This is a genomic window from Nonomuraea fuscirosea, assembly GCF_035917475.1.
Lineage (GTDB): Bacteria > Actinomycetota > Actinomycetes > Streptosporangiales > Streptosporangiaceae > Nonomuraea > Nonomuraea fuscirosea.
In genome coordinates this window covers 4,317,768-4,372,375 of record NZ_CP109074.1, presented here as the reverse complement: position 1 = coordinate 4,372,375, position 54,608 = coordinate 4,317,768, and the positions used below count along the sequence as shown (strand labels likewise).

57 protein-coding genes and 1 pseudogene (2 of these 58 cut by a window edge) are annotated in these 54,608 nt (G+C 70.8%); 32 read left to right on the top strand and 26 right to left on the bottom strand.

Going from position 1 to position 54,608, the window contains the following annotated elements:
* Nucleotides 1–1,054, top strand: partial view of an FtsX-like permease family protein gene (locus OIE67_RS19970; protein ID WP_326642476.1) — the 3' end only. 1,484 nt of this gene lie to the left of the window's left edge; the window shows 1,054 of its 2,538 coding nt (coding positions 1,485–2,538); its start codon lies off the left edge, out of view; the stop codon is at nt 1,052–1,054.
* A gap of 686 nt (nt 1,055–1,740) precedes the next feature.
* Here OIE67_RS19970 and OIE67_RS19965 read toward each other — a convergent pair.
* Both OIE67_RS19965 and OIE67_RS19960 read right to left on the bottom strand, forming a co-directional pair.
* The gene (locus OIE67_RS19965) at nt 1,741–2,346 is read right to left on the bottom strand and encodes a superoxide dismutase (RefSeq protein WP_326642474.1); all 606 of its coding nucleotides are present in this window, start codon (nt 2,344–2,346) and stop codon (nt 1,741–1,743) included.
* 64 nt (nt 2,347–2,410) lie between these two features.
* Complete coding sequence (locus OIE67_RS19960) at nt 2,411–2,824, bottom strand: Fur family transcriptional regulator (RefSeq protein WP_326642472.1); 414 nt, start codon at nt 2,822–2,824, stop codon at nt 2,411–2,413.
* A 230-nt stretch (nt 2,825–3,054) separates the two neighbouring features.
* On the opposite strand from OIE67_RS19960, the gene OIE67_RS19955 reads away from it, so the two are divergent.
* Genes OIE67_RS19955 through OIE67_RS19935 form a run of 5 tightly spaced genes read left to right on the top strand, consistent with a single transcriptional unit; the run spans nt 3,055 to nt 8,056 of the window.
* Nucleotides 3,055–4,608 carry an ABC transporter substrate-binding protein gene (locus OIE67_RS19955; protein ID WP_326642470.1) on the top strand — a complete coding sequence of 518 codons (1,554 nt, stop codon included), beginning with the start codon at nt 3,055–3,057 and terminating at the stop codon, nt 4,606–4,608.
* Nucleotides 4,590–5,582, top strand: a complete 993-nt coding sequence (locus tag OIE67_RS19950) for an ABC transporter permease (protein WP_326642468.1) — start codon at nt 4,590–4,592, stop codon at nt 5,580–5,582. Before OIE67_RS19955 ends, OIE67_RS19950 begins: the two co-directional genes overlap by 19 nt.
* Entirely contained in the window at nt 5,582–6,487 is a 906-nt protein-coding gene (locus tag OIE67_RS19945; protein ID WP_326642466.1) for an ABC transporter permease, read from the top strand. The genes OIE67_RS19950 and OIE67_RS19945 overlap by 1 nt, the downstream gene beginning before the upstream one ends.
* The gene (locus OIE67_RS19940; protein ID WP_326642464.1) at nt 6,484–7,374 is read left to right on the top strand and encodes an ABC transporter ATP-binding protein; all 891 of its coding nucleotides are present in this window, start codon (nt 6,484–6,486) and stop codon (nt 7,372–7,374) included. Before OIE67_RS19945 ends, OIE67_RS19940 begins: the two co-directional genes overlap by 4 nt.
* Complete coding sequence (locus OIE67_RS19935; protein ID WP_326642461.1) at nt 7,367–8,056, top strand: ABC transporter ATP-binding protein; 690 nt, start codon at nt 7,367–7,369, stop codon at nt 8,054–8,056. The genes OIE67_RS19940 and OIE67_RS19935 overlap by 8 nt, the downstream gene beginning before the upstream one ends.
* A gap of 289 nt (nt 8,057–8,345) precedes the next feature.
* Here OIE67_RS19935 and OIE67_RS19930 read toward each other — a convergent pair whose 3' ends face one another.
* Entirely contained in the window at nt 8,346–10,187 is a 1,842-nt protein-coding gene (locus OIE67_RS19930) for a glycosyltransferase (RefSeq protein WP_326642459.1), read from the bottom strand.
* Between the two features lie 203 nt (nt 10,188–10,390).
* On the opposite strand from OIE67_RS19930, the gene OIE67_RS19925 reads away from it, so the two are divergent.
* Nucleotides 10,391–10,753 carry a hypothetical protein gene (locus OIE67_RS19925; protein ID WP_326642457.1) on the top strand — a complete coding sequence of 121 codons (363 nt, stop codon included), beginning with the start codon at nt 10,391–10,393 and terminating at the stop codon, nt 10,751–10,753.
* 261 nt (nt 10,754–11,014) lie between these two features.
* Nucleotides 11,015–12,067, top strand: a complete 1,053-nt coding sequence (locus OIE67_RS19920; protein WP_326645409.1) for a bile acid:sodium symporter family protein — start codon at nt 11,015–11,017, stop codon at nt 12,065–12,067.
* Between the two features lie 83 nt (nt 12,068–12,150).
* On the opposite strand, the gene OIE67_RS19915 is transcribed toward OIE67_RS19920, so the two are convergent.
* The gene (locus OIE67_RS19915) at nt 12,151–12,891 is read right to left on the bottom strand and encodes an ABC transporter permease (RefSeq protein WP_326642454.1); all 741 of its coding nucleotides are present in this window, start codon (nt 12,889–12,891) and stop codon (nt 12,151–12,153) included.
* Nucleotides 12,892–12,976: 85 nt separating this feature from the next.
* Here OIE67_RS19915 and OIE67_RS19910 point away from each other — a divergent pair, with 85 nt between their 5' ends.
* Nucleotides 12,977–13,183 (top strand): hypothetical protein, encoded by a 207-nt coding sequence (locus tag OIE67_RS19910; protein ID WP_326642453.1) that lies wholly within the window; start codon nt 12,977–12,979, stop codon nt 13,181–13,183.
* An 82-nt stretch (nt 13,184–13,265) separates the two neighbouring features.
* On the opposite strand, the gene OIE67_RS19905 is transcribed toward OIE67_RS19910, so the two are convergent.
* Nucleotides 13,266–16,304: a Tn3 family transposase gene (locus tag OIE67_RS19905; RefSeq protein ID WP_326642451.1), complete on the bottom strand. Its 3,039-nt coding sequence runs from the start codon at nt 16,302–16,304 to the stop codon at nt 13,266–13,268.
* Nucleotides 16,305–16,527: 223 nt separating this feature from the next.
* Between OIE67_RS19905 and OIE67_RS19900 the strand changes: the two genes are divergently transcribed.
* Both OIE67_RS19900 and OIE67_RS19895 read left to right on the top strand, forming a co-directional pair.
* Entirely contained in the window at nt 16,528–17,832 is a 1,305-nt protein-coding gene (locus tag OIE67_RS19900) for a DUF4158 domain-containing protein (protein WP_326642449.1), read from the top strand.
* Complete coding sequence (locus OIE67_RS19895) at nt 17,798–19,450, top strand: transposase (protein ID WP_326642447.1); 1,653 nt, start codon at nt 17,798–17,800, stop codon at nt 19,448–19,450. Before OIE67_RS19900 ends, OIE67_RS19895 begins: the two co-directional genes overlap by 35 nt.
* A 15-nt stretch (nt 19,451–19,465) precedes the next feature.
* Here the strand turns inward: OIE67_RS19895 and OIE67_RS19890 are convergent, their stop codons facing one another.
* Together OIE67_RS19890 and OIE67_RS19885 are read right to left on the bottom strand one after the other, a co-directional pair.
* Entirely contained in the window at nt 19,466–20,125 is a 660-nt protein-coding gene (locus tag OIE67_RS19890; protein WP_326642445.1) for a recombinase family protein, read from the bottom strand.
* A gap of 278 nt (nt 20,126–20,403) precedes the next feature.
* Nucleotides 20,404–20,895 (bottom strand): TetR/AcrR family transcriptional regulator, encoded by a 492-nt coding sequence (locus OIE67_RS19885; RefSeq protein WP_326642443.1) that lies wholly within the window; start codon nt 20,893–20,895, stop codon nt 20,404–20,406.
* Nucleotides 20,896–20,979: 84 nt separating this feature from the next.
* Here OIE67_RS19885 and OIE67_RS19880 point away from each other — a divergent pair, with 84 nt between their 5' ends.
* On the top strand, nt 20,980–22,053 hold the full coding sequence (locus OIE67_RS19880; protein ID WP_326642441.1) for an FAD-dependent monooxygenase: 1,074 nt from the start codon (nt 20,980–20,982) through the stop codon (nt 22,051–22,053).
* An 886-nt stretch (nt 22,054–22,939) separates the two neighbouring features.
* A complete protein-coding gene (locus OIE67_RS19875) occupies nt 22,940–24,694 on the top strand; it encodes a reverse transcriptase domain-containing protein (RefSeq protein WP_326642439.1) in 1,755 nt (584 codons plus the stop codon).
* Here the strand turns inward: OIE67_RS19875 and OIE67_RS19870 are convergent.
* On the bottom strand, nt 24,677–24,952 hold the full coding sequence (locus OIE67_RS19870) for an NmrA family NAD(P)-binding protein (RefSeq protein WP_326645407.1): 276 nt from the start codon (nt 24,950–24,952) through the stop codon (nt 24,677–24,679). The two genes, OIE67_RS19875 and OIE67_RS19870, sit on opposite strands and share 18 nt — an antisense overlap.
* Nucleotides 24,953–25,023: 71 nt before the next feature.
* Here OIE67_RS19870 and OIE67_RS19865 point away from each other — a divergent pair, with 71 nt between their 5' ends.
* Together OIE67_RS19865 and OIE67_RS19860 are read left to right on the top strand one after the other, a co-directional pair.
* Nucleotides 25,024–25,329 carry a Clp protease/crotonase-like domain-containing protein gene (locus OIE67_RS19865; protein ID WP_326642437.1) on the top strand — a complete coding sequence of 102 codons (306 nt, stop codon included), beginning with the start codon at nt 25,024–25,026 and terminating at the stop codon, nt 25,327–25,329.
* Nucleotides 25,330–25,617: 288 nt separating this feature from the next.
* Nucleotides 25,618–27,069 carry an amidase gene (locus tag OIE67_RS19860; RefSeq protein ID WP_326642434.1) on the top strand — a complete coding sequence of 484 codons (1,452 nt, stop codon included), beginning with the start codon at nt 25,618–25,620 and terminating at the stop codon, nt 27,067–27,069.
* 53 nt (nt 27,070–27,122) lie between these two features.
* Here OIE67_RS19860 and OIE67_RS19855 read toward each other — a convergent pair whose 3' ends face one another.
* A complete protein-coding gene (locus OIE67_RS19855) occupies nt 27,123–27,797 on the bottom strand; it encodes an SDR family NAD(P)-dependent oxidoreductase (protein WP_326642432.1) in 675 nt (224 codons plus the stop codon).
* A gap of 317 nt (nt 27,798–28,114) precedes the next feature.
* Here OIE67_RS19855 and OIE67_RS19850 point away from each other — a divergent pair, with 317 nt between their 5' ends.
* The gene (locus OIE67_RS19850; RefSeq protein ID WP_326642430.1) at nt 28,115–28,516 is read left to right on the top strand and encodes a winged helix-turn-helix transcriptional regulator; all 402 of its coding nucleotides are present in this window, start codon (nt 28,115–28,117) and stop codon (nt 28,514–28,516) included.
* Between the two features lie 61 nt (nt 28,517–28,577).
* Here the strand turns inward: OIE67_RS19850 and OIE67_RS19845 are convergent, their stop codons facing one another.
* A complete protein-coding gene (locus OIE67_RS19845; protein WP_326642427.1) occupies nt 28,578–29,516 on the bottom strand; it encodes an NADP-dependent oxidoreductase in 939 nt (312 codons plus the stop codon).
* Nucleotides 29,517–29,627: 111 nt separating this feature from the next.
* Between OIE67_RS19845 and OIE67_RS19840 the strand changes: the two genes are divergently transcribed.
* Nucleotides 29,628–30,038, top strand: coding sequence for a winged helix-turn-helix transcriptional regulator (locus OIE67_RS19840; protein WP_106240026.1), 411 nt, complete (start codon nt 29,628–29,630; stop codon nt 30,036–30,038).
* A gap of 71 nt (nt 30,039–30,109) precedes the next feature.
* Here the strand turns inward: OIE67_RS19840 and OIE67_RS19835 are convergent, their stop codons facing one another.
* The 5 genes from OIE67_RS19835 to OIE67_RS19815 all read right to left on the bottom strand — a co-directional run bounded on the left by OIE67_RS19835 (nt 30,110) and on the right by OIE67_RS19815 (nt 33,974).
* On the bottom strand, nt 30,110–30,808 hold the full coding sequence (locus tag OIE67_RS19835) for an SDR family oxidoreductase (protein WP_326642424.1): 699 nt from the start codon (nt 30,806–30,808) through the stop codon (nt 30,110–30,112).
* A gap of 32 nt (nt 30,809–30,840) precedes the next feature.
* Nucleotides 30,841–31,614: an NADPH-dependent F420 reductase gene (locus OIE67_RS19830; RefSeq protein ID WP_326642422.1), complete on the bottom strand. Its 774-nt coding sequence runs from the start codon at nt 31,612–31,614 to the stop codon at nt 30,841–30,843.
* Nucleotides 31,611–32,654, bottom strand: a complete 1,044-nt coding sequence (locus OIE67_RS19825; protein WP_326642420.1) for an LLM class flavin-dependent oxidoreductase — start codon at nt 32,652–32,654, stop codon at nt 31,611–31,613. Before OIE67_RS19825 ends, OIE67_RS19830 begins: the two co-directional genes overlap by 4 nt.
* A gap of 78 nt (nt 32,655–32,732) precedes the next feature.
* Nucleotides 32,733–33,296, bottom strand: coding sequence for an NADPH-dependent FMN reductase (locus OIE67_RS19820; RefSeq protein ID WP_326642418.1), 564 nt, complete (start codon nt 33,294–33,296; stop codon nt 32,733–32,735).
* A 255-nt stretch (nt 33,297–33,551) separates the two neighbouring features.
* Nucleotides 33,552–33,974, bottom strand: coding sequence for a winged helix-turn-helix transcriptional regulator (locus OIE67_RS19815; RefSeq protein ID WP_326642415.1), 423 nt, complete (start codon nt 33,972–33,974; stop codon nt 33,552–33,554).
* Between the two features lie 534 nt (nt 33,975–34,508).
* Between OIE67_RS19815 and OIE67_RS19810 the strand changes: the two genes are divergently transcribed.
* Both OIE67_RS19810 and OIE67_RS55495 read left to right on the top strand, forming a co-directional pair.
* Complete coding sequence (locus OIE67_RS19810; protein WP_326642413.1) at nt 34,509–34,751, top strand: hypothetical protein; 243 nt, start codon at nt 34,509–34,511, stop codon at nt 34,749–34,751.
* A gap of 52 nt (nt 34,752–34,803) precedes the next feature.
* Nucleotides 34,804–35,121: pseudogene (locus tag OIE67_RS55495) on the top strand (alpha/beta fold hydrolase); the annotation flags it as partial.
* 134 nt (nt 35,122–35,255) lie between these two features.
* Here the strand turns inward: OIE67_RS55495 and OIE67_RS19805 are convergent.
* Both OIE67_RS19805 and OIE67_RS19800 read right to left on the bottom strand, forming a co-directional pair.
* Nucleotides 35,256–36,128: an aldo/keto reductase gene (locus tag OIE67_RS19805; protein WP_106240010.1), complete on the bottom strand. Its 873-nt coding sequence runs from the start codon at nt 36,126–36,128 to the stop codon at nt 35,256–35,258.
* Nucleotides 36,129–36,234: 106 nt separating this feature from the next.
* On the bottom strand, nt 36,235–36,699 hold the full coding sequence (locus tag OIE67_RS19800; protein ID WP_326642410.1) for a winged helix-turn-helix transcriptional regulator: 465 nt from the start codon (nt 36,697–36,699) through the stop codon (nt 36,235–36,237).
* Nucleotides 36,700–37,015: 316 nt separating this feature from the next.
* Here OIE67_RS19800 and OIE67_RS19795 point away from each other — a divergent pair, with 316 nt between their 5' ends.
* The 3 genes from OIE67_RS19795 (at nt 37,016) to OIE67_RS19785 (ending at nt 39,029) form a co-directional block, all read left to right on the top strand.
* On the top strand, nt 37,016–37,834 hold the full coding sequence (locus tag OIE67_RS19795; RefSeq protein WP_326642408.1) for a nitroreductase/quinone reductase family protein: 819 nt from the start codon (nt 37,016–37,018) through the stop codon (nt 37,832–37,834).
* A gap of 258 nt (nt 37,835–38,092) precedes the next feature.
* Nucleotides 38,093–38,731 (top strand): TetR/AcrR family transcriptional regulator, encoded by a 639-nt coding sequence (locus tag OIE67_RS19790; protein ID WP_326642406.1) that lies wholly within the window; start codon nt 38,093–38,095, stop codon nt 38,729–38,731.
* A gap of 4 nt (nt 38,732–38,735) precedes the next feature.
* On the top strand, nt 38,736–39,029 hold the full coding sequence (locus tag OIE67_RS19785) for a DUF6204 family protein (protein WP_326642404.1): 294 nt from the start codon (nt 38,736–38,738) through the stop codon (nt 39,027–39,029).
* Between the two features lie 434 nt (nt 39,030–39,463).
* Here OIE67_RS19785 and OIE67_RS19780 read toward each other — a convergent pair whose 3' ends face one another.
* Nucleotides 39,464–40,519 (bottom strand): MurR/RpiR family transcriptional regulator, encoded by a 1,056-nt coding sequence (locus OIE67_RS19780; RefSeq protein ID WP_326642402.1) that lies wholly within the window; start codon nt 40,517–40,519, stop codon nt 39,464–39,466.
* A 65-nt stretch (nt 40,520–40,584) separates the two neighbouring features.
* On the opposite strand from OIE67_RS19780, the gene thrC reads away from it, so the two are divergent.
* Nucleotides 40,585–41,649 carry a threonine synthase gene (thrC, locus tag OIE67_RS19775; RefSeq protein ID WP_326642400.1) on the top strand — a complete coding sequence of 355 codons (1,065 nt, stop codon included), beginning with the start codon at nt 40,585–40,587 and terminating at the stop codon, nt 41,647–41,649.
* 106 nt (nt 41,650–41,755) lie between these two features.
* On the opposite strand, the gene OIE67_RS19770 is transcribed toward thrC, so the two are convergent.
* Both OIE67_RS19770 and OIE67_RS19765 read right to left on the bottom strand, forming a co-directional pair.
* Nucleotides 41,756–41,998, bottom strand: a complete 243-nt coding sequence (locus tag OIE67_RS19770; protein ID WP_326642398.1) for a hypothetical protein — start codon at nt 41,996–41,998, stop codon at nt 41,756–41,758.
* A gap of 18 nt (nt 41,999–42,016) precedes the next feature.
* A complete protein-coding gene (locus tag OIE67_RS19765) occupies nt 42,017–42,688 on the bottom strand; it encodes a class I SAM-dependent methyltransferase (protein ID WP_326642395.1) in 672 nt (223 codons plus the stop codon).
* Between the two features lie 155 nt (nt 42,689–42,843).
* Here OIE67_RS19765 and OIE67_RS19760 point away from each other — a divergent pair, with 155 nt between their 5' ends.
* Genes OIE67_RS19760 through OIE67_RS19730 form a run of 7 tightly spaced genes read left to right on the top strand, consistent with a single transcriptional unit; the run spans nt 42,844 to nt 48,741 of the window.
* Nucleotides 42,844–43,449 carry a biotin transporter BioY gene (locus OIE67_RS19760; RefSeq protein WP_326642393.1) on the top strand — a complete coding sequence of 202 codons (606 nt, stop codon included), beginning with the start codon at nt 42,844–42,846 and terminating at the stop codon, nt 43,447–43,449.
* 7 nt (nt 43,450–43,456) lie between these two features.
* Nucleotides 43,457–44,842: a class I adenylate-forming enzyme family protein gene (locus OIE67_RS19755; protein ID WP_326642391.1), complete on the top strand. Its 1,386-nt coding sequence runs from the start codon at nt 43,457–43,459 to the stop codon at nt 44,840–44,842.
* Nucleotide 44,843: 1 nt separating this feature from the next.
* Nucleotides 44,844–45,998, top strand: coding sequence for a thiolase family protein (locus OIE67_RS19750; protein ID WP_326642389.1), 1,155 nt, complete (start codon nt 44,844–44,846; stop codon nt 45,996–45,998).
* 48 nt (nt 45,999–46,046) lie between these two features.
* Nucleotides 46,047–46,724 (top strand): energy-coupling factor ABC transporter ATP-binding protein, encoded by a 678-nt coding sequence (locus OIE67_RS19745; RefSeq protein WP_106239988.1) that lies wholly within the window; start codon nt 46,047–46,049, stop codon nt 46,722–46,724.
* Nucleotides 46,721–47,326, top strand: a complete 606-nt coding sequence (locus OIE67_RS19740; RefSeq protein WP_326642387.1) for an energy-coupling factor transporter transmembrane component T family protein — start codon at nt 46,721–46,723, stop codon at nt 47,324–47,326. The genes OIE67_RS19745 and OIE67_RS19740 overlap by 4 nt, the downstream gene beginning before the upstream one ends.
* Before the next feature lie 39 nt (nt 47,327–47,365).
* Nucleotides 47,366–47,716 carry an ArsR/SmtB family transcription factor gene (locus OIE67_RS19735; RefSeq protein WP_326642385.1) on the top strand — a complete coding sequence of 117 codons (351 nt, stop codon included), beginning with the start codon at nt 47,366–47,368 and terminating at the stop codon, nt 47,714–47,716.
* Nucleotides 47,713–48,741 carry a VOC family protein gene (locus tag OIE67_RS19730; RefSeq protein WP_326642383.1) on the top strand — a complete coding sequence of 343 codons (1,029 nt, stop codon included), beginning with the start codon at nt 47,713–47,715 and terminating at the stop codon, nt 48,739–48,741. Before OIE67_RS19735 ends, OIE67_RS19730 begins: the two co-directional genes overlap by 4 nt.
* Nucleotides 48,742–48,776: 35 nt before the next feature.
* Here OIE67_RS19730 and OIE67_RS19725 read toward each other — a convergent pair whose 3' ends face one another.
* Nucleotides 48,777–49,559 (bottom strand): SDR family oxidoreductase, encoded by a 783-nt coding sequence (locus tag OIE67_RS19725; protein ID WP_326642381.1) that lies wholly within the window; start codon nt 49,557–49,559, stop codon nt 48,777–48,779.
* A gap of 88 nt (nt 49,560–49,647) precedes the next feature.
* Here OIE67_RS19725 and OIE67_RS19720 point away from each other — a divergent pair, with 88 nt between their 5' ends.
* Nucleotides 49,648–50,241 carry a TetR family transcriptional regulator gene (locus OIE67_RS19720; RefSeq protein WP_326642378.1) on the top strand — a complete coding sequence of 198 codons (594 nt, stop codon included), beginning with the start codon at nt 49,648–49,650 and terminating at the stop codon, nt 50,239–50,241.
* A gap of 138 nt (nt 50,242–50,379) precedes the next feature.
* Nucleotides 50,380–50,883 carry a hypothetical protein gene (locus OIE67_RS19715; RefSeq protein WP_326642376.1) on the top strand — a complete coding sequence of 168 codons (504 nt, stop codon included), beginning with the start codon at nt 50,380–50,382 and terminating at the stop codon, nt 50,881–50,883.
* A gap of 4 nt (nt 50,884–50,887) precedes the next feature.
* Here OIE67_RS19715 and OIE67_RS19710 read toward each other — a convergent pair whose 3' ends face one another.
* The 5 genes from OIE67_RS19710 to OIE67_RS19690 form a co-directional block, all read right to left on the bottom strand.
* Complete coding sequence (locus OIE67_RS19710) at nt 50,888–51,469, bottom strand: alpha/beta fold hydrolase (RefSeq protein ID WP_326642374.1); 582 nt, start codon at nt 51,467–51,469, stop codon at nt 50,888–50,890.
* Nucleotides 51,470–51,554: 85 nt separating this feature from the next.
* Nucleotides 51,555–51,872, bottom strand: coding sequence for a hypothetical protein (locus OIE67_RS19705; protein ID WP_106239975.1), 318 nt, complete (start codon nt 51,870–51,872; stop codon nt 51,555–51,557).
* A gap of 79 nt (nt 51,873–51,951) precedes the next feature.
* Complete coding sequence (locus OIE67_RS19700; protein WP_326642370.1) at nt 51,952–52,674, bottom strand: aspartate/glutamate racemase family protein; 723 nt, start codon at nt 52,672–52,674, stop codon at nt 51,952–51,954.
* 40 nt (nt 52,675–52,714) lie between these two features.
* The gene (locus OIE67_RS19695; RefSeq protein WP_407674870.1) at nt 52,715–54,094 is read right to left on the bottom strand and encodes a UDP-N-acetylmuramoyl-tripeptide--D-alanyl-D-alanine ligase; all 1,380 of its coding nucleotides are present in this window, start codon (nt 54,092–54,094) and stop codon (nt 52,715–52,717) included.
* Nucleotides 54,091–54,608: the 3' portion of a D-alanine--D-alanine ligase family protein gene (locus OIE67_RS19690; RefSeq protein WP_326642368.1), read on the bottom strand. The gene runs 439 nt beyond the window's last position; 518 of the gene's 957 nt are visible here — the last part of the coding sequence; its start codon lies beyond the right edge, outside the window; the stop codon is at nt 54,091–54,093. The genes OIE67_RS19695 and OIE67_RS19690 overlap by 4 nt, the downstream gene beginning before the upstream one ends.

The following is a 54,608-nucleotide window of genomic DNA, read 5'->3' as shown; positions in this document are numbered from 1 at the left end:
CACCCTGGCCGCGCTGGCCGTCGCCTTCGCCGTCTCCACCTCCGTCTTCGACACCACCTACCGCCAGCAAGCCCAGGTGGACGCCGAGCTGACCAACGGCGCCGACGTCACCGTCTCCCAGACCACCGCCACCCAGGGGCAGCTCGCGGCCGTGCCCGGCGTCGCCCGGGTGGAGCCGCTGCAACACCGCTTCGCCTACGTCGGCTCCGACCTACAGGACCTGTACGGCATCCGCCCCTCCACCGTGCGCCTGCACGACGCCTACGTCTCCGGCGGCACCGCCCGCGAGATCCTCGACCGGCTCGCCCGGCAACCTGACGCGCTGCTGGTCAGCCAGGAGACCGTCAACGACTTCCAGCTTCACCTCGGCGACCAGGTGCGGCTGCGCACCGAGAACGGCAGGACCGTCCCCTTCCACTACGCAGGCGTCATCACCGAGTTCCCGACCGCGCCCCGCGACAGCTTCCTCGTGGCCAACGCCTCCTACCTGGCCCGCACCATGCCCGCCGACACCACGTACCTGATCAGCACCGACGGGACCCGGCCCAGCCAGGTCGCCGTCGACCTGCGCGGCAGGCTCGGGCCGACGGCGAAGGTCACCGACGTGGAGACCAGCCGCCAGGTCGTCGGCAGCAGCCTGACCGCCGTGGACCTGGCCGGTCTGACCACCATCGAGCTCGGCTACGCGCTGGCGCTGGCGGCCCTGGCCACGGGCCTGCTGCTGGCACTCGGCTTCGCCGAACGTCGCCGCACCTACGCGCTGGCCCGGGTGCTGGGGGCGACCCCGCGGCAGCTGGGCTCGTTCGTGTGGGCGGAGGTGGCGCTGGTCGGGGTGGCCGCGGCCGTGTTCGGGGCGCTGTGCGGGTGGGCGCTGTCGAGGATGCTGGTCGCCGTGCTCAGCGGGGTGTTCGACCCGCCTCCCGACGCGCTGGCCGTGCCGTGGGCCTACCTGGCCGTGCTGGCGGTCCTCGGCGTCGCGGCGCTGCTGGCGGCCGGGGCGGCGACGGTACGCGCCGCCCGCCGCCCGCCGTTGACGGTGCTGCGCGACCTGTGACCGATCCGCCTCCTGCTCGCGACAGGATCCCACCGGCCGCACGTTCTTCGACGACGGGGCCTGAGCGTAGGTCCAGGTGCGCCACGCTATCGACGCCCATGGCGACGCTTCGCCAAGGCCGGCACACAGCATGAAGGCGGTGTAGGAGTTCGGCCGACGAGCGAGGGCAGGGCTAGATCCGAGCTTCTCGACCCGGAGGCACATGGGTCGCCAGGTTGCGCCTGCCGGAGGGCCGCCTTCACGGGAGGGGGCACCGCGATGCTCATCGCCGTGCCGGTCCCCACCGTGAGCAGCGCCGCCACCCGCCAGATACAGTCCGAGCGCCGCGCCCGCTCGCGGATGTGTAGTCAGCCACCACGACGCGCCCGGGGAGGCGGACAACAACGCGTCGTGCAGGCCGACCCCGAGGCCGTGCCCCTGCATGCCCGGCTGATCGCCCTGGAACGCGGCTGCCAGGGTGAAGCCCGGCTTGAGCGGGTCGGCGGCGAGCCGTTCGGCGACCGCGCGAGCTGCTTGCCATGGTTCGGTCCAGGGCGGGCGGGTGAAGACCTGCGCCACCACCTCCGCCACGGCGGCCAACAGGCTGTCCACCTCGCCCGGCGGGATGAACCGGATCTCGCAAGGGGCGGCGCCCGCCTGGCCCCGCGGACCAAGCTCGGGCCAGGCGGGCGTCGCCGGCATCGGGGCTACTTGGCGCCGCGGGCGGCGTCGTAGCGGGCAATGACGTCGTTCCAGTTGATCAGGCCCCACAGCTTCTCGACGTAGTCGGGGCGCACGTTGCGGTACTGCAGGTAGTAGGCGTGCTCCCAGGCGTCGAAGACGAGCAGCGGGGTGGTGTTCATGCCGACGTTGCCGTGGTGGTCGTAGACCTGCTCGACGACCAGGCGGCGGCCGAGCGGCTCCCAGGCCAGCACGCCCCAGCCGGAGCCCTGGACGGTGGCGGTGGCGGTGGTGAGCTGCTTCCTGAAGGCGTCGAAGGAGCCGAAGTGCTCGGTGATCGCCTCGCCCAGCTCGCCGTCGGGGCGGTCGCCGCCGTCGGGCGACAGGTTCTGCCAGAAGATCGTGTGCAGGACGTGGCCGGACAGGTTGAACGCGAACGTCTTCTCCAGCCCGACCAGCCCGCCGAACTCGCCCTTGTCACGGGCCTCAGCCAGCTTCTCCAGGGTGTCGTTGGCGCCCTTGACGTAGGCCGCGTGGTGCTTGGCGTGGTGCAACTCCAGGATCTCGCCGGTGATCGCGGGCTCCAGCGCCGCGTAGTCGTACGGCATATCCGGAAGGGTGTAGTCGCCCATCGGTCTCTCCTCCACAACTCCTACTTGCATATAACTCGCAACAACCATAGTTCCGCAACTACCTTCAGGCATGCCTGCAGCGGCGGCAGTGTCCGCTCAACACTTGGCCGTCGGCATCCATCGCGAAGCCACTGCACGCCATCACCGCCGCTGCCGCTTCGGACAGGTGATCGGCGGGCAGCTCGACGAGCGTGCCGCAGCGGCGGCAGATCAGGTGATGGTGTGGGGCCACGGCCAGGCCGAAGAGGGTCTCGCCGGCGTGGTCGATGCTGTGTAGCACGCCGCGCCGCGTCATCACGCTCACGTTGCGGTAGACGGTGGAGACGTTGATCGTCTCGCACAGTGAGGACACCAGCGTGTGCAGGCGCAGGGCGCTGAGGTGGGTGGCCTGCTCGCGCAGGATGTCCAGGATCAGCAGGCGCGGCACCGTCCTGCGCAGCCCGAGCCGGGGCAGGACTTCCCCGAGGTCGGCGTACACGTCCGGCGGGCGTACCTCGATCGTGAACCACTCCTGTCGGGCTCGCGGTCACGGATTGGTGATCAGCAGCAGACCTGCACATCATAGGCTTCTGCAAACGACATGCAACTAGGGCATCCGGCGCGGCCCCCGGTGGCGAACAGGAGTCGTCCGGCACTCGATGAAGGCGCCGCCTGCCCAGCTATTGCAAGTTTATTGCAATAGCCATAATCTCGCTTTAAGGTCGCCGCATGAAGTGCAGATCAGCCCTGTTCGGGACGATGCTCGTGGCGCTCACCGCCTGTTCGGCCCCGACGCAGCCCACGACACAGTCCACGACGCCGAAGGCGCAGGACACCGTCGTCCTGGGCCTGGGGTCCGAGCCGGACTCGCTCAGCCCGGTGCTCGGGTTCGCGCCGGACGGCGGCTCTCTGCTCTACGACGGGCTGGTGCGCCGTACCCCGGATCTGAAGCTGCAACCGGCTCTGGCGGAGGCGATACCCGAGGTCGAGGGGACGCAGGTGACCTTCACGCTGCGCCAGGGCGTCACCTTCCACAACGGCAAGCCGCTGACCAGCGCCGACGTCGCCTACACCTACGGGCAGCTGCTGAAGGCGGCCAACAACTCGCCGATCCGCGGCGACTACGCCGCCATCGAGAAGGTGGAGGCGCCGGACGCGCGCACGGTCGTGTTCCGGCTGAAGTACCCCTACGCGGCGATCCTGCAGCGCGCCACGCTCGGCATCGTGCCGGACGGCTCGGACCTCAAGAGCGATCCCGTCGGAACGGGACCGTACACGTTCGTGTCGTGGGCCAAGGGTGACAAGATCACGCTGAAGGCCAACGATCGCTATTGGGGTACCAGGCCCGCGATCAAGACGCTGGTGCTGGCGTACACGGCCGACGACAACGCGCGGGCCACCCGCATGGCGGCCGGCGAGTTCACCGCCACCGAGCTGCCGCCCAAGGCGGTGGCGCAGTTCAGGAACCAGCAGGGCGTGACGGTGTACGAAGCCCCCAGCGCCGACTACCGGGGCGTGATGTTCCCGCTGGAACAGCCCGTGACCGGCGATGTGGCCATCCGCGAGGCGCTGAACCTGGCCGTGGACCGGGCCGCGATGGTCTCGGCGATCCTGGCCGGCGCGGGCAGCCCCGCCTTCGGCCCGATCGTGCCCGGCACCGACTGGCACAACCCGGCCGTGACCGGCTCGGCTGCGCCGGAGCGCGCCAAGGCCGTCCAGGTCCTGGAGGCGGCGGGATGGAAGGCGGGCTCTGACGGCATCAGGGCCAAGGACGGCACGCCCGCCCGCTTCACCCTCATGTACCCGGCGGGCGACTCGCTGCGCAAGGAGCTGGCGCTGGCCATGGTCTCGGACGCCAAGCGGATCGGCATCGACATCCGTCTCGCCGGCCTGGACTGGGACGCCATCTACCCGCGGATGGCCGAGGACGCGCTGATCATGGGCTGGGGCAGCCCGTACGACCCGGACTACATCAACTACGAGCTGTTCCACTCCTCCTACATCGGCCAGGGCTCCTTCAACCCCGGCCGCTACAAGGTGCCCGAAGTGGACAAACTGCTCGACACCGGCCGCCAGACGTCCGACCCGGCCGCGCGCAAGAAGGTCTACGACGCCTTCCAGCAGCGGATCAGCGACGACCAGGTCTGGGTGTACCTGGTCTTCCTCAAGCACACCTACGTGGTCCGCGGCAACTGGTCGGGCATCACGGTCGGGGTGGAGGCGCACGAGCACGCCACCGGCGGGCTGTTCAACACTGTCCCTGAGTGGAAGCCCGCCTCGTGACCTGGCTGAAGATCGTGGCCTGGCGGCTGGCGTTCGCGGTGCCGCTGCTGCTGGCCGTCACGTTCGCGATGTTCGCCCTGGCCAAGGCGTCCCCGTTCGATCCGGTACGTCAGTACCTGGGCGAACGGGCGATGGTCACCGACCCGCGCATCAAGGCTGAGATCAGGGCGAACTGGGGGCTGGACCGGCCACTGATCGAGCAGTACACCACTTGGCTGGGCCACCTGCTCCGCGGCGACCTGGGAGAATCCCGGTCGCTGCGGCTTCCGGTCGCCCAGGTGATCGGCGAACGCCTCGGCTGGACCCTGCTGGTCGTTGGCTGCGCGCTCGTGCTGATGCTGGCCGCCGGGCTGGCCCTCGGGACGCTGGCCGCCTGGCGGCGCGACTCCTGGCTGGACCGGCTGATCAGCGGAACCGCGTTCGCCAACGAGGCCGCCCCGGTGTTCTGGATCGGGCTGCTGGCGATCTGGCTGTTCGCGGTCAGGCTAGGCTGGCTGCCCGCGGGCGGCCTGACCGACGCCGGCTCGGCCACTATCACGCTGCCCGACCTGGCCCGGCACCTGGTGCTGCCGGTGGCGGTGCTGGCCTTCTCGCAGGCGTCGTGGCTGCTGCTGTTCGTCCGCGAGTCGGTGATCGGCGTGCTGCGCGAGGACTTCGTCACCGGGGCGCGGGCGCGCGGGCTGCGCGAGCGGACGGTGCTGCTGCGGCACGCGCTGCGCTCGGCCCTGCTGCCGTTCATCACCATCATGGGAGCGCGGGTGCCGGAACTGGTGACGGGGGCGATCCTGGTGGAGGCGGTCTTCTCCTGGCCGGGGGTGGCCGGGACCACGATCAAGGCGGCGCTGGCGGTGGACTTCCCGCTGCTGGCCGCGCTCACCCTGCTGGCCACCGTGGCGGTCTTGCTGGGCAATCTGGTGGCCGATCTGGCCTACACGGTGGCCGACCCGCGCGTGCGCGTGCTGGGGGTGAGCTGATGACCACCACACCGGCGGCCCCGGGCCGCGACACCAAGACGTGGCGGCGGGCCAGGCTGATCGGATCCGGCCGGGTTGCTCGTCGGTCCGCCCGCCGCCACCTTCTCGCCCTGCTCACCCTGGCGGTGCTGGTGCTGGCCGTCGTGCTGGTGCCCCTGGTGGTCCGTCTGGATGAGCAACTGGTGGATCTGCGCGCGGCCGGGTTGTCGCCGTCCCTGGCGCACCCGTTCGGCACCGACGAGGTCGGCCGGGACGTGCTGCTGCGCTCCATCTACGGGCTGCGCGTCTCGCTGCTGGTCGGCCTGGTCGCAGCGGCGGTCAGCGTGAGCATCGGCGGCCTGGTCGGGCTGGCCGCGGGCGCGGCCGGCGGGCCGCTCGACCGGCTGCTGATGCGCGTGGTGGACGGCGTCAACTCCATGCCGCACCTGCTGCTCGGCATCTTCATCGTGGCGCTGTTCGCGCCCAGCCCGATCGCGGTGATCGTGTCGGTGGTCCTCACCCACTGGACCACCGCCGCCCGCATCGTCCGCTCCGAGGTGCTGTCGCTGCGCGGCCGGCCGTTCATCGACGCCGCCATCTCGGGCGGCTCGTCCCGGCTGCGCATCATCCGGCGGCACTTCCTGCCCAACCTGGCGCCGCACCTGCTGCTGGCCACGGTGCTGATGGTCCCGCACGCCATCTGGCACGAGACCGCGCTCAGCTTCCTCGGCCTGGGCCTGCCCGCTCACCTGGCCTCGCTCGGCAACATGATCAACGATGGGCAGCGGTCGCTGCTGGCGGGCGACTGGTGGTCCAGCCTGTTCCCCGGCCTGCTCATCCTGACCCCCACCCTGGCGATCTACGCGCTGGCCCAGCACCTGCGCGACCGCGCCAACCCGCGCAGGAGATCGGAGCTGGCCCTGTGAAGCTGCACGTCGAAGGGCTGTCGGTACGCTTCCGGCTCCCCGGCGCCGTAGTCCATGCCGTCACCGACGCCCGCTTCACGCTGCGGCAGGGCCGCTGCCTGGCGCTGGTGGGGGAGTCCGGCTGCGGCAAGTCCGTGATGGCCCACGCGCTGCTCGGCCTGCTGCCCGCCAACGCCACCGTGACCGGGCATGCCTGGCTCGACTCCCTCGACCTGATCGCCGCGCCGGAGAAGACCCTCGCCCGGCAGGTACGCGGCCGCCGCATCGGCCTCATCCCGCAAAGCCCCGCCGCCCACCTCACCCCCGTCCGCACCGCCCGCGCCCAGCTCGCCGAGACGCTGCGCGAGCTGGGCCGTACCGACAGCCCCGACGCGCTCGCCCGGCGCGCCGGGCTGCACCCCGCCGACCTCGACCGCTACCCGCACCAACTCTCCGGCGGGATGGCCCAGCGCGTCGCCAACGCCCTCGCCCTGGCCGGCGACCCGCCGTTGCTGCTCGCCGACGAGCCCACCACCGGCCTGGACCGCCCCCTGGTCGACACCACCATGGCCGAGCTGCGCCGGCTGTGCGACGAAGGCCGCGCGGTGCTGCTCATCACCCACGACCTACGCGCCGCCGAACAGGTCGCCGACGACATCGCCGTCATGTACGCCAGCCGCATCGTCGAACACGCCCCCGCCCAGGCGTTCTTCGGCCGCCCCCGCCACCCCTACGCACAAGGCCTGCTGGACGCGCTGCCCACCCGCGCCTTCACCCCGATCCCCGGCCAGCCGCCCGAGCTCACCCGCCTGCCCGACGGCTGCGCCTTCCAGCCGCGCTGCCCCCGAGCCAGCGCGCTGTGCCAGGAGCAACCCGTCCTGAACGAAGTGGCCTGCCACCATGCTTGAAGCCGCCGACATCACCCTCTCCTACGGCCGCCACCAGGTCCTGGACGGTGTCTCCCTGACCATGACGCCAGGCCGGACACTCGGCCTGGCCGGGCCGAGCGGATGCGGCAAGTCCACGCTCGCCCGCGTCCTGGCCCTGCTGCTGCGCCCGTCCGCCGGCACGCTCACCCTGGACGGGCAGCCGATCATCCGCTGGCGGCACCGCGCCCCGCAGCGCACCTCGATCGGCCTGATCTTCCAGCAGCCCCGGCTCGCCGTGGACCCCCGCCTCACCCTCCTGGACGTGATCGCCGAACCGCTGCGCGCTGCCCGCCGCCCCCTTGACCGGGCCGACGAGCTGGCCCAGGAGATGGGTCTCACCCCCGAGCTGTTCACCCGCCGCCCGCGCGAGGTCTCCGACGGCCAACTGCAGCGCGCCTGCGTCGCCCGCGCCCTCACTCTCGAACCCCGCTACCTCATCTGCGACGAGATGACCACCATGCTGGATGCCTCCACCCAAGCCCACCTGGTCACCAGGATCGAGGCCTACCGCGAACGCACCGGCGCCGCGGTGCTGGCCATCAGCCACGACGCCGAACTACTGGACCGCTGGTCAGGCGGCAACGTCCGCACCTGGCAACACCATCCGGACGCCATGGTGAGCGGATCCGGCCGCAGATTTCGCGGGCGCGAGGAGGGGTGATCTTCAGGGCGAACGTGCGCGAGGCGCTCGGCGGTGAGATCTACAGCAATCGGCAGACGTATCCTGGCTATTCCAGGCAAGCCGCCAGGGTCGGCGACCACACCGTGGCAGCCCTGTTCACCCAGCACCGCGCGCGATGAGGCACAGCAGGCGCAGGCGCGCTCCGCCGTTTGCTGGACACGCCCCTCCTCGAGGTTCTGAGCACAGGTCTACGTCGCCCGGGCGCGCTGCTTTGACTCGTGAGCGGGCTCGCTGAGGCGATGACGGTGCCGCGCGGACCTGTGACCGATCAGCGGCCCGCCTCCAGCTCGGCCAGCAGTTCCTCCCAGCACCGGCCGACGACCTCGGGTGTGTAGCGCTGTGAGGTGGTCAGCGCGGCGCTGCCCATCGTGCGGCGCCCGGTCTCGTGGTCGATGAGGAGCCCGATCGCCGCGGCCAGGGCGGTGACGTGCTGCTGCGGGACGAGGAGCCCGTCGTGGCCGTGCGTGATGATCTCGCCCGGCCCGTGCGGGCAGTCGAAGGCGACCACTGGCACGCCCTTGCTCAGTGCCTCCAGGACCGTCATCGGGAATCCTTCGCGGCGGGAGCTGAGCACGAAGATCGAGGCGTCGTCGAGTTCGGCGCCGACATCCCGGCAAGGGCCGGGGAACTCGACCGTGCAGGCCAGGCCGAGCTCGCCGGCCAGCTTGATCAGGCGGGCGCGCTCGGGTCCTGAGCCGACGATGCGCAGCCTCCAGCCGGGGCGGGCGGCACTGACCTGTTCCCAGGCGCGCAGGAGGAGGTCGAAACCCTTGACCTTGGCCAGGCGGCCGATCGCGATGACGGTCTCGGTGCTCAGCGGTGAGGGGCCGCCGGTGAGGGGCGGCGTGGCGTTGGGGATGCGCAGCAGGTGCCGCGGTGTACGCGGGCCCAGTGCCACGCGGTAGGCGCCCAGATCGGTCTCGGTCAGGGTGACGAGCGCGTCGAGTCTGCCGTACCTGCGGGCGATCAGGTCCCGGACGGCCGGCTGGTGGGAAGCCAAGCCGGTGTGCTCCTGCCCGATCGTGATCACGCCGGGTGGGGCCAGCAAGGCGGCTGCCAGGTTGAGGCCGGGTCGCGTGGTGATCAGGACGCCGCTCTGCAGCCCGCGCAGGAAACGCAGCAGGGCCAGGTCGGTACGCAGGTCGAACCTGTCGTAGGCGGCCTCCTGCCGCGGGATGAGCCTGCTGCGGAGCAGCCGCGTGAGCAGGGCGGCGCGGGGTCGGCGGGCGGTGTGGTCGTCCAGGAAGGTGACGCGCACGCCGGGCGGGGTCTCGAAGAAGGGCTCGTCCTTGGTCTTGGTGACGCTGACGATCTCGACGTCGTGCTGGGCCGCCAAGCTGCCGGCGAGGGTGAAGGCGGTTCGGATGGTGCCGCCCATGCCGTACGCGTGCAGCAGGAGGATCTTCACCTGCCGGGTGCTGGGCGGCCCGGCCCGGCGCGCCCTGCGGCGGTTGCCCGCGCGAAGCAGGAACACCCCGAGCCGTCGAGCGAGCCATCGCACTGGCCGTCGCGCGTTGGCGGCCAAGTGGATGGCGGCCAGCGTGAGGATGATCGAGCCCAGGGTGTCGGTGGGATAGTGCGCCCCGAGATAAACCCTCGCCGTCATCTGACCGGCCACCAGCACGCCGCCCGCCGCCACAACGGGCCAGAAGAGGCGGGTCCTCCTGGCCAGCAGCGCCACGGCGACCACCAGCGACAGCGTCAGGCACACGTGACCGCTGGGAAAGCTGTCAGGGCCGAGCTCCCGCACCAGAGCGTGGATGGCCGGGGGCCGGGGACGGGCGACGACCACCTTGACCAGCGCACCCACACCCCACCCCGCGGCGATCACCAGCAGCACGCCCGCGGCCGCGCGCCTCCGTCCCGAGACTGCGACACCCACGACGAGGAGCGCGGCCAGGACCGTGCCCACGACGTTGCCGAAGCCCACGTTCAGCACCTGCGCCACGGTGGTCGGCCACGGACCGCGCAGCGACTGCACCGCCTGGCTCACCCTGGTGTCCGCCGCGGTCCACGCCGGCGTGCGCGCGGCCAAGCCGACGACCACCCCCACGCCCAGGAACACGGCGGAAACCGGCACCGGGACGGTCGTTGTGCTGCCTGATCTCATGAACGAACGGTAGAGAAGGACGAGACAGCGCCCGCTCAGCACTCGGTTAGTGTGGCGCTAACCTTCGCGCACGCGCGAGAAAGCGTGCGGCCGTGATTCGGGCCAGGATTAACCTCACGTTACGGTTGGCCGAACCTGCCGCTATCCCGCGTTTCCGCAGACTGAGGGCGTCAGTACGACGTCAATGCATCGGAGATATGTCAATGCGTAAGTCTGTGATCATCCCCGGGCTCGCCGCCGTGGCCGTCCTCGTGGCGGGCGGCGGAGCTGCCGCGTACGCCTCCTCCCTCGACCAGACCCCCGCCCCCTCCCCTTCCTCCTCCCAGTCCTCCGCTGCCCCCTCCGAGCAGGCCCCCGAGACCGAGGCCGCCACGCCCGAGGAGAGCGCGGAGCCGAACGAGGGCACCACGGAGGACGAGCAGGGCCAGAAGTCCGAGGCCGAGGACGGCAACGACGACAAGGGGCAGGAGGCCGGTACCGAGACCCAGGAGGATAAGCAAGGCCAGGCGGGTGACCAGCACGAGCAAGAGGGCAAGGGCGACGCCTCCGAGCCCGAGGATGGCTGAGCACGACGCCGACTGAGATCGAGGACGGCTGAGCCAAGCGCGCCGGGCACCCTGGAATTCGCTGTGCTGGGGTGTCCGGCTCGCTCCTGAGCGTTTCGGCGCTGCGCCCGCAGTCGCGGCCGCCACAGGCACCGCAGATCCTCGGGTGGCGATGCACCAGCGGGCTCCTGGCCGACCAGGGCGGCCCTCCGCCATGGGTTACGTCAAATTCCTCCCCGCTCAAGCGCCCTCACTGAAAGTAATCGATAGGTTGCTTAAGTGATGATCCGGATGGTGGGGACGGTGCAGCGACGGCTGCTCGCGTTGATGATCGTCTGTTACCTGCTGGCTGCGGTGGTGCCGCGGCCGGGCGAGGTTGTGCGGACGGTGGCGCTGCCCGTGCTCGGATCGGGTGGTTCGGTTACGGTGCCCATGATCTTGCTGGCCGTGATGTTGTCGGCCGCGGGTCTTGGCGTGCGGGTGCGGGATCTGCGCACCGTGCTGGGCAGACCTCTGCGGCTGGCGTCGGGCGTGGCGGTGAACGCGCTCCTGCCGGTGGTGCTGTTGCCGGTCGCCGCGCTGTGCCTGCGGGCCTGGCCCGACGCCGCCGAGGTGGAGTGCCTAGCGGTCGGATTGCTGCTGGTGCTGGCGATGCCGATCGCCGGTGGAGCGGCGTCCTGGGGGCAGCACGCGGGTGGCAACGTTCCCTTGGTGGTCGCCATGGTCGTCGGCTCGACAGTGCTCAGTCCTTTCACGGTTCCGTGGGGACTGACCGTGTCCGCGGCCCTGGTCGGTCCGGCGGGCGCCGGCAGCCTCGATGACACGGCGCGGCTGGACGGGCTGGCCGGTACGGCGGGCGCGGGCGCGTTCGCCCTGGCCGTGATCGTGCTGCCCTGCCTGACCGGGATCATCGCGCGCGCCATGCTCGGAGAGCGGCGAGCAGCACGCATCGCCCCGGTCGTCAAATTGGTCAACATCGTGAACATCCTGCTGCTGTGCTACATCAACGCCTCCGGCGCGCTCGGGCGGGCGCTGTCACACCCCGACCCCGACTTCCTGGTCCTGGCCGTCGGCGTGGCCGGCATGATCTGTTGCGTGTCCTTCCTCGCCGGCAGGTGGATATCCCGATGGACCCGATGCGACACCCCCGACGGCATCTCGCTCACCTTCGCCACCGGCATGAACAACACCAGCGCGGCGGCGGTCCTGGCCGCGAGCTGGTTCGCGCACCGTCCGCAGGTCCTCCTGCCGATCCTGGCCTACAGCCTGCTGCAGAAGCTCGCCGCCGGCCTGTTCGGAACCCGGCCGCCCGCCCCACCGGCGGCCCAGTCATGAGCCCTCCCACGCCGTCTCAATGACGCGCTTCGCCGACCCCACCCCGCCGAACCGCCGAGCCGGGAGGCGCCAGGCCAGGCGGCTCACCTGAAGCAACCACGCGCGACCATCTCAGTCGTCACCAAGATCGCGACCGCCTCGGCGGCCAGCAGAGCCACCAGGACAACGAGCTGCACCACTCCGGCCTCGGCCGGGCTCGCCCCACCGAGCAGCATCCCGACGAAGGCGCCAGGAAGGGTGACCAGCCCCACCGTACGCGTCTGATCCAGCGCGGGCACCAGCGCCTGAGCCGCCGCCGGGCGGCAGATCTCCAGCGCCGCCTCCCTGGGCAGGAAGCCCAACGCCAAAGCCGCCTCCACCTCTCCCTTTCGCTGGACCAACTCCTCCACGGCCCGCCGTCCGGCCAGGGAGGTAGCGGTCAAGCAGCCACCCAGCAGGATCCCCGTGATCGGGATCACCACGATCGGCTCCAGGGAAATCGTCCCGCTCACGGCCAGCACCGCCAGCACCGGCGCGGCGCCCGCCGCGATCGGCACCGCCGCCCACCATGCCTTCCGGCCACGCGTGATGCGCCGGCCCGCGGTGAAGGCGGCCACACCGTACATGAGCAGGACGAATCCCGCCGTGGCCGCGAAGGAGGCGATCACCCAGGCGATCAGCACGGAGACCACGCCGAGTTGGGCGGCCGCCCGCAGACAGGCAGTCAGGACCGCTCGTCCATGTCCGAGCCGGCCGAGCCACGCCACCAACGCGCCCAGCACGACGAGGGCGATCAAGGCCACCGGCAGCAGAGCGGTCAGGGAGATCAACGAAGAGGAACGCACAGCAGGTAGTGTGCCGCCGTCGACCACCTCGACGATCGCCGGGGCGCTTCCAGCACCTTGATCAATCCGCAGTAGCGGTGGGGCCGTGACCGCCGCCGACCTCAGCGCCCAGGGCTCCTCGATCGGGCCCCAATTGGCGGCCCGCCTCACTCTCCACCGCCCTGCAAACGCCCTGGCCAACATGCCCGGCGCCACCAGAAGCGGGCGCACCGTCGCCTTCGACGCCGAGACCAAGACGGCCGCCTACGGCATGCTCCAGGTCATCGTCGCGCTCACCCAGAACGGGCCGTAACCACCAAGGGGGTGGCCCGCGCCCGGCGCGGACCACCCCAGATCAACTGCTTGCGCCAGCTTTCTGATGGCACAAGCGCCGGTCAGAGCGTCAGCCCCAGCTCACGCAGTTGCGCGGGCCGCAGCGGACGCCAGCCGCTGGTGTCGAGCTTGGCCAGCTCCGCCTCGACATCCACGTTGATGACGCCGAAGAAGTTGATGTTGTCGCTGTGCCCGGGCGAGATGTGCGACAAGATCTCGTCCGGCACGTCCCGACCCTGGGAACGCAGCTCCAGCACCGCTCTGGAATAATATTCGGTCGTCCAGGCGACCACCGAGTTGGTCAGCAGAGTCAAGCACCACGCCTGCTCGCTCTGCTGTTCCAGATGCGGCCGGGTGATGGTGCCCTGCTGGGCGTAGTGCAGGTCGCGGCGCAGCGCGTGCAGGCTCTCGCCCTTGTTCAATTGCCGCGAGATCTTCCGCCTGAAAGCCGGGTCCGACAGGTATTTAGCCAGGTGGACGGTCCTTCTGAGCATGCCCCACTCCTTCAGCGCGGCGGCCAGGGTGTTCTGCCGCGAGGCGGCCGACCACTTGCCGACGATCAGCGAGGCGGTGGCCTGGCCGTACTTCAGAGACCCGGCCATCCGCAGCAGGTCCGGCCAGCAATCGGCCACCAGGTCCTCGTTCCAGCGCGCGCCCAGCAGCAGGCCGGCGTGCGGGTAGCGCCTGGCGATCTCGGTCGGGGTATCGTCCCGCACCAGGGTGACCCGGGTCAGATCCCGCATCCTCGGGGTGAGGGCCTTGCCGACCAGGTCGAACAGCGCAAAGTTGATCAGCGTGGCGCCGTGCGTATCCGTTGCGTGCTCGGCGATCGGGAGGTCGGTCGCGTTGCCGAGGAAGTCGTCCAGGACGTAGTGCGCCTCCCGCGCCGTCGGCACGATGATCTTCGTGCCGTACGTCGACCATTGATCGGAGACGTGGGTGTAGGTGGACAGCACCTGACCGCCGTAAATGACCATGGTGCGGGCGGTGGTGCTCTTGCCGCGGACGGGGAAGCGCTGGCCGTCGGAGGAGCTCATGGTGCCGCCGCCGAACACCTTGGCCAGCTCCAGGCCGTAGTGGTGGTCGACGATGACCGTGTTGGCCTCGCGCAGCGTTTCCTCCCGCACGTACCACTCCATCGTCCAGGCCAGCACGTCGTAGGAGACCCCGCATGCCTCCGACATCCGGGCCAGGCCCAGGTTCGTGGCCATCGCGATGAGCACGGCCAGGATGTTGCGCTTGGTCTCGGTCGAGGTGCTCAGCTTGCGGCCGCCGGCGTGGGTGAAGCAGTCCAGGAAGTGCGTGCGCGCGTCCAGTTCGATCAGCAGTGAGGCGATCGGCGCGAACGGCAGCATCGCGGCCAGCTCGTCTTTGAGCGCCTTGGCCTCGGCGGGTACGTCCTCGGCCGACAGCGGCGGCACCACCAGGTGCTCGTCCTCATCCAGCCGGACCATGCCGGTGTCGTCGGGAGCGGCGCCGGCCAGGGTCTGCTCCAGATCTTCCAGGGCCATGTGCAGTTCCTCCTTACCCTGCTGTAGTGCGTCCGCCGCGTTCGGTGGTTTGCCCACCAGGCGGCAGTACTCGCCTTGCCGGGGCGCCCACTGCTCTGGTGCGTACAGGTAGGTGGCCGGATCGGCGTAGCGGCGCGAGCCCGGCACGAACACATCCCCGCTGCGCAGCCCGTCGCGCAGGCACAAGATCACGCACAGTTCCCAGTAATGGCGGTAGGCGGTGTCCTCCCCGGACTTGCGGGCCTTGGCCAGGTAGCCGGCGTACTTGGCGGGCACGAAACCGGTCGGCGCCCCCGCGGGCACCTTCCGGCCGCCGAGCCGGTTCATCTCCTTCAAGACGGCCACCGCCTCCATCAGCTCGGCCGTGCCCGGCCCGCCCTGGAAGTCGATCGCGGCCAGCACGTTCGGGGTGAACTGGCGCAGGTAGGTGTAGGAGGAGTCCAGCTCAGACAGCCGGCCGTGGTCTTTGGGCAGCGGCTTCCACGCATCGGAGGTGATCTCCCGCAGTCGCTGCATGCCGATCCGCTCGCGCAGCATCCCGCCCACCTCATCGTCGGGGATCGACGGGTCGGCCAGCACCGGCAGGATCATCTCCATCACCAGCTGCCGGGCCTCACCTTTCTTGGCCCGCTCTACCAGAGCCTCATCCGTCTTGGACTTCGCCCGCGACTCCCGAGCCGACACCGCCTGGTCGAACAGGGCCACCACCTCATCGAGCTGGTCGACCGCGGCCTGGGCGACGAACGCCAGCAGGATCGGGAACTTGCGCTCCTTGCGCCGCTCCAGCCCCTGGTTGGTCGAGCGGCGCGCGACCTGGGCCAGGAACCGGCGGCGCTCGTTCGGCAGCACCGACACATCCATCTGGTGGGCGTCGATCGCGCGCAGCCAGGTCAGCTTGTCGATGGAGGTCTTCACCGAGGTCGCCGACGCGTCGCGGGCCAGGCTGACCAGCCACTCCAGCCGGGTCATCCCCAGCCCCGCATCCACGGCCAGCATCCGCTCCAGGTCGGCGCGGAGCTCAGCGGTCAGCAGGTGCCCCACCAGCTGCGAGGTCAGCTCGGCGGCCGCCTTGCGGGCCGTGCCGACCATCTTGGCCAGGATGAGCACGCCGGGCCGGATCACCTTGGCCGCCCTCAGATACTCGCGCGCCAGGTTGAACAGCAGCGTCGGCGAGTCGTGTTCCATCGCCCGGTCCAGCAGGAACTGCTCCAGCTCCTTCATCGCCTGGCTGCCCGCCGGGGCGGTCTGCCACTCCAGATACTTGGCGATCTGGCTCAGGTGATCCGAGCGGGTCTGATCGCGTTTGCCGTACAGCCGCAGCGCGGCCGGCGTCACCCCGAGCCGCTCGGCCACCCGCGCCACCGCCGCGGCCGGCGCTGAGGCCACATCGTCGGGCACGAACCCCAGCCAGGGCAGGCTACACAGCTGGACCAGCATGCCCAGCCGATCAACAGGCCCGCGCCCACCGGGACTCACGAACGCCACATCCGCCGCCGTCGGCGTGAAATACCTGATCAACTCATCGCCTGTGATCTCCGGGAACGAGCGCAGCTGCTCCAGCTGCTCCTCGGAGAACATCTTCTCGGACAACGCACCACCTCTACCTGCCGTACCGGACAAAACCGGAACGAACGTAGCGGCAGTGATCACCAACCCGTCAAACGCGGTCGTTAGTGCAGGTCAGGCATTACTTCGTTGGAAATTTCTTCATTGCTACCGGGACCCCTTTCGGAGCGGTGAATCCGGCTGGGCGGGTGGGGTTTCTGCTTGATCGTGTTCGTGTCGGAGACGGTCAGGTGGAGGGCGGGTTCGGGTGCGGCGGGAGTGGGAGCCGGAAGAGCTGATTGCGGCTTGGACGCTGCTGGACGGCGACTGGGAACTGGTGGGGAACAAGACGGGGGCGACCCGTCTGGGATTCGGCCTGATGCTGAAGTTTTTCGAGCTCGAGGGCCGGTTCCCACGGCACGTGGGTGAGCTGCCTAAGGCCGCGGTGGATTACGTGGCCGGACAGGTGAAGGTCGAGCTGGCGTTGCTGGCGGAGTACGACTGGTCGGGCCGGTCGATCGAGCGGCACCGGGCACAGGTGCGGGACGCGCTGGGATTTCGGGAGTCGACCCGGGCGGATGAGGATGTGCTGGCCGAGTGGCTGGCGGACAAGATCTGCCCGATGGTGTTCACCGATGAGGGATTGCGGGCAGCGCTGCTGTCGCGCTGCCGGACCTTGAAGATCGAGCCACCAGGCAGGGTGGAGCGGATCGTGGGCGCGGGCAGGGCTCGGTTCGAGCGGGAGTTCTGCCTGCATGTGCTGAACGGGCTGTCGGCGGACTCGGCGCGGTCGCTGTGGGAGCTGGCCACGGGTGAGGACGGCTTCCTGCTGGAGCTGAAGTCCGACCCCGGGCGGCTGGGGCTGGAGACGCTGCTGGAAGAGATCGTCAAGCTGCGACGGGCCAAGGCGCTGGGCCTGGCGGTGGATCTGTTCGGAGGGTACTCCGACCGGCTGGTGGCCTCCTGGCGGGCGCGGGCGATGGCCTCGCATCCCTCGGACTTCGCGGCGAATCAGCCGCCGGTCCGGTTGACGTTGGTGGCCGCATTGGCCTGGTCGCGGACGACGGAGATCACGGACGCGTTGGTCGATCTGTTCATCGGCCTGGTGTCGAAGATCAACACGCGGGCGGAGCGGAAGGTCGAGAAGGCAATCGAGGCCGAGGCCAAGAAGGTGCACCGCAAGACCGAGAAGCTGTTCTCGATCGCCGAAGCGTCGCTGCGGGCGCCGGAGGGCGCGGTCCGGCAGGTGGTGTTCCCGGCGGTGCCGGGCGAGGAGGCGACGCTGGAGGCGTTGGTGGCCGAGGCGAAGGCGGACGCCAGGGCCTATAAGGCTCGGGTGCGGACGGTGCTGACCAGTTCCTACACCTCCTACTACCGGCGGATGCTGCCCAAGCTGCTGGCCGCGATCGAGTTCAAGTGCAACAACACCGCCTACCGGCCGGTGATGGACGCCGTGGACCTGCTGCAGCGCTACGCCGACATCCCGAACACCACCCGCCACTACGACGCCAGCGAGAACGTCCCCATCCAAGGGGGTGGTGCCGGACGGCTGGCTGGAAGCCGTCGTCGATGACAACGGGGTCATCGAGCGGGCCTCCTACGAGCTGTGCGTGATCGTGTCGCTGAAGGACGCACTGCGCCGCCGCGAGATCTACGTCGCCGGCGCCCGCCGCTGGCGCAACCCCGAGGAGGACCTGCCGACCGACTTCGAGGACAACCGCGACGTCCACTACGAGAACCTGTACCAGCCGCTGGACTCCTCCGTGTTCATTGCCACGTTGCAGGAGGCGATGCGCGCCTCGATGGCAGCCTGCGGCCGAGCCGTCAGCAGGAACAAGTCCGGCAGGACGAAGGTGAAGACGCACCGCAGCGAGCCGCGCCGGCACATCCCCGACCTTGGCAAGCTGAAGGTCCCGGAGAACCTGAGGGCGCTGCACACCGAAATCGCCGCCCGCTGGGGGATCATCGACCTGCTGGACTTCGTGAAGGAGTCGGACTTCGTCACCGACTTCACCGACGCCTTCACCACGGTCGCGACCAGAGAGGCGACCCCGCGCGACGTGATCCGCAAACGGCTGCTGCTGGTGCTGTACGCGTTGGGCACGAACGTGGGGATCAAGCGGGTCGCCGACGGCGGCCGCCACGGCGAGACCGAGGCGGCCCTGCGGGCCACCCGGCATCTGTTCGTCAACCGCGACAACCTGCGAGCGGCGATCGCGACCCTGGTCAACGCCACGTTGAGGATGCGGGATCCGCTGTGGTGGGGCGACGGCACCGCGTGCGCGTCGGACTCCAAGAAGTTCGGGTCATGGTCGTCGAACCTGATGACCGAGTACCACGCCCGGTACGGAGGCCCGGGCGTCATGATCTACTGGCACGTGGACCGGAAATCGGTGTGCGTCTACTCCCAGCTTCGTTCCTGTAACGCCTCCGAGGTCGCCGCGATGATGGAGGGCGTGCTGCGGCACTGCACCGACGCCACCATCGACCGCCAGTACACCGATAGTCATGGCCAGTCGCTGGTCGGGTTCGCGTTCTCCTACTTGCTGGGATTCAAGTTGCTGCCGCGGATGAAGAACATCGCCCGGCAGAAGCTGGTGAAGGCCGACGCCGATGATCAGGTCCCGTCCTGCCTGACCGGCATGGTGGCCGACAAGCCGATCGACTGGGAGATCATCGCTCAGCAGTACGACCAGATGGTGAAATACGCCACCGCCCTGCGGCTGGGCACGGCCGAGGCCGAGCAGGCGCTGCGACGCTTCACCCGCGGCGGCCCCAAACATCCCACCTACAAGGCCATCGAAGAACTCGGCAAGGCGGTCAAGAGCGTGTTCGTCGCCGAGTACGTCGCCTCGCAGGAGCTGCGCCGCGAGATCCACGAGGGCCTGCAGGTCGTGGAGAACTGGAATTCGGCCAACACCGACCTGTTCTACGGCAGCGCCGGCACCATCCCCGGCAGCGACAAGGAGCTCCAGGAGGTCTCCATGCTCAGCCTGCACCTGCTCCAGTCGGCGCTGGTCTTCATCAACACCTTGCTGGTTCAGTCCGTGCTCAAGGACACCGCCTGGCAGAAGAAGCTGACCGACGCCGACAAGCGAGGACTTTCGCCGCTGTTCTGGTCCAACGCCAACCTGTACGGCACGATCGACATCGACATGAGCCGCCGTCTTGACCTCGACCTGGTCGCCTGACCCCCTTCCCTCCGATCACGCCGATGGCCGAGGCAGGACGCCCTGGCCGGGGAGCAGGTCGGCCAGGGCGGTTCGTACGGCCGCCCGGCTCACCCCATGAGCCCGTGCCAAGGCCGCAATCGAGGCGCCCTCGTGGAAGGCCGCCCGTACGTCCTCGCGCCGGTCACCGTCCAGCGCGGGTGGCCGGCCGCGGTAGCGGCCTTCGGCCTCGGCTGCGGCGATCCCCTCGACGGTCAGCTCGTTCTGGATGTCGCGCTGGAACTGCCCGACCGCAGTGATCACGTTGATGAGCAGTGCGGTGGTGGCGTCGTTGGCCGCGAGGTCATGGAAGTTCGACAGCGGTCCGGACAGGACGCGCAGGGCGATGCCGCGGGCCTGGCACCAGTCGCGCACGGCGTGGATGTCGATCAGGTCGCGGCACAGCCGGAACAGCTCCGAGACCGTCAGGACGTCGCCGGGGTGCGCGGCGGCGGCGACCTTCGCGAACGCGGGCCGCTCCAGCGCCGGGATCTTCGACGTTGTCGCCGGGTCCTCGAACAGCAGCACCCCTTCGGCCGGGCGGAACCCTTCGGCGACGCCTTCGGTCCGGATGAGGAGTCCGGCCTCGGTGAGGATGTGCCGCTGCCGCAGCAGGGACTGTGTGGCGGTGGACGAGCGGGAGTAGACGATCCGCACCGGCGGTTCCTCGGATGGGGGACGGGAGCCCACTTCTACCTGTCGGGAAATCCTGTCGTCAATTCGAGCTCGAAAACACCCATCCGAGGCGGCGTTTTGTGTCGCGAAGTCTCATTTTCCGGGCCGCGGGGAGCTGTTTCGGCGGGGTGTCGGGAAATCTTCTAATCCCGACACCCTCACGAAGGTGCCGCAGCGAGATCACGACTACTTCGAGACAGGGGATACCTCGGGAGCGGAGCGCTCATGTCAGCTCATCCGGCTCCCACAGGTTGGCCTTGTCAGGGTTGGGTGGCGAGTGATCGGAGTTCCGCGATCACGTCCGCGCCGGCGGGCGCGTGGTCCGGGTCCAGCAGCCACTGCATCATCAGTCCGGTCAGCAGGGCGAGCGGGACTGAGCCGCCGAGCCCTTCCCGTCCCTCGCGCTGCCCTCTGGCGAGGTGTTCGCGCACCTCCGGTGACCGTTCCGCCTGCACCGCGGCCTCGAGCTGCGCCACCCACAACGCCCGGTGGGTGGTGAAGCTGTCGATCAGGGCCTGCCAGCGCTGCTCCGGCTCGTCCGAGGGGGTGCGGCGGGCGAGTTCGTCGCTGAGTTCGTCGACCGCTTCCACCAGGGCCTGGGTGAGCAGGGCGTCCTTGGAGCCGAAGTGGTAGCCGATGGCGGCATGGCTCACTCCGGCGGCCGAGGCGATGTCCCGGACGGTCGTGCGAGCCCACCCGCGTTCGATCAGGCACCGCTTGGCTCCGGCCAGCAGATCCTCTCGGTTTCCCATGCCGTGCAGCATAGCCGACGGTTTGACCATTCGGTTCATCCAAATGGTTTGACCAGATGGACAAATCGGCTTACCGTCACGCCCATGACCAAGACGAAAGTTCTGATCTCAGGCGCGAGCGTGGCCGGACCCACCCTCGCCTTCTTCCTGAACCGCGACGGGTACGAGGTGACCGTGGTCGAGCGCGCGCCCGAGCTTCGCGACAGCGGCTACGCGGTGGACTTCCGCGGCGAGGCGTTCGACGTGCTGGAGGAACTGGGCGTCCTCGCCGAGATGCGCGGGCACGACATGAAGATGCGCGGCACCACCTTGCTGGACGACAAGGGCGTGGAAACCGGACGGCTGCCCGCCGAGGTCTTCGCCGGCGAACTGGAGGTGCCGAAGCAGGAGCTGACCCGGATCCTTCACCGCATCACCGCCGAGGACGTGACCTACGTGTTCGGCGATTCGATCAGCGCCTTGACCCAGCACGGGTCGGGCGTCGTGGTCGAGTTCGAGCGTGGCACCGCCGGCGAGTTCGACCTGGTGATCGGAGCGGACGGTGTCTATTCCAAGGTGCGGCAACTGGCCTTCGGCCCGCACGCCGATGCGCTGCGCCACCTGGGCCTGTCCGGAGTCGGCTTCAGCACCTCCAACCACCTTGGCCTGGAGCGTAGCGGCCTGCTGCAGCAAGGCCCCGGCGCGGCGCTCTATCTGTTCAGCTCCGGCGCACCGGACCGCCTGACAGTCAGCTTCTCCTTCGCCACCGCCTCGCCCGCACTCGACCGATGCAGCCGAGACGAGCAGGAGAACGCGGTGCGAGCGGCTTTCGCCGGCTTCGGCGGGGAGGCCCCCCGGCTGCTGGAGGCGATGAGCGAAGCGGACGACTTCTACTTCTCCTCGACCTGCCAGGTCCACCTGGACCACTGGTCGTACGGCCGGATCGCCCTGGTCGGCGACGCGGGCTACTGCGCCGCCCCGACCAGCGGCATGGGCACCTCACAAGCGCTGATCGGCGCCCGAACCCTCGCCCGAGAACTGGCCTCGGTAGTCGGAGGCCACATGACCGCCTTCACCGTCTACGAAGAAGAGCTACGGCCCTACGTCGCCCAGAACCAGGCCGCGGGCCGCCAGGCCGCAACGATGTTCGGCGGCCACGCTGACCTGGCCGATTCATAAGCGGTTCCGGCAATCGCGGGTACCTGGTGGCCACCAGTGTTACCAGCCGGCACCCGCATCAGAACGGCCAGTGACGATAGGACGGTTCCACCGGGGGCTTCTTAACGTCACTGGGCCGAGTTCGGTTGCTGCTCAAGCCCCCGAGAAACCCTGCGAGAGCACTGCGGCGCTATCAAGGGCCTACCTGGCGGCTGGGGACATCTTTGGTTGCGACATGAGGTCGCACGTTGTGAGTGGTCACGAGAAGGGAGGCCCGACGATGTCGGGACCGTGATCCAGGTCAGTGTCTGAGACCTGTCCCTGCTCTGGCGTGCGCTGCGGGTAATCGTGGGGTGCGGAGCCCAGAGGAAAGCCCAAGGGTGCCCGTTCCGTCCGGGGGCCACAGGCGAGGGGAAGGCTGGAAGGGCGAACGACCGTGAATCCTTGCTGATGCCTCGTCATGTCCACACTGCGGGACGGGTTGCTGACCGTGGTGAACAGGGGCCGAGCCGTTGGAAGGCGGCGAACGGCGGCCGGGGACCGAACCCGGACCGTGCAGACACCGTTGCCCTCGGGGTACAGAGGACGCCCGATCCCAGCCGTGTCTCATGCGTGCGGAACATGGAAACTCCGTCGGGGTCCGCTCCAGGTTTGACCTGAGCGGTAGGCCGACCGTGAGGAGAGCTGAACTCCCCGGCGGGAACAGGATGCCCAAGAAGCCAAGGCCGGCGGCCGAAAGGCAGCGGGAGACCGGGACGGCAAGGTCGCTTCCTCCAGCGACGGTCTCGGATAACCGGCCGGATACCGGGCACGGTGCCCGGGCCCGAAAGGGCGCTGACGTGGGCAGGTGAGCCTTTGACGACGAAGCACCGACTCCGCTGGAGCCGAGGGACAAGTTGGACGCCACATGGTGAACGGACCCGAGGATCTGCTGCGCCTGGACGCCGAGAAGTGGGAGACCATCGACTGGCGGGCGCAGGAAGAGCAGGTACGGCGGCTGCGGCGCAGGATCTTCAAGGCGGTTCAGGAGGAGGACTGGCCCAAGGTCAGGAACCTGCAGAAGCTGATGCTGCGCAGCCGGGCCAACACGCTGGTGAGCGTGCGGCAGGTGACGCAGCGCAATGCCGGCCGCAAGACCGCGGGCATCGACGGGGAGGTCGCGCTGACCTCCGAGGCCAGGGCCGGGGTGGCGGTGCGTGTGCACGCCACGATCGGTTCCTGGAAGCCGCGCGCGGTCAGGCGGGTGCACATCCCGAAAGTCAGCAACCCCGCCAAGCTCCGCCCGCTCGGCATTCCGGTGATCATGGACCGATGTCATCAGGCACGGGTCCGTAACGCGCTGGAACCCGAGTGGGAGGCCCGGTTCGAGCCCCGATCGTATGGGTTCCGGCCAGGCCGGAGCTGCCAAGACGCGATCCAGTCCATCTTCCAGGCCACCAGTCAGAAGCTGGCGAAACGGATGTGGGTACTGGATGCGGACCTGGCGGCGGCGTTCGATCGCATCGACCACACCCGGCTTCTGGAGGCCATCGGATCCTTCCCCGCCAGGGACATGATCCGGGACTGGCTGAAGGCCGGGGTGTTCGAGAAGAGCACGGGATTCTCACCGACCGACGAGGGCACCCCTCAAGGCGGCGTGATCTCCCCGTGCCTGCTGAACGTCGCGTTGCACGGGCTGGAAGAAGCCGCCGGGGTCAGCTACCGAACGGACGGCTGCCATGCCGGAGAGACGGTGGCAGGACGCCCGATAGTGGTCCGCTACGCCGACGACATGATCGCCTTGTGCCACTCCAGGCAGCAGGCCGAACAGGTTAAGGCACGCCTTGCCCAGTGGCTGAGACCCAGGGGTCTGGTCTTCAATGAAGATAAGACCCGCATCGTTCACCTCACCCAGGGGTTCGAGTTCCTGGGCGTCCTCATCCGCCGCTATCCCAACGGCAAGACGCTGACCACACCGAGCCCCTCGGCGGTCAGGCGGCTGAAGCTGCGACTCGCGGCCGAAATGCGCAGCCTGCGCGGCTCGAATGCGCAGGCGGTCATCGCCCGGCTCGATCCCATCGCGCGGGGCTGGGCCGCCTACTACCGCAGCATGGTCTCGTCCAAGGTGTTCACCGCCCTGGACAACTACGTATGGAGGCTCACCTTCAAGTGGGCCAAGTGCGGCCATCCGAACAAGCCGAGGCGCTGGATCGTCGACCGGTACTACGGCAAGTTCAACAAGTTCAGGAACGACTGGTGGGTGTTCGGCGACCAGGAGACCGGCGCCTACCTCACCAAGTTCGCCTGGACCCCCATCGTCCGACACATGCTCGTCCTGGGCCGAGCATCCCCCGATGACCCTGCCCTGGCCGAGTACTGGGCCAAACGGCGTGCTCGGGTGAAGCCTCCGCTCGATCGCTACAGCCTCCGCCTGCTCACCAAGCAGGACGGCCGCTGCTCGCTCTACGGAGACCACCTGCTCACGGCGGATCAGCCACCCGAATCGCCTGAACAATGGGCGCGATGGTGGTTGAACGTCGTCCGACGCGCGGTAGCAGCCGACTATCTGACGCACCATGGACGGCCCGGTCCGACCGGCGATGGCCAGACCCGCCTTGTTCACGCCTCCTGCCATCGCGGCCACCTCGCCCGCCTGCGCAGGAGCTCAGCACAGCGCACCTGAACCGCCCTTCGCGGCTTGCTTGAGCCGTGTGCCGCGACGAGTGGCACGCACGGTTCTGAGGGGGCCCCGGTGCAGCAATGCACCGGGGCTACCCGGCGAGCGGAGGGCCTTGCCCTGGTGTACCTCGCGGGCCAGGTTCTCGTGCTCGTAGGCCAGCGCCTGGACGCTGAACACGCCGTACGCGCCGCGCATCGCCTCCCGCAGGGAGCCGGGGTCGTCGAGATCGCCGTGGACCAGTTCGGCGCCCTGGTCGCGCAGTGCCTGGGCGGCCGGCTTGGCTGGATCGCGTACGAGCGCGCGAAAGCGAGGCTCTGCGCAGCCAGCCCCAGGTGACGAGCGTCAAGCTGGCCGGGACGGCGCGTGGCGGCGGGGCCGAGTTCGTCGCGGCGGCCGACATGACGTTCGCGGCGATCGGCCGGGCCGGGCTCGGTCAGATGGAGGTGCTGGCCGGCATCGTGCCCGGTGGCGGCGGCACGCAGTACCCGCTGGAGCGGGCCGGCCGCATGGGCGAGCCGGTTCGCCCGGCCCGCCGCGGCGAAGCTGCTGCGCGGCGCACTCGCGGCCGGCGCTCAGACCCGCGACGGCGAGCGGCGCCTGGAGCACCTGCTGCGCGCGATGGCAGGAGATGGAAATGAGTCATCCCGTTCACTGGACAATTCCCGCGTGATGTGGCCAGTGGTCGAATGAATAGCCTGTGATCGCTGCGAAAGGTGACGGGAGTTGAGACATCTGTCTCGTTGTGCAATGCGGCAATTCATGCCCTTGCCAGTGGCGTCGATTCGCTGATGATGCTTCTGAGCTGGGACGATGCAATGTCTGTGGCAGAACGAGTGGCAGTCGAGACGGTCGTCGGGGCTTTTCTGGCGGATACGGGTGACATATGAAAGGCCGGGTGCCGGCGGCGGGCCGTTACAGTCGCATTCATGGAAAGCGACTTTCGAACGGCTGAGGAACTCGCGACCGCTTTGCGGGCCGGTGAGGTGAGCTCGGCGGAACTGACCGACGACGCGATCGCCCGGATCGAGCGGGACGACAAGGCGATCAACGCGATCTGTGTGCCGGACTTCCCCCGTGCGCGGGCCGCGGCCCGCGCCGCCGACCAGGCGCGTGCCCGTGGCGAGGATCGGCCGCTGCTCGGCATTCCGGTGACGGTCAAGGAGTCGTACAACATCGCCGGGATGACCACGACCTGGGGCATGCCGCCGCACCGGAGCTACCTGCCGCCCGAGGACGCGGTACAGGTGTCGCGGCTCAAGGCCGCGGGCGCGGTGGTGCTCGGCAAGACCAACGTGCCGTTGGGGCTGCAGGACATCCAGACCTTCAACGAGATCTACGGCACCACCAACAACCCGTGGGATCACACTCGCACGCCGGGTGGATCCTCCGGCGGGTCGGCGGCGGCCCTGGCCTGCGGGTTCGGCGCACTGTCCATCGGCTCCGACCTCGCCGGTTCGCTGCGCACTCCGGCGCACTTCTGCGGTGTGTACGCGCACAAACCGACGCTCGGGCTGGCGGCGACGCGCGGCATGGTCGCGCCGTCCGAGCCGGCCCTGCCGGTCGACCTCGACCTCGCCGTCGTCGGACCGATGGCGCGCACCGCCCGCGACCTCGCGCTCCTGCTCGACGTCATGGCCGGGCCCGACCCGCTGACGCTCGGCGTGGCGCACCGCCTGGCTCTGCCGCCGGCCCGCCACGAGCGGCTGCGCGATTTCCGGGTCCTGATCATCGACGAGCACCCGCTCATCGCGACCGGGGCCGCCGTGCGGGCGGGCGTGAACCGGGTGGCCGCCGCGCTCGTCGAGGAGGGGGCCCGCGTCGTCCGGCACAGCCCGCTGCTGCCCGACTTGACCGAAGCCGCGACGCTCTACATGCGGTTGCTGATCTCCGGCTCCACCGCGCGTTTTCCCATCGAAACGGAGGAGCAGCTGCGCACCCGCGTCGCCGAACTGAGCGCGGACGACCAGAGCCTCGACGCCACGCGGCTGCGCGCCATGCTGTCCAGCCACCGTGACTGGATCGAGGCGAACAACCGCCGCGAGGCCCACCGCCACGGGTGGCGGCAGCTGTTCACCGAGTTCGACGCCGTGGTGAGCCCGATCACGCCCACTCCGGCGTTCCCGCACGACCACCACCCCAATCCGCTGGAACGGCGCATCGACATCGACGGCGTCGAGTACCCGTACTTCGACCAGCTCGTCTGGGCCGGCCTGGCCACCATGCCCGGCCTGCCCGCCACCGCCATCCCGGCGGGCCGTTCCCCGGAGGGTCTGCCGGTGGGGGCGCAGCTCATCGGCCCGATGTTCGAGGACCGCACTCCGCTACGGCTGGCCGAACTGCTCGAGCGGAAGATCGGCGGCTTCCAGGCGCCGAGATAGCGCCGAGGACGTGCCGGCGCTGACCGATGACGACGGAGAGCTGGGAGTCGTCGTCATCCGGTGAAGACGCGCTCGGCCTCGTCGCGCTGGACGTGCAGGTCCCAGTAGAGAGGGGCGATCTCCTCGGCCTCCGCGGTCAGGACTCCGGGAGGGCCGCCCGCGCCGATCCACACGCCGATGGCGACGTGCGCGGCCTGGATACCGGTGCCGGACAGCTCCTTGTGCAGGTTGAGCACCCAGTTGCGCAGCGCTCCCTGGGCGGCGTTGACGTTGCCGAGCATCGGAAGGGGGTCGACCGAGCCGCCTCCGTTCGTGTAGAGCAGGGTGCCCGCGCCGGCCGCGCGCATGGCGGGGAGAACGGCCCGGGTGGCGGTGATGGCGCTGTAGAACAGCAGGTCGATCAGTCCCTGCACATTGGACGGGTCGGTCTCGGAGGGGGAGGCGAGGCTCAGGGAGCCGATGCTCGGGGCGGGGGAGTGCTCCAGGACGTCGATGCCGCCGAAGTGCGCGGCGGAGTCCTGGAGAGCCTGGGTCAGCGCGTCGTCGTCGAGCACGTCCGCCGGGAAGGCGGCGGCGGTGACCCCCTCCGCGGTGAGCCGGCCGACGAGGTCGTCGAGCTTGGCCCGGTTGCGGGCGATGAGCGCGACGTCGTAGCCCTTGGAGCCGAAGGTGCGGGCGATGGCGAGGCCCATGCCAGGGCCTGCGCCGACGATGGCGAGTGTAGGCATGATCGATTCACTTTCTTCAGGTGTGCGGCCAGGAGGTCGCGGAGCGGGTTGTCACGGACGGTGAGAGTGGAGCCCTTGGGGAAGTGGCCGGCGAGCGGGAAGGGCCGGTGGATCGTCTCCACGTGCTCGAACCGCTCGACGATCGGCTCCAGGCGCCGGTTGACCAGCCCGTACCTGGGGCCGGCCCCCTCGGGCCAGGGCTCCGACCCGCACAGCATCCCCCTAATTCCTACTATTTGTGCGTAACGTCAACGTAGGCCAGTATGGAATGGCTTACAAAAGGCACATCACTGTGCGTCACGGAGGAAAATGTGCGTATGGAGCACGCGGAAGAATCGGCGGCCGCCGCGAGCCGGGGGCCCTGCGCGGCGATCCCGGCCGGCCAGATGGGCTTCGTTCGCCAGATCCTGGACCGGGTCGGTGACAAGTGGAGCATGCTGATCATCGCGTGCCTGGAGGACGGCACCCTGCGCTACACCGACCTGCAGCGTGATGTCTCCGGGATCTCCCAGCGCATGCTCAGTCACACCCTGCGCCAGCTCCAGCAGGACGGGCTGATCACCCGTACGGCCTACGCGGAGGTCCCGCCCCGCGTGGAGTACACCCTCACCCCTCTCGGCCGCGGCCTGATCGACATCGTCAAACAGCTGATCGGCTGGGTTTCCGAGCACCATGACGAGATCCGCGCCCACCGCGACCGCGCCGCGGCCGGGTCCTGATAGCCGCGAGTGCCCGCTGTCCTTCATGTGCTCGCCCTCATGTCGCCGATTGAGAAGTCCTTCATTGAAGAGTGAGGACGAGGCGACCGCGAAGGCCGCCTTCGGCGAGGCGCCGGTGGGCGTCGGCGACGTGGTCGATGGGCATGGTCTCGGCGACGCGTAGGGTGAGGGAGCCTGCTTCGACCAGCGAGGCAAGCTCGGAGAGGAGGGTGGTGTCAGCCCGGATCCAGTGGTTGAAGACTCGGATGCCGCGCAGCGGAACCGGCGCTCCTCCCGCCACCAGCGCGGCGAAGGCTCCTCCCGACCGGACCGCGTCGAGGGCGGCCGCTCCGACCACGGCAGCGTCCAGTGCCGCGTGCGCACCGCCAGGAACCAGCGAACGGACCGCCTCACCCAGCCGCGCCGTGCGTGGCACGAACAGTTCGGCTCCCAGCTCGCGGACGAGCGGTTCGTCATCGGCCCCGGCGACGGCGACCACCCGGAGCCCGCGCGCGACGGCCAGTTGGACCGCGAAGCCGCCGACAGCGCCGGCCGCCCCGGTCACCAGCAGCGTCTGCCCGGTCTTCAGGTCGAGCCCGTCGAGCGCTTGCGCGGCGGTGAGACCGTTCAGGGGCAGCGTGGCTGCTTGCACAGCCGAGACGCCGGCAGGTGCGGCGGTGACCGCGTCCGCGTCGAGCACGACGTGTTCGGCCTGAGTTCCGAGCGGTACGTCCAGCCGGTCGGACAAGCCGATCACCTGGTCCCCGCACTCGATACCGGTGACCCCTGGACCCGTCTGTTCGACGGTTCCGGCGACATCCCAGCCGATGCCGATCACATCCCGCGCCGGCAGCAAGCCCGCCGTGGCGAGCGCGCCGGACCGAGTGGCCAGATCGACCGGGTTGACCGTCGCGGCCTGGACCCGGATGCGGACCTGCCCTTCTGCGGCGACCGGCATCGGCACGTCCGCGATCCGCAACACCTCAGGTCCGCCGAAAGCGTGGACCACAACGGCGCGCATACGAGCTCCTCCTCATTTCCAGGTTTCCGGACTTGAGGACAACCGTATGGAGAGCTACTCTCCGCTGGGAAGTACGAACTTCGAAGTGCGTACCGAACGGGCAGGAGTGTGATGACCACCCGCACCGCCACTCAGCAGCGTGAGCACGCGCGCGTCGCCTACGACGCCTACCTCGCGACCTGCCCAGCGCGTCAACTTCTCGACCGGATCAGCGACAAATGGGTGAGTCTCCTGCTCACCGCGCTCGCCGACGGCCCGCAGCGGTACAGCAGCCTGTCTCGTACCATCGCCGGTGTCAGCCAGAAGATGCTCACGCAGACCCTGCGCACCCTGGAACGCGATGGCCTGGTCTCCCGCTCCGTCACACCCACCGTCCCCGTACGCGTCGATTACGCCCTCACCCCACTGGGCGTCAGCCTGCTACCCGTGATGCAGGCCATCAAGGACTGGGCCGAAACGCACATCGAACAGGTAACCGTCGCCCGCGACACCTACGACAAGCGCTCTACCTCCCCTGGATAGCCTTGCCGAGCGGTTCTGAGATCTCTCCGGCCTGTCCCTGCTGGACAGCTTTTCCCGGTCAGAGGCCGGGATCAGGAGGTGGACGGGGGCCCGGCCGGCTGTGACAACGCGGCCTTGGCCTTGCGGGTCTTCTCGTCGGCCAGCAGTTCGTACTGACCGGCGAGGAGGGCGTCCATGACCTGCTCGGCCAGGGTGTCGGCGCCGATCTTCGGTGCGTCGACCCAGGCGCTGAGGTCGGTGTCGACGAACCCGACGTGCACTCCGAGCACCAGCGTCCCCTGGGCGTGCAGCGCCTGGCGCAGCGAGTCGGTCAGCGACCACTGCGCGGCCTTCGACGCCGCGTACCCGGGGAAGTCAGGCCGCCCGGCCCAGGAGGCCACCGACAGCACGTTGACCAGGGCTCCGCCGCCGTTGCGGGCCAGGATGGGCGCGAAGGCACGCGAGACGGCCCAGGTACCGAAGTAGTTGACCTCCATCGCCTGGCGGGCGCCCTCGAAGGAGCCCTCCAGCAGCTTGGTGCCCGCGTCGCCGACCCCCGCGTTGTTGATCACGATGGAGACGTCGCCCGCGGCGGCCGCGGCCGCCGCGACGCTCTCCTGGTCGGTGACGTCCAGGCGCAGCGGAACGACGCCGGCGTCCGGCACGTGCGCCGGGACGCGTACGCCGGCGTAGACCTTCGCCGCGCCGTGCTCGACGAGCGCGCGGGCCAGCGCGCGGCCGATCCCGCGGTTCGCGCCCGTCACGAGGGCGACCGATCCTTCGATGTCCATGGTTCTTCTCCGTCGTCCGGCTGGGTTGAGAATCACAACTCAGATGTGGAGGTGAACGTCTCTCTACCTGGGGGACCTTCCCCGCGCCTGGCGTGAAGTACCTCACGTCCGCGCGGCGATGCCGGGAACCGGTCGAGCATGGCGCGCAGCTCAGGGGCGGTGACGTTCGCGCCGAACGGTTCCGTGCCCGGCTCCAGGCGGATGCCCTCGGCGAGCGGCCCGGCGGGCACCGGGTCGAAGCCGAGCGCGTCCACGAGGGCGGCGACGACCGCGACGTCCGCCGGATCGTCGCCGGCGACGGCGATCGCGGCGCGCCCGGGGGCGCCGGCGGGCCGGGCGCCCGCTTCGAGGTCGTGGTAGCCCATGTGGTTGAACGCCTTCACCACCCGGGCCCCTGCCAGGAACGCCTGGACGATCTCGCTGGAGGACGTACGCGGATCGGTGAGGTCCTCGCGCACCCCGTCGATCTCCCACCAGTAGTTCATCGCGTCGATCACCAGCTTGCCCCGCAGCGCCTCGGCGGGCACCTCGCGATGCCGGCCGAGCGGCAGGGCCAGCAGCACGACGTCCGCCTCGGCCGCCGCCCGCGCCGCCGTCACCGCCTCCGCGCCGGGCGTGACGACCTCGACGATCAGCGAGATCCGCGCCGCCTCGCCGGAGCCGGCGATCAGGACGCGGTAGCCGGCCGCGACCGCGAGGCGGGCCAGCACGGTGCCGACCTTGCCGGCCCCGAGAATGCCGACGGTGCGCACGCCGCCGGGTGGGAGGCCGCCTGTCGAGCCACCCGGTTGCACCTGGTCGCTCATTGAGCCACCTGCTCCGGGGCGGCGAGGAGTTCGCGGACGCGCGGGGCGACCTCGCGGCCGAGCAACTCGATCGTGCGGGCGCGGGCCTCGCGCGGCAGGCGCATGATGTCGTACTTGAGATCGAAGCGGCTCAGCCGCAGCTCACGGGCCATCCGGACGATCTTGCGGGCGACCGTCTCCGGCGATCCGACGAAGAGCGCGCCGTGCTCCAGCTCGGCCTCGTAGCGCCGCCGGTCGGGTGCGTAGAAGCCGCGCTCGGCGGCCATCGCCGCGACGACCGGCTGCCAGTACGTCCACCAGGTCTCGATTGCCTCCTCGTCGGTGTCGGCGACAAGGCCCAGCGAGTGCTGGCCGATCGGCAGCTCGGGATGGCCGAAGCGGTCGAGCGCCTGGAGGTAGAGCGCGACGTTGCGGGCGAAGCGCCGGGGTTGCCCGCCGATGATGGCCATCATGAGCGGCAGGCCGTGCCGGGCGGCGCGCACCACGGAGTCCGGGGTGCCGCCCACCCCGATCCAGGTGGGGATGCCGCCGGGCCGCATGCGCGGGTGCGGCCGGTAGTCGGTGACCGGCGACCTGACGGTGCCCGACCAGGTCACCCGCTCCTCGCGTTCGAGCCGCAGGAACAGGTCGAGCTTCTCCTCGAACAACCGCTCATAGCCGGCCAGGTCGTGCCCGAACAGCGCGAACGACTCCGTCGCCGAGGCGCGGCCGAGCACGATCTGGGCCCGGCCGCCGGACACCGCGTCGAGGGTGGCGAACTCGTGGTAGAGCCGGACGGGATCGTTCGTGCTGAGCACGGTCACCGACGTGCCGAGCCTGATGTGCCGCGTGGCGGTGGCCATCGCGGCCAGCAGCACCGGCGTCGCGGAGTCGTTGTGACCCTCCCGGTAGTGCTCGCCGACGCTGAAGACGTCCAGCCCCGCCTGGTCGGCCAGCCGGGCCTCCTCGACGAGCAGCCGCACGGTCTCGGCGTCGCTCAGCTCGCGCCCGCCGTCGGTGGCGATCTCGCCGAACGAGTTGAGCCCCAACTCGAAATGCACGGTTCCTCCTGCTGTGGTGTGGCGAGACGATCGGCGCCGGCCGGGGCGCGGGACGGCGACCCCGGCCGGGCACGGGGATCAGGCGGCCCGGCGCAGCGGGGCCAGGGCGCGGCTCCAGGCGAGGACCTCGTCCAGCATGGTCGTCAGGGCCGCCACCTGGTGCTCGCCGGCCGCGAGCTTGCTGAAGCCCTCGAAGTCGGTGAACAGCGACAGCGTCACGTTGGTGCGCACGTCCGCGAGCTTGAGCTCGCCGCCGATGAGCCGCAGGTGCTCCGCCGCCCGGGCGCCGCCGACGCTGCCGTACGAGACGATGCCGAACGCCTTGTTGTTCCACTCGGCGCTCAGGTAGTCGATCGCGTTCTTCAGCACGCCGGAGGTGGAGTGGTTGTACTCGGGCGTCACCATGACGAAGCCGTCGAAGGAGCTGATCTTGGCCGACCACGCCTTGGTGTGCTCGTTCCGGTACTGCCCGTAGGCCGGGGGCATGGGCTCGTCCAGGTGCGGCAGCGGGTAGTCCAGCAGGTCCACGAGCTCGAAGGCGGCGTCGGAGCGCCGGGAGGCGTGCTCCAGCACCCAGTGCGCCACCTGCTCGCCGTTGCGTCCTGGACGAGTGCTGCCGAGGATGATGCCGATGCGGGTCATCGCGGGTCCTTTCGAAGTTTCCGATATGCGGCGGCCCGGGTGCGGGCACGCCGAAGTAGCCCCGGGACAGGGGGCGAGCGGGAAGCGTCACGGGACGAGGCACGCGGGCACGGGGCGCTGCCCGGAAACGGGAGCCGGGTGCCGGTGACCTCGCAGTACTGACTACAGGCCGCTGATCGGTAACTTCAACTGAACCGAGGTCACATGGAGGGGACCGGCCCGGTGGCCGGCCTCAGTCCACGTCGGTTCGGGTCGTCAGTTCAGGTCGTCGTCTTCGGCGCCGGTGGCCTGGTCGAAGGCGTGGCGATTGGCGCGGATGGTGTTCTGGTTGTCGGCCGTCCATCGAGCGAGCGCCAGCACGGGGTCGGACAGGCTGCGTCCGAACGCGGTGACCTCGTACTCGACCCGGGGCGGGATCTCCGGGTAGGCGACGCGCCTGACCAGCCCGTCGCGTTCCAGGCTGCGCAGTGTCAGCGACAACATGCGGCGGGAGATGCCGGGCGCGGTGCGCAGCAGTTCGGTGAAGCGCATCGGCTTGTCGTCGAGCAGTCCGATGAGGATCAGGCTCCACCGGTCGGCGACCCGGTCGAGGACCGACCGGAGCACGTCGGGGTCGTGGTCGAGGCACATCCGGCCCCGCGAACGCAGCACCCTGTCCGCTTCGCTCTGGTGCGACATGGGGTCCCCCCGTCCGCTGTCACCCGTAAGTGACCAGGTCACGTTGCTGTTACCGGCTGTCGAAGAGTACATCAGTGACGGAAAGCGACATTCCCGAGTTGGCGGACCCGAGCCCCGGTCACCCGTTCGAGAGGAGATCGACCTCGCCCGGCCTGCCTTTCCTGGCTCCGAACGAGTCGATGACCCCGCTGCAGTACCTCCTGCTCGCCGAGGCCGTGCACCGTGGCCAAGGACTTTCTCCCTGCGCTCGACAGTCTCCGATCCGCCCGTCGTCAGTGCGCGAGCCGGCGACGGCTGCCGTCGTCGTCGCGAGCCGGCGACGTTCCTGCTCATCCCCTTCGGGGTCTCGTGGCTTCCCTGGCTGCTGCGCCTGCGCACCGGCGTCGACGTGGTCGCGGCGGGCGGCATGCTCGCGGCCGGTCTGGCCACGTTCGTGGCCGTTCGGTGGGCCGGCCGGCCGGCATTCCGCGCGACACCGCCCTGGCTCCGCTGCGTCCGACTGGCCGGCTCGTCCGCTACTGCGGGATCGCGTTCATGGTTCCGCTCGTCCTCGCCTTCCTCGCTGTCGCGATCGGCGCGCTGGCCGGGGTGTACCCGCTCGACATCGAGAACTTCTCCGGGCTGCATAGCGTGTACGCGCCCGAGACGGCCCACGAGACGGGTGTGCCCGTCGGGCTGATCCTGTCCGCACTCGCGACCGGCTTCGGGCTGTTCGTCCTGCTGTTGCCGCTGGCGTTCTGCGAAGAGTGGGCTTGGCGCGGCTTCCTGCTGGGGTGATTCGTCCACGACGTGGGACGACCTCCAGCGGCGATCGGCCGCTTCCGGGCAGCGTTCGTGCGCCTACGACCGGGCGGGCCACGCCTGGAGCCGGCCGGGTCCGGGTGTCCGGGACGTCTCCGCCGAGGCGGACGACCTCGCGGCCTCACTGCGGAACGCGGGGGAGCGCGGGCCGTACGTGTTCGTGGGGCATTCCTGGGGCGGGCACGTCCTGCGGGTGTTCCGTGCCCGCCGGCCAGCGAGCGTGGCCGGGCTGGTGCTGCTCGACGTCGCGGACGAGCGGAGCGGTGCGAACCCGGCAGCCCTCGCGACGGTCCAGGCGAACGTGTGGTCCTTCCTGGCCGGCGTCGGACTGCTGCGTACGGGAGCGTGGATGACCGACGCTCTCGACCCTGGGACGGCACGTCGTGGCGTCCAGCACGGACCACTACCTGCACCTCGCGGACCCCGCGCTCGTCGCGCGGGAGATCCGCCGGGTCACCGGCCAGGCGCGGCGGAGCGGTGTCAGTTCGGCGCGGTGACGGCCGCGGTGAGCTCGGCGACGTCGTCGTCGGTCAGGTCGAGGCCGGCCGCGGCCACGTTCTGCTCCAGATGATCGACCGACGAGGTGCCGGGGATCGGCAGCATCACCGGAGAGCGGTGCAGCAGCCACGCGAGCGCGAGCTGCGACGGCGTGGCCGACAGCCGTGAGGCGATCGCGTCGAGCGGCCCGCCCGGCTTCACCAGCCCGCCGGTGGCCAGCGGGAACCACGGGATGAACGCGATTCCGTGGCGCTCGCAGTGGTCGAGCACGTTCTCCGCGGCCCGGTTGGCCAGGTTGTAGAGGTTCTGCACGGAGGCGATCGGGGCGACGGCGCGGGCCTGCTCGATCTGCTCGACGCTGACCTCCGACAGGCCGATGTGCGCGATCTTGCCTTCGTCCTTGAGCGCCTTCAGCTCGCCGACCTGGTCCTCGATGGGCACCTCCGGGTCGACGCGGTGGAGCTGGAACAGCGGGATCCGGTCGAGTCCGAGGTTGCGCAGGCTCATCTCGCACTGCTGGCGCAGGTAGGCGGGCCTGCCGACAGGCGTCCACTGGTCGGGGCCCTGCCGGGTGAGGCCGGCCTTGGTGGCGATGACGATGCTCTCGTCGTACGGGGCCAGAGCACGCTTGAGCAGCGGCTCGGCGACCAGCGGGCCGTAGGAGTCGGCCGTGTCGAAGAGCGTCACGCCGAGCTCCGCCGCGCGGCGCAGCACCCGCACGGCCTCGTCCGGGTCGGAGGGAGGCCCCCACACGCCGGGCCCGGTCAGCTGCATGGTGCCGTAGCCGAGTCGGGTGACGGGAAGAACGTCCTCGATCATGAATTGGCCGGATACGTCGGCTCGTACGGTGGTCATCACGGTTTCCTTTCGCTGCCGGCCCGCCGAGGCCGGGGGCGTGCGGGGTGGCTCTGCCCGGTGGGTCCGCGCCCTATCTCAACCTGCGGCAAAGCCCTGTCCCCGATCATGGGCGGACGTCCAGCAGGACGTCCTCGCCGGCCACCTCGCGGCCGTCGCCGCCGACGAACGCGACCCGCACCGGCTCGCCGGTGGAACGCGTCCTGCGCAGGGCCGAGGGCCCGGCCGGCCGGGGGCGGTGCGTGTCGCCCCACTGCTGCAACGCGCCGAGCACCACGCTCAGGTCGGCGCCGGCCTTGGTGAGGTGGTAGCTGCGCCGCTGCCTGCTGCCCGGCTCCTGGTAGGTGAGCGTGCGCACCACTCCGGCGCCTACCAGGGTCTTCAGCCGGGCGCTGAGCAGGTTGGGCGCGATGCCCAGGGCGTCCCTGATGTCGGCGAAGCGGTGTCTGCCGCGGAAGAGCTCACGCAGGATGAGCAGCGTCCACCGCTCGCCGAGGATCTGCAGGCTCCGCTCGATCGAGCAGGCCGGCTCGTTCGCGGGGGACTTGCTCTTGCCGCTGACGGTCGTCATGCTCCCTCCTTGAACAGGTGACTATCGTTACTGTACTCAGCCTTCAGACGACGGCGCCCGGTTGACAGTCAACGACGGATATGGGCGTAATGACGGTCGCGTCGCGTGTCGCCGCCGGGAGGACGGACGGGGGCATGGAGGCGCCGGACCAAAGGGGATGACGTGATGGCCACTCACACCACCGGTCGTGCCTGAGCACACCGCGCCCGCGCGTCTTCCCATGCCTCCCGCGGTGTCGTAGCACCCGCGCGGCCGGCATGCCCGCGCGGGTCTCCTATGTCATCGACACCCCACCCGCGAGGAGCCGGCGCTCAGCATGCCCATGAACTTCAACCAGCAGATCATCGACGAATTCCGTGCCAACAAGGGCCAGGTCAGCGGCCCCTTCGAGGGAGCCAGGCTGCTCCTGCTGACCACGATCGGCGCCAGGACGGGCGCCCCGCACACCACGCCGCTCGGCTGCCTGCCCGACGGCGACCGCGTCCTCGTCATCGCCTCGGCGGGCGGCGCACCCAGGCATCCGGCCTGGTACCACAACCTGGTGGCGAACCCGCGGGTCACTGTGGAGGACGGCGTCTTCACCTATGAGGCGCAGGCCGTCGTGCTGGCCGGCGAGGAACGCGAGCGCGTCTTCGCCCGCGCGGTCGAGGCCGACCCCGGCTGGGGCGCGTACCAGGAACGCTCGGGCCGCGTCCTGCCGGTCGTGGCGCTGCTGCCGATCGACGCGGGCCCGCCAACCGGCTCCCTGGCCGACGCCCTGATCACCATGCACGACGCCTTCCGCCGCGAACTGGCCCTCATCCGCGCCGAGACCGCCAGGTCGGGCCCGCGCGTGGGCGCGCAGCTGCGCGTCACCTGCCTGACCCTGTGCCAGGGCCTGGACGTGCACCACTCCCACGAGGACGCGGGCATGTTCCCCGCGCTGGAGCACCGCTATCCGGAGCTGGCGCCGGTGATGGAGCGGCTGCGCGCCGAGCACGAGGTGATCGCCCGGCTGCTCGACGAGCTCAAGACCCTGCTCGACGGTACGGACGTCGCCCCGGACGTTCTGCTGGCCGAGGTGGACCGGCTCACCGGGGAACTGGAGGCCCACCTCGACTACGAGGAGAAGCAGCTCGTACCACTGCTGACCTGACCTTATCGGGGCGCCTCTGTGACAAGGGGGACAGGCGGGACGTATGCTGAAGGGGCGTCCGGGCCCGGCGCCATATCACTCACCACCCGCTCGACGACGGCTGCCGCCTGCGCGCCTCGTCCCCGTCGTGCGCGCCTCAGGCCGGGTTTCTCCAAGTCGATCAAAGCCCTTCAGAAGACGGTTGACGACTGCGCCCGAAATTCCTGCAGTCAACTCCAAAAGTGCAGTGGACTTAAAGTTTGCCGTAGGCTTGACGGCATGGCGGAAGGACTGCGGGAGCGTAAGAAGCGGCAGACCCGGCGGCACATCTCGGAGGTGGCCATCGGGCTGTTCGTCGAGCGCGGCTTCGACAACGTGACGATCGCCGAGGTGGCCGAGGCGGCCGAGGTGTCGGTCAACACCGTCTACAACTACTTCCAGGCCAAGGAGGACCTGGTGCTGCCGCCGGAGGAGGCCTCGCCGCAGCGGCTGGCGGGCATCGTGCGCGAGCGCGCCCCCGGCGAGTCGGCGGCCGGGGCGGTGCTGGCGCGGCTGCGCCGGGAGGTGCGCGGGCGCGAGCGGCAGGTCGGTCTGAGCGCGGGCTTCGGCCGGTTCCTGGAGATGATGCGGGCGGCTCCGACACTGAGCGCCCGGCTGGAGGACCTCGCCCACCGGATGACCGACGCGCTGGCCGACGTCCTGGCCGACGAGACCGGCGCGGCGCCGGGCGATCCGGTGCCGCGCGTGGTGGCCTGCCAGATCGCCGCCCTGCACGCGATGGTCCTGACCGAGATCGGCCGGCGCACGGCGGCCGGCCAGGATTCCGACGCGATCGCCGCCGCCGTGCTGGAACTGCTGGACGCCGCCGAGAGCATGCTCGGCGAGAAGTTGCTCGACTACGCGGTACGGAAGGACTGAGGTCGTGTTCAGGGTGACGATCAGGGGCAAGTTCAAGGAGCTCGACGACGCGGGCCGGGCCGCCGTGCTGGCCGCCGGGGGCGCCGCCTTCACCGAGGCGGGGACGTTCACCCACGACCAGAGCGTGTCGGTGTTCACGTTCCGCTGCCAGGTGCCGGCCGGCCCCGACGACGGGGAGGATGAGGCGACCCTCGGGGCGATGGTGGCGCTGGAGGCGCACGGACACCCGCACGAGATCCTCCGGATCGGGGTCACGGACCTGCGCGACGTCAAGATCCGCAACAGGAGGACGGCTTAGCCCGGTCGCGGCCCTGAAGCGTCAGGTGGGACGGCGTCTGCCGCCTTCCGGGGTGAAGGTGAAAGTATCCTTGAACGCTCCTCTTCCGGCGCGGACGGCCAAGAGGACTGGGTTCGTCGTAGATGCGGGGCCGGGCCCGCTCGGCTTGGGGGTCGCTTCCGTTCCAGAAATGGAAGAAGGTGATCGGCTCCGTCGCGTGCGAGGTCAGGTAGGCGAGCGTCTTGCCGAAGAAGGGATTGTTGCCGCCGATGAGAAGCGAGGGCGGGCCGAACAACTCCCGCACGTCGGCGAAGGTGCGGTCGTGAGCGGTCCAGCCGGTGAGTGTCCGGCGCAGGCCCTGGACGTGCCGTTCGGCACGGTGTCGTCACGGGGAGGGCGGACTCGTGGCCTGCCCCGGGCCGGCGGGGACCGGGTCGGGGGTCTCGCCGCTGCGGTCACAACGTCTGGACGAGCTCGTCGAGGGCGGCCAGGCGGCCGGCGGCGCGGCCGGCCGGGGCCAGGCGGGCGGCCGTGGCGACGAGCAGGAGTTCGGTGACGGCGATCTCGTGGGCCAGTGGCGCGATCGGTCCGGCGGCCTCGCGTGGCAACCTGATGAGCACCTCCGCCTCGGCCGCCAGCGGCGAGCCCCAGGCGTCGGTGACGAGCACCAGCCGCGCGCCCCGAGCTCGCGCGGCGTGCACGAAACGGGCCGTGCTGGGGGAGTAGCGCCGGAAGTCGTACGCCACGATCACGTCGGAGGCCGTGAGGTCGAGCACGGTGCGCGCGCGGCCTGGAGCGGAGCCGGGCACCCGCTCGGCCCGGGGGCGCAGGCCGGCCAGCTGGCGGATCAGGTAGTCGGCGGCCAGCTCGCTCAGCGGGCCGCCCAGCGCCCAGACGGATCCCGCCTCGGCCAGCAGTGCGGCGGCCCGATGGTAGAGCGGTTCGGGTACGGCGGTCAGGGTGCCGTCGAGCCCGGCGCGCAGGTTCTCGGCGGCCTGCCGCCACGAGGAAGCGCCTGCCTCGCCGGCCGGAGCACCCTGGTCCACCTCTCCGCCCGCGGCGGCCCGGTCGGTCTCTCCAACCATGGCGCCCTGGCCTCTCTCTTCACCCACGGCGGCCGGATCTGCCTCCCTGGCCGGGGCGGGCGGGGTCGGCTCGAGCCGGGTGTGGTCGAGTGCGGCTCCTGACACAGCCCCAGCCTGATCGCCGCTGGGATCGCCCGCCTGGTCGTTCGCCGGCGTCCGGCGGGTGACGAACTCCAGCAGCCGGGAGCGATCCCGTGCCCCGTCACGTACCGCAGCCTGAAAGTCGGCGAACCCGCCGTAGCCGAGCCGGTCGAACAGGCGCGACGCCGTGGGCGGGCTCACCCCGGCCCGCTCGGCCAGCGCACGCAGCGAGCCCAGGGCGGCGAACGGATAGTCGTCGAGCAGCACCCGCACGACCGCCCGCTCCCCGGGCGGCAGCTCCGGATAGACAGCCGAGAGGCGGCCCGCGATCGGATCGTTCTCCATGATGACGAATGTTACATCAACGCCGTCTTGACGACATATACGAAACACTTGTTACGGTGTGGGACATGACTACCTGGCATGGTTTGATCGACAGCGGCTACCGGCACTGGCTGCCGGTGACCCCTGACACCCCGTCGATCTCGCTCAACGAGGGCAACACCCCGCTGCTGCGCTCGGAGCACCTGTCCGCCCGCACCGGCTGCGAGGTCTGGCTGAAGGTCGAGGGCGCGAACCCGACCGGCTCGTTCAAGGACCGCGGCATGACAGTGGCGATCAGCCGGGCGGCCGAAGCCGGCGCCGAGGCCGTCATCTGCGCCTCCACCGGCAACACCAGCGCCTCGGCCGCCGCCTACGCCGCCCGCGCCGGGGTGACGGCCGCCGTGCTGGTGCCCAGGGGCGGCGTGGCGCTGGGCAAGCTGAGCCAGGCCGTACGGTACGGCGCCGAGATCGTCGAGATCGACGGCACCTTCGACGACTGCCTGCGGGTGGCCCGCGACCTGGCCGCCCACCACCCGATCGCGCTGGTCAACTCGGTCGGCAACGAGCCGCGCCTGGCGGGCCAGCGCACGGTGGCGTACGAGATCGTGGACGCCCTGGGCGGCGCGCCCGACGTGCACTGCCTGCCGGTCGGCAACGGCGGCAACATCACCGCGACCTGGGGCGGCTACCGTACGTACCGGGAGGCCGGTCTGTCGGACGGGCTGCCGCGCATGTGGGGCTTCCAGGCGGCCGGCGCCGCCCCGCTCGTGCACGGCGCGCCCGTCGCCGAGCCCCGTACGGTGGCCGGCGCCATCAGCATCGGCCACCCCGCCACCTGGGACGGCGCGATCGCCGCCCGCGACGATTCCGGCGGCCTGATCGGCGCGGTGAGCGACGAGCAGATCCTGGCCGCGTACCGGCTGCTCGCCCGCCGCGACGGCGTCTTCGCCGAGCCGGCCTCGGCGGCGGGCGTGGCGGGGCTGCTCGACCGGCACGCCAGGGGCGAGCTGGAGCCGGGCCTGCGCGTCGTGATCACGCTCAGCGGCAACGGCCTGAAGGACCTCGACACCTCCATGCGCGACGGCTACACCGCCACGGAGACCTCCGCGGCCACCGCCGACGTGGCCCGCGCCCTGCGCCTGGCCGCCTGACCCTGGCGAAGACGAGGAATCAGCCGGGGCGCGCTCGACCTGCTGGTCCGCCTCGACAACAGCGAGCACGGCATCAACATCGGCGAGCCGGCCCGCACCGCCGGGGTCACCTGCGCGAGATCGGAGCACAGCCTTGACCTCCATCCGCCACGAGATCGTCATCGACGCGTCCCCCGAGCACATCTGGGACGTGCTGCGCGACGTCGGAGCCGTGCACGAGCGCCTGCTGCCGGGCCGGGTCGCCGGCACCCGGCTGGAGGGCGACCAGCGGTTCCTCACCTTTCCCGACAGGCACGTCATCCGCGAGCTGATCGTCGCGATCGACGACGAATCCCGCCGCAGCGAGCACCGGTCATGCCGCGCCTGGCTAGCCGGCGTCCCAGGTCATGGCGTGCGGGCCCACGTTGGCGAAGCGGGCGGTGGGGAAGATCTCGCCGTAGCCGCGCTCGAACTGCTCGCGGTTGAGGTAACGGTCGCTGACCCGGTGGTCCAGCCAGGCTCCGGTGGACAGGCGGAAGATCTCCCGCGCCGGCGCCGGGCCGCGCCGGACGAGGTTGGGCAGGAGTTTGCGTACGGCGCCGCCGTAGAGCCACCAGCGCGGGTTGGCCGGGCGCGGCGAGACGGTGTCGACGAGCACGGCCCGCCCGCCGGGTGCGACCAGCGTCCTGATGTGCCGCAGCGCGGCCCGCAGGTCGGGTACGTGGTGCAGGGTCGCGACGCTGAGCACGAGGTCGTAACGGCCGGCGCCCTCGACGTCGAGGAGGTCCGCCTGCCGGTAGGTGATGTTGTCGCGAGCGCGTCTGGCCCGGGCCAGGTCGATCATCGGGCCGGAGAGGTCCACGGCGTCGACGTGCGCGAACCGCTCGGCGAGGGCCACCGTGTGCTTGCCGGTGCCGCAGCCCAGGTCCAGCGCCCGCTCGCCGCCGGCCGGCAGCACTTCCGCGAGCCACGTCCCCAGGGAGTCGCCCTGCAGCTCGTGCAGCCGCTCGTACTCCATGGCGACCCGGTCGAAGGACTGGGCGTCGGCGCGGATGGTCATCCGTGATCTCCTGTCGGCGTCCGGCACGGGGCAGGGAACTGCGGCAAGATGTCTCCGCGGGGCGGGGGCGGTATCGATCCTCGCAGATGATCGGCGGGAATGTTGTGGGATACCTCCATGCCCCCACGTGACCGTTCTGGTGTGGGATCGACCCCATGACGAATGCAGGAAAGCAGCGCCGGTTCCCGACGGGTGACCTGGCGCGGGTGGCGGTGTTCGCGGCGCTGATCGCGGTGCTCGGCCTGCCCGGCACGCTGAACGTCTTCGGCAACGTGGTCCCGATCACGCTGCAGACGCTCGGCGTGATGCTGGCGGGCGCGATCCTCGGCTCGTGGCGGGCGGCGCTGGCCGTGGTGGTGCTGCTGGTGCTGGTCGCGGCGGGGTTGCCGCTGCTGGCCGGCGGGCGGGGCGGGCTGGCCGTCTTCACCGCGCCGTCGGCGGGGTTCCTGTTCGGCTGGATCCCGGGGGCGGCGGTGACCGGCTGGCTGGTCGAGCGGGCGGGCCGCAGCCCCGGCCTCGTCCGGCTGCTCACGGCCTGCCTGGTGGGCGGCATGGGCGTGGTCTACCTGGTCGGCATTCCCGTTCAGGCGCTGGTCACCGGGGTGTCCCTGGCGAACGCGGCACAGCTCACCCTGGTCTTCCTGCCCGGTGACCTGATCAAGGTGGTGCTGGCCGCCGTGGTGGTCAGAGGGGTGCAGCGGGCCTATCCGGACGCGGTGCCGGCCGTGCACCAGGAACGACTCCGCGCCGGGGGGCGTTGACCCTTCCATGCCCGTAGCGCACCATGTGATGTCGCACGCCGCCGAGCGCCCTGCCCGGCTCGCGGTGCGCGGCCCCCTGAGCGAGCTGACGTACGAAGAGCTCGCCGGCAAGATCGACGGCGCCGCCCGTCGCCTGCTGGACCGGGGCGCGGGCCCCGGCACGCTCGTCGGCATCGGCCTCGCCGATCCGGTCGAGCTGCTCGTCGCCGTGCTGGCGGCCGACCTGGCGGGGGCCACACCCCTGGTCGGCGACCACACGTGGGACGCCACGAGATGGGCGGGCGTCGCGGGCGCGGAGGCTCCGTTCCTGGTGAACGAGCCGTTGCCAGACATGGCGGGCGCTCCCGTACGGCATGATCCCCGGCCCGGGGACCGGGCGTGGGCGTGCTTCAGCTCCGGCAGCACCGGCCGGCCCCGCGCCGTCGTACGCAGCCGCGGATCGTGGACGGCCTCCTACCCGTACCTCAACGACCTGACCGGCATCGGACCGGATGACGTGGTGCTGGTGCCGGGGCCGCTGCTGTCCTCCCTCTACTCCTTCGCCGCCCTGCACGCCCTGGCCACCGGCGCGACGGCGGTGGTGCCCGGCCGCTGGCCCGGCGGGTCGCTGGACGCCCTGCTGGACGAGGCCACCGCCGTGCACCTGGTGCCGCACCGGCTGCCGGACGTGCTCGACCGGCCCGGCTCCCTGCGTACGGCCGTGGTCGGCGGCGCGGCGCTCGACCCGGATGTCCGGGAGGTGGCGGCGCGGGCCGGGGTGCGGGTGGTCGCGTACTACGGGGCGACCGAGTTGTCGTTCGTGGCGGTGGACGCCGACGGCGGCGGGCTGCGGCCCTTTCCCGGCGTGCAGATCGAGGTCCGTGCGATGGAGAGCCCGGCCGAGAGTTCGCTGGGCGAGGTCTGGGTGCGGTCGCCGTGGCCGGCCGAGGGTTACCTGGGCGGCGCGGCCGGCCCGTTGCGGCGTGACGGAGCCGGCTGGGTGAGCGTGGGCGACGTCGCGGAGCCGTACCGGGAAGGAGAGCCGCTGCGGCTGCGCGGGCGCGGCGGCGGCGCGATCCAGACCGGCGGCGCGACCGTCGTGCCCGAGGACGTCGAGGAGGTGCTGCGTAAAGTGCCGGGTGTGGGCGACATCGTGGTGGTCGGCTCGCCGCATCCGTCCCTGGGCGCCGTGGTGACGGCGATCATCGAGGCCGGGGCGCCACCGTCACGCGCGCTGCTGGAGGCGACCGCCCGGGGACGGCTGGACGTGGCGCAGCGGCCCCGGCGCTGGTACGCGCTGCCGAGCCTGCCCCGCACCGGCACGGGCAAGCCGGCCAGGGCCCAGGTGGAGGCGCTGCTCGCGGCCCAGCTGGCGGGGCGGCCCGGCGATGCCGAGTTGCGGCGGCTGGTCTGACATGAGTGACACACCTGTGGTGGTGGCGGCCCGGCGCACGCCGATCGGCACGGCCGGGCACGCCTACCGGGACCTGGGCGTCGACCGGCTGGCCGCACCGGTGATCGCGGCGGTGGCCGCGGACGTGGCCGCGGACGTGGCCGCGGACCTGCCGGGGCGGCGGGTGGACGACGTCGTGCTCGGCAACTGCATGGGCCCGGGCGGCAACGTGGCCAGGATCTCGGCGCTGGCCGCCGGGCTGGGGGACGAGGTGCCGGGGCTCACCGTGGACCGGCAGTGCGGCTCCGGCCTGGCCGCGATCCTGGTGGCCGGGCAGGCCGTCCGCGCGGGGGAGGCGGACCTGGTGATCGCCGGCGGGGCGGAGAGCGCCTCGACCGCGCCGCGGCGCACGTTCAGGGGCGCGGCGGAGCCGTACGAGCGGGCGCCCTTCGCCCCCGAAGGCCGTCCCGACCCGGACATGGGCCCGGCGGCGGAGGCGCTGGCGGCGGCCCGCGGCGTCAGCAGGGAACGGCAGGACGCCTACGCCTGCCGCAGCCACGCCCGCGCCCTGGCCGCCCGCGCGGCCGGGCGGTTCGAACCGGAGATCGTCGCCATCGGCGGACGGTCGGAGGACCAGCGCCCGCGCCCGCTGCGGGCGGCGTCGCTGGCCCGCCTGCCTGCGGCTTTCGTGCCGGGCGGTACAGTGACGGCCGGCAACTCCTCCCCGGTCAGCGACGGCGCCGCCGCCGTGGCCCTCGTGCCGGAACGGTCGCGCGGAGACCTGCCGGGGATGCGGCTGCTGGCCGGAGCCGTCGTCGGGTGTGATCCCGCGCTGCCCGGCTGGGGGCCGGTGCCCGCGGTCAGGCGGGTGCTGGAACGTACGGGGGTGGATGTGGAACGGGTCGCGGCGGTGGAGATCGTGGAGGCGTTCGCGGCGCAGGTGCTCGCGGTCACCGACGCGCTCGGGCTGGATCCGCTGGACGCCGACGACGAGCGGGTGTGCGCCGACGGCGGTGCGCTGGCGCTCGGGCATCCGTGGGGCGCGACGGGCGCGGTCGTGGTGACCAGGCTGTTCTCCAGGCTCGTCCGGGCCGGTGCCCCGCCGGGAACGCTCGGCCTGGCGGCGGCCGCGGTCGGCGGCGGCCTGGGCGTGGCCGCCCTGTTCGAGGTGGTGTGAGGTGGGCACCACAGCGGCGTCCGCCGGGTCCGTTCGAGGCGGTCTGAGATGAGCATCGACTTCTCCGACGTGCACGTACGCCTGGGCGAGCGCGACGTGCTGCGCGGCGTGACCGCCTCCCTGTCCGAGAGCCGCGTCGGCGTGGTCGGCGCCAACGGCTCGGGCAAGAGCACCCTGGCCCGCCTGATCAACGGCCTGGCCGTGCCGACGTCCGGCAGCGTCACCGTGCTCGGCCTGGACACCCGCCGCAAGGGCCCGCGGATCCGGCGCGACGTCGGGTTCGTCTTCACCGACCCCGACGCGCAGATCGTGATGCCGACCGTGGCCGAGGACGTGGCCTTCTCCCTGCGCCGCAGCAAGCTGCCGCGCGCGGAGGTGGAGCAACGCGTGACGGAGGTCCTCGGCCGTTACGGCCTGGCCGGCCACGCCGACCATCCCGCGCACCACCTCTCAGGTGGCCAGAAGCAGTTGCTGGCGCTGTGCTCGGTCATGGTGCTGGAGCCGCGGATCCTGGTCATGGACGAGCCGACCACACTGCTCGACCTGCGCCACTCCCGCCAGGTCGCCGCTCTGCTGCGCGAGATGACGCAGCAGGTGCTCGTGGTCACGCACGACCTGCCGCTGCTGGCGGGCTTCGACCGGGTGCTGGTGATCGACGACGGCCGTGTCGTCGCCGACGGCGCCCCCGACGAGGCCATCGCCTTCTACCGCAAGCTGATGGCATGAACGGCCTGCTCGGCGCATACGTCCCCGGTTCCTCCCCGCTGCACCGCCTGCCGGCCGGCGTCAAGCTGGCCGGGCTGGCGGTGGCGTGCACGGTGCTGGTGCTGCTGGGCTCGCCGGCGGCGCTGGGGGTGGCCGCGGTCGTGGTGGCGGGCCTGTACGCGCTGTCGCGGGTGAGCCTGGCGGCGGCGTGGGCGCAGGTCAAGCCGGTGCGCTGGTTCGCCGTGGCGCTGTTCGGGATGCAGTGGCTGTTCGTCGATCTGCAGGGGGCGCTGTCCACGGTGCTGCGGGTGGTGCTGGCGGTGGCGCTGGCCGGGCTGGTGACGCTCACCACCCGCGCCTCGGCCATGATGGCGGCACTGGAGCGCTGCCTGTCGCCGGCCAGGTTCGTGGGGCTGGACCCGTTCCGGCTGTCGTTGCTGCTGTCGCTGACCATTCGCAGCGTGCCGGTGGTGGCGGAACTGGCCACGCGCGTCAGGGAGGCGCAGCGGGCCAGGGGCGTCGAGCGCAGCGTGCGGGCGTTCGCGGTGCCGCTGGTGGTGGGGTCGCTGCGGCACGCCGACGCGCTGGGGGAGGCGCTGAGCGCCCGTGGCCTGGATGACTAAGGATTGACTTATATAAGCGCGTACTGAAATACTCCGGTCGTGCACGCTTTCGACGTTCTCGGGGATCCGGTGCGTCGCCGGATCCTGGAGCTGCTCGCCGTCGGCGAGCAGAGCTCCGGCGAGGTGACCGCTGTCATCCAGCGCGAGTTCGGCATCTCCCAGCCGGCCGTCTCCCAGCACCTGCGGGTGCTGCGCGACAACGGGTTCGCCAGCGTACGGGCCGAGGGCACCCGGCGGCTCTACGCCGTCGAGCCGGGCCCGCTGCAGGAGGTCGATCTCTGGCTGGAACGCTTTCGCGGGTTCTGGAGCCAGCGCCTGGACGCCCTGGCGACGGAGCTGGCCCGCGGCAGGCGAGAACGCCACAGGAAAGACGATACGGAGGACACATGAGGAAGATCATCGACGAGCTCACCGAAGCACACAGGGAGCTGATCGACGGCGAACGCAAGATCGTGGTGCTGCGGCGCCACTACGACGCCGAGATCGAGGACGTCTGGCAGGCGTGCACCGACGGCGACCGGCTCTCCCGCTGGTTCCTGCCCGTCAGCGGCGATCTGCGGCTGGGCGGCACGTACCAGCTGGAGGGCAACGCAGGTGGCGAGATCCTGCAATGTGAGCCGCCCAGCCTGCTGAAGGTCAGCTGGCTCTTCGGCCCCGACCCCGGCTTCTCCGAGGTCGAGGTGCGCCTGACCGGCAAGGACGGCGGCACCGAGCTCGAACTGCGCCACACCGCCGAGGTGCCGCCGGAGTTCTGGGGACAGTTCGGCCCCGGCTCGGTCGGCGTCGGCTGGGACCTGGCGCTGCTCGGCCTGGCCCTGCACCTGCGGGGTGGCGAACGGGTCGACGAGGCCACCTTCCACCAGACCGACGAGGGCCGCGCCTACATCACCGGCGCCTGCCGGGCCTGGGGCGAGGCCCACCAGGCCGCGGGCGCGCCGGCCGACGAGGTCGCCGCCGCGGTCGCCAGGACCACCGCCTTCTACGCCCCCGAGGAGGAGGCGGCGCCGCCCGCGCCGCCGCTGCAGAAGGTGGCTCCCTTCCTCATGTTCCAGAAGGGCGACGCGGAGGAGGCCATGAACTTCTACGTGTCGCTGTTCGACGACGCCAAGGTCGTCCACGCCGACCGTTACGGCCCCGGCGAGCAGGGCAAGGAGGGCTCGATCAAGCTCGCCCGCTTCACCCTGGCGGGTCAGGAGCACCTGTGCAGCGACAGCTTCGTCAAGCACGGATTCGAGTTCACGCCGTCGATGTCGCTCTACGTCACGTGCGGCAGCGAGGGGGAGCTCGAACGGCTCTACGGAGCGCTCGTCGAGGGCGGGCAGGCGCTGATGCCGCTCGGCTCCTACGGCTTCAGCACCCGCTTCGGCTGGGTCAACGACCGCTTCGGCGTCTCCTGGCAGCTCAACCTGCCGTAAGGACATGTGGCGGATCCGTCGGCGGCGGCAGGAGGTCAGACCAGACCCTGGCCGCCGTCGACGGTGAGCACCGTGCCCGTCATGAGGTTGTTCGCCATGAGGAACAGCGACGCCGAGGCCGCCTCCTGCGCCGTGCCCAACCGGCCGATCAGCAATCCCTCTCCCGCGGCCGCCACCGCCGCGTCGTCGGCCAGCTCCATCGCCGTACGTGCCAGCGGCGTGTCGACCACACCGTAGCGGACGGCGTTGACCCGCAGCCGCCGCGGCGCCAGCTCCACCGCCAGTGCCCTGGTCAGCCCTTCCACCGCGCCGATGCCGGCGATGCTCGCCGACGCTCCGGGGACGGGGCGCATCAGGTAGAGGCCTGAGGTGAAGGTGATCGAACCGCCGGCGGGCAGGCGGGGGGCGGCGGCGCGGGCGACGCCGTACGCACCCCAGATGCGTCCGTCCACCACCTCGCTGACCTGCTCGCGCGGCGTGTCGAGCAGCGCTCCGGCGGCGATGGTGCCCGCGGTCACGAGGACGTGGTCGACCTGGCCGGCCTGGTCGAGGGCCCGTTCCACCGCGCTCTCGTCGTTTCCGTCGGCGGCGATCCCGAGCGCGGAGGCGCCGGGCGTCGCGCGGACGTGGTCGAGAGCGGTCTCCAGGCGGGCCTTGTCGCGCCCCACGAGAACAACTTTGGCGCCGACCGAGGCCAGCAGCTCGCCGGCGGCCAGGCCGATGCCGGAGCTGCCGCCGATGATCATCACAGTACGGTCTTCGAGCGCCGCGGGCAGGGGAGAGCCGGTCGGCATGGGGGCGAGCGTGGTCGTGGTCATGATGATCCCTCTCAGAAATAAACCATCTGGTTGGTTTAGACTCTGCCGCGACTAGGCGAGAAAGTCAACTGGATGGTTTAATTGCTGCATGAGATACGACGCGGAGGCGACCCGGCAGCGGCTCTTTCAGGCCGCCACCGCCGAGTTCGCCGAGCATGGGCTGGCCGGCGCCAGGATCGACCGCATCGCCGCCGCCGCGCAGGCCAACAAGCAGGCGATCTACCTCTACTACGGCGGCAAGGAGAAGCTGTTCGGCCTGGTCGTGCGGGCCAAGATGGACGAGATCTGCCACGCGGTGACCCTCGACCCGCGCACGCTGCCCGAGTCGGTGGGGCAGCTGTTCGACTGGTACCAGGAGCACCCGGAGCTGATCCGGCTGCTGCTGTGGGAGTCGCTGGAGACCACCGGCGACCGGATCGAAGGCGGGGAGGAACGCCTGCTGTCCTACCGCGGGCACGTGGACGGCCTGGTGGAGGCGGGCCTGGAGGGCCGGGAGACGGCCCAGGACTGGCTGTTCACCATCCTGGGGCTGGTGGCGTGGAACTTCGCCGTGCCGCAACTGCGCCGCCTCATCCTGGACGAGCCGGACCAGGAGGCCGCCGTCGCGCGCCGCCGCGCCATCGTGGTGGACCTGGCCAGGACCCTGGCCGAACGGGCACAGGCCACCGCGGCGGGCCGCTGAGCCCTCTCATGGGCGGCGGGAGTCGCGAAATGTCCGGCTTATGCCCTCCATTGGTCCCGAGTCGCCGATTTATCATGACCAGTCCGTCATGGTGCGCGCACGACCGGGCCGCGGCCCACTGACAGCAGGGAGCCGACCGTGAACTACGAGGGGCTTGTCAAGCGTCTGAGCCTGCCCGCCGGCTGGACCGCGCCCACCCTGCTGACCTACGACGACGTCAGGGCGTACGCGCTCACCCGCGACCACCTGCGGGACGACGTCCGCGGCATCAACGCCGGCATCGACCTCATCCGCCGCACGCGCGGCGGCAGCTGGCCGGCCGAACCGGTCACCGAGGAGTACGACTACGTCGATCTCGTCTGGCACGAGTGCGAGTTCCGCGAGGGCGGCTCGTTCTCGTACGCCGTCTACGACGACGACGGCCGCTACCTGGGCTGCTGTTACCTGTATCCGATGGGCCGGCGCCGCCCGCTCACCGAGGAGCTGCTCGGCCATGACGTGGACGTGAGCTGGTGGGTGACGCCCGACGCCTACGAGTCCGGCTTCTACGTCAAGCTCTATGACGCCCTGCGCCACTGGCTGGCGACCGAGTTCCCGTTCACGGCGCCCTACTACTCCAACAACGAGATACCCGGCTCCTGAGGGGTCAGCGGGACAGGCCGCCCACGAACGCCTCCATGGCCGCGGTCACCCGCACGAGAAACTCGGCCGATCCGATCGCGTCGCCTCTCACCTCCAGGCCGTGGTCGGCGCCGGGCAGCTCCAGGTATTCCAGTCCGGTCCGATCCGCCGCCCCCGCGGGCCAGCTCGGGTCCGCCGTTCCGCCGATGAGCAGCGTGGGCGCGTCCGTCGCGGTGAGCGCGCTCGACACGTCCTCGATGTGGAGCAGCGGGGTGATCCAGACGGCGGGCAGGCCGCGTTCAGCGGCGAGGGGCGCGGCGAGGGTGCCGAGCGACTTGCCCACCAGCAGCACGGTCGGCGCCTCCTCCGCGGCCAGCGCCAGCCGCGTCTGCTCCGCCACCCAGCCGGGGGCGGCGGCCTGGTCGAGCGTGCCGGGCACGTCCCACCAGATCTCCTGCACGGTCCAGTCATGGCTCAGCAGGACCTTGCGGGCCAGGTGGAGCAGCGGCCGGGCGGGGTTGTAACCGCGCCCAGGCAGCAGGAGCGCCGTACGCGCCGGGTCGCCGATGACCCGGGTGGAGGCGCCGTAGACCTTGTCCGGGAACATCCGCCCACATTATCGGAGCGACTCAGCGTCGGTGGCCCGCGAGGAGCAGCCGAGCGAGCCCCGCCCGTCGCCGAACATCCGCAGATCAGCGTGGGCGGCTGTGGGCGGCCTCGGCCAGGTCGGTCCACTGGCCCGCCGAGGTGTGCGGCACGACCACCCAGTCCTTCATCTCCCTGCCCTGCCCCGAAGGATCGAACAGGGACGCGCCGGCCAGCCGCAGCGCGGCCGCGTGTTCCGGGGTCTCCCTGACCAGCCGGAACACCATCGCCCCGTCGCGCTGGAGGCTCGCGAACACCTTCCCCGCCTGGTCCTTGAGCGCGGGACGGCCCATCATCCGGGAGATCCGTACCCCCAGGTCGGCCAGCTCCGCGCCGACCTGCTCGAAGTCCTCTTCCGCGCTCATCGTCAGTCGGCCCCCGAGCCTTCGTGGTGGCGGGGCGCGATCGCTCGGCCCCCGCCGTTCCGGCAGAACGGCGATCAGGCTAGTGGGCCGGACCCTGGTCGATCAAGGCCGGGCCGGCCAGCGCGAAGGCGGCCGCGGCCTCCGCGTGCAGGCGCGCGCTCGGCAGGACCGGGACGGGGGTGTCCTTCTCGCCGATCAGCAGCTCGATCTCCGTGCAGCCGAGGATGACGGCTTCGGCGCCGTCGTCGGCGAGATCGGCGACGATCCGGGCGTAGGCGTCCCTGGACGGCTCCCGCAGCACTCCGCGCACCAGCTCCTCGAAGATCACGCGATGGACGAGCTCGCGCTGCTCCCGCCCCGGTACGACCACCTCGAAGCCGTGGGCGGCCAGCCGGTCGCGGTAGAAGGGCTGCTCCATGGTGAAGCGCGTGCCCAGCAGCCCGACCTTGCGCATCCCCCTGGTGCGAACCTCGGCGCCGACGGCGTCGGCGATGTGCAGCACGGGCACGTTCGCGGCCCGCGCCACGTCGTCGCTCACCCGGCTGAACGTGTTGCTGCAGATGAGCAGGACCTCGGCGCCGAGCCGCTCCAGTTTGCCGCCCGCCTCGGTCAGCAGCGCGCTCACCTCGTCCCAGCGGTCGGCGAAGATGAGGTTCTCGACCGTGGTGTAGTCGACCGACCAGATGAGGCTGTCGGCGGAATGGCTGCCGCCGAGCCGCTCGCGTACCCGCTGGTTGATGATCTGGTAGTAGATCACCGTCGATTCCCAGCTCAACCCGCCGATGAGGCCGATGGCGCGCATGGAACTCCGTTTCGCTTCGATGTGCAGGAAAGGCGGGTGGTCAGGCGCCGGCCAGCGCGCGGGCGCAGGCCCCGAGGCCGACCTCGCTGGAGGCCTTGACGAACACGACGTCTCCCGGCCGGAGCAGGGCGGTGGCCAGCGTGACGGCTGCGGGCACGTCCTCGACGGCGTGGACGGACACGTTCCGTCCTGAGGCGGCCGCTTCGCCCGCCATCGCGACCGGATCTCCAGGTCCGACCGCGATCAGCAGGTCGAAGCCGAGCTCGGCGACGAGCCGGCCGATCTCCGCGTGCCGGGCGCGCGAGGCTTCCGCCTGCTGCCCCATCGCGCCGAGCACGGCGACGGTACGCCGGTTCCCGGCCAGGGCTTTCGCCGCCCGCAGCCCGGCCCGCATGGATTCGGGGCTGGCGTTGTAGGCGTCGTCGACGACGGTGACGCCGTCGGCGCGTTCGACGATCTCCAGCCGGCCGGACGAGCGCCGCCTGGCCGCGTTCAGGCCGGCGGCGATCTCGGCCGCGTCCAGCCCGAGCACGGTCGCGACGGCGGCGGCCGCGACGGCGTTGCCCACCTGGTGCTCGCCGATGAGGTCGAGCTCGACGGGGGCGCGGCCGGAGGGCGTCACCAGCTCGAACGCGGTCCGCCCGCGCCCGGCCGGCCGCACGTCCTCGGCCCGCACCGGCGCCTCCGGCGACCGGCCGTAACGCACGATCCGCGCCCCGGTGCGGCCCGCCATGCCCATGACGTACGGGTCGTCGGCGTTGAGCACGGCGAACCCGTCGGCAGGAAGGGCCGCGACCAGCTCGCCCTTGGCCTCGGCGATGTCGGCGGGCCCGGCTCCCATGCGCTCCACGTGCGCGCTGCCGACGTTGAGCACCAGCCCGACCTGGGGCGGCGCGATCCCGGTCAGGTACGTCAGGTCGCCCTTGCGGCCCGCGCCCATCTCCAGCACCAGGTAACGGGTGCCGGCGTCGGCCCGCAGCACGGTGAGCGGCAGCCCGAGCTCGTTGTTGAACGACCGGTCGGTGGCGACCGTCGCCGCGTGCCGTTCGAGCACCTGGGCCAGCAGGTCCTTGGTGGTGGTCTTGCCCACGGAGCCGGTCAGGCCGATCACCGTGGGGCCGATGCGGCCGAGCACGTGCCTGGCCAGCAGGCCGAGCGCGACCTGGATGTCCTCGACCACGAGCGCGGGCACGCCCACGGGTCTGGAAGCGAGCACGGCGACGGCGCCGGCCGCGACGGCGACCCCCGCGTAGTCGTGCCCGTCCACGCGGGCGCCGGCCGTCGCGGCGAAGAGCCCGCCGGGGACCACCTCGCGCGAGTCGACCGCCGCGGGCGCCGTCACCCGTGCCCGCGGATCCGGTACGTCGTGCGTGGTCGCGCCGACGACCTGGGCGATCTCGTCCAGTGTCATGGGGATCACGAGCCGCTCCTGGCGAACGCGAGGTCGATGAGGCGGCGCAGCAGCTCCGGGTACGGGACGCCGCTCGCGGCCCACGCCCTGGCGTAGACGGAACGGGCGGTGAAGCCGGGCATGGTGTTGATCTCCAGCAGGCAGAGGCGTCCGGTGTCCTGCTCGTAGAGGAGGTCGGCCCGGGCCAGGCCGTAGCCGTCGATCGCCCGGAAGGCGCGCAGCGACAGCTCGCGCACGTCCTCGGCCACCCGTTCCGGCAGTTCGGCGGGGATGGTGGCGATCTCGGCCCGGCTGAGGTATTTGGCCTCGTAGTCCAGCCAGTCGCCGGGCACGATGAGCTCGCCGGGCACCGACGCCTGCGGCGTGTCGTGGTCGCCGAGCACGCCGCAGATGATCTCGCGGGCGCGCACCTCCTGCTCGACGACGACCGTCCGGTCGTGGGCGAGCGCCAGTTCCACGCCCGCGCGCAGCTCGTCCATGGTGGTGACCCGGGAGACGCCGATGGAGGAGCCCAGGCCGGCCG

Coding starts and splice junctions, on each gene's coding strand:
- OIE67_RS19765 (WP_326642395.1), bottom strand. CDS start 42,688: ATGACCATCCGCGCCGACGCCCAGTCCTTCGACCGGGTCGCCATGGAG.
- OIE67_RS19880 (WP_326642441.1), top strand. CDS start 20,980: ATGACCAAGACGAAAGTTCTGATCTCAGGCGCGAGCGTGGCCGGACCC.
- OIE67_RS19730 (WP_326642383.1), top strand. CDS start 47,713: ATGAGGAAGATCATCGACGAGCTCACCGAAGCACACAGGGAGCTGATC.
- OIE67_RS19840 (WP_106240026.1), top strand. CDS start 29,628: ATGACCACCCGCACCGCCACTCAGCAGCGTGAGCACGCGCGCGTCGCC.
- OIE67_RS19780 (WP_326642402.1), bottom strand. CDS start 40,519: ATGGAGAACGATCCGATCGCGGGCCGCCTCTCGGCTGTCTATCCGGAG.
- OIE67_RS19850 (WP_326642430.1), top strand. CDS start 28,115: ATGGAGCACGCGGAAGAATCGGCGGCCGCCGCGAGCCGGGGGCCCTGC.
- OIE67_RS19705 (WP_106239975.1), bottom strand. CDS start 51,872: ATGAGCGCGGAAGAGGACTTCGAGCAGGTCGGCGCGGAGCTGGCCGAC.
- OIE67_RS19725 (WP_326642381.1), bottom strand. CDS start 49,559: ATGACCACGACCACGCTCGCCCCCATGCCGACCGGCTCTCCCCTGCCC.
- OIE67_RS19845 (WP_326642427.1), bottom strand. CDS start 29,516: ATGCGCGCCGTTGTGGTCCACGCTTTCGGCGGACCTGAGGTGTTGCGG.
- OIE67_RS19820 (WP_326642418.1), bottom strand. CDS start 33,296: ATGACCCGCATCGGCATCATCCTCGGCAGCACTCGTCCAGGACGCAAC.
- OIE67_RS19795 (WP_326642408.1), top strand. CDS start 37,016: ATGCCCATGAACTTCAACCAGCAGATCATCGACGAATTCCGTGCCAAC.
- OIE67_RS19810 (WP_326642413.1), top strand. CDS start 34,509: ATGGTTCCGCTCGTCCTCGCCTTCCTCGCTGTCGCGATCGGCGCGCTG.
- OIE67_RS19700 (WP_326642370.1), bottom strand. CDS start 52,674: ATGCGCGCCATCGGCCTCATCGGCGGGTTGAGCTGGGAATCGACGGTG.
- OIE67_RS19790 (WP_326642406.1), top strand. CDS start 38,093: ATGGCGGAAGGACTGCGGGAGCGTAAGAAGCGGCAGACCCGGCGGCAC.
- OIE67_RS19860 (WP_326642434.1), top strand. CDS start 25,618: ATGGAAAGCGACTTTCGAACGGCTGAGGAACTCGCGACCGCTTTGCGG.
- OIE67_RS19710 (WP_326642374.1), bottom strand. CDS start 51,469: ATGTTCCCGGACAAGGTCTACGGCGCCTCCACCCGGGTCATCGGCGAC.
- OIE67_RS19800 (WP_326642410.1), bottom strand. CDS start 36,699: ATGACGACCGTCAGCGGCAAGAGCAAGTCCCCCGCGAACGAGCCGGCC.
- OIE67_RS19815 (WP_326642415.1), bottom strand. CDS start 33,974: ATGTCGCACCAGAGCGAAGCGGACAGGGTGCTGCGTTCGCGGGGCCGG.
- OIE67_RS19740 (WP_326642387.1), top strand. CDS start 46,721: ATGAACGGCCTGCTCGGCGCATACGTCCCCGGTTCCTCCCCGCTGCAC.
- OIE67_RS19925 (WP_326642457.1), top strand. CDS start 10,391: ATGCGTAAGTCTGTGATCATCCCCGGGCTCGCCGCCGTGGCCGTCCTC.
- OIE67_RS19855 (WP_326642432.1), bottom strand. CDS start 27,797: ATGCCTACACTCGCCATCGTCGGCGCAGGCCCTGGCATGGGCCTCGCC.
- OIE67_RS19805 (WP_106240010.1), bottom strand. CDS start 36,128: ATGACCACCGTACGAGCCGACGTATCCGGCCAATTCATGATCGAGGAC.
- OIE67_RS19935 (WP_326642461.1), top strand. CDS start 7,367: ATGCTTGAAGCCGCCGACATCACCCTCTCCTACGGCCGCCACCAGGTC.
- thrC (WP_326642400.1), top strand. CDS start 40,585: ATGACTACCTGGCATGGTTTGATCGACAGCGGCTACCGGCACTGGCTG.
- OIE67_RS19965 (WP_326642474.1), bottom strand. CDS start 2,346: ATGGGCGACTACACCCTTCCGGATATGCCGTACGACTACGCGGCGCTG.
- OIE67_RS19955 (WP_326642470.1), top strand. CDS start 3,055: ATGAAGTGCAGATCAGCCCTGTTCGGGACGATGCTCGTGGCGCTCACC.
- OIE67_RS19875 (WP_326642439.1), top strand. CDS start 22,940: ATGGTGAACGGACCCGAGGATCTGCTGCGCCTGGACGCCGAGAAGTGG.
- OIE67_RS19930 (WP_326642459.1), bottom strand. CDS start 10,187: ATGAGATCAGGCAGCACAACGACCGTCCCGGTGCCGGTTTCCGCCGTG.
- OIE67_RS19830 (WP_326642422.1), bottom strand. CDS start 31,614: ATGAGCGACCAGGTGCAACCGGGTGGCTCGACAGGCGGCCTCCCACCC.
- OIE67_RS19745 (WP_106239988.1), top strand. CDS start 46,047: ATGAGCATCGACTTCTCCGACGTGCACGTACGCCTGGGCGAGCGCGAC.
- OIE67_RS19720 (WP_326642378.1), top strand. CDS start 49,648: ATGAGATACGACGCGGAGGCGACCCGGCAGCGGCTCTTTCAGGCCGCC.
- OIE67_RS19835 (WP_326642424.1), bottom strand. CDS start 30,808: ATGGACATCGAAGGATCGGTCGCCCTCGTGACGGGCGCGAACCGCGGG.
- OIE67_RS19885 (WP_326642443.1), bottom strand. CDS start 20,895: ATGGGAAACCGAGAGGATCTGCTGGCCGGAGCCAAGCGGTGCCTGATC.
- OIE67_RS19755 (WP_326642391.1), top strand. CDS start 43,457: ATGCCCGTAGCGCACCATGTGATGTCGCACGCCGCCGAGCGCCCTGCC.
- OIE67_RS19760 (WP_326642393.1), top strand. CDS start 42,844: ATGACGAATGCAGGAAAGCAGCGCCGGTTCCCGACGGGTGACCTGGCG.
- OIE67_RS19750 (WP_326642389.1), top strand. CDS start 44,844: ATGAGTGACACACCTGTGGTGGTGGCGGCCCGGCGCACGCCGATCGGC.
- OIE67_RS19945 (WP_326642466.1), top strand. CDS start 5,582: ATGACCACCACACCGGCGGCCCCGGGCCGCGACACCAAGACGTGGCGG.
- OIE67_RS19920 (WP_326645409.1), top strand. CDS start 11,015: ATGATCCGGATGGTGGGGACGGTGCAGCGACGGCTGCTCGCGTTGATG.